At 56.2% G+C, this 54,402-nt stretch carries 61 protein-coding genes and 1 riboswitch (2 of these 62 running past the window's edge); of the genes, 28 read left to right on the forward strand and 33 right to left on the reverse strand.

Going from position 1 to position 54,402, the window contains the following annotated elements; translation table 11 throughout:
* Both HZB34_17245 and HZB34_17250 read right to left on the reverse strand, forming a co-directional pair.
* A protein-coding gene (locus tag HZB34_17245) for an extracellular solute-binding protein (protein MBI5317708.1) crosses the window boundary here: on the reverse strand, positions 1-264 show its beginning. 777 nt of this gene lie to the left of the window's left edge; 264 of the gene's 1,041 nt are visible here — the first part of the coding sequence; the start codon lies at positions 262-264; its stop codon lies off the left edge, out of view.
* Positions 265-330: 66 nt separating this feature from the next.
* Positions 331-762 (reverse strand): transcriptional repressor, encoded by a 432-nt coding sequence (locus HZB34_17250; protein MBI5317709.1) that lies wholly within the window; start codon positions 760-762, stop codon positions 331-333.
* 154 nt (positions 763-916) lie between these two features.
* Here HZB34_17250 and HZB34_17255 point away from each other — a divergent pair, with 154 nt between their 5' ends.
* Positions 917-1,480: a hypothetical protein gene (locus tag HZB34_17255; GenBank protein MBI5317710.1), complete on the forward strand. Its 564-nt coding sequence runs from the start codon at positions 917-919 to the stop codon at positions 1,478-1,480.
* A gap of 98 nt (positions 1,481-1,578) precedes the next feature.
* Here the strand turns inward: HZB34_17255 and HZB34_17260 are convergent, their stop codons facing one another.
* A complete protein-coding gene (locus HZB34_17260) occupies positions 1,579-3,111 on the reverse strand; it encodes a carboxypeptidase M32 (protein MBI5317711.1) in 1,533 nt (510 codons plus the stop codon).
* Between the two features lie 369 nt (positions 3,112-3,480).
* Here HZB34_17260 and HZB34_17265 point away from each other — a divergent pair, with 369 nt between their 5' ends.
* From HZB34_17265 to HZB34_17275, 3 genes are all read left to right on the forward strand, one after another.
* Positions 3,481-4,383: a DMT family transporter gene (locus HZB34_17265; GenBank protein ID MBI5317712.1), complete on the forward strand. Its 903-nt coding sequence runs from the start codon at positions 3,481-3,483 to the stop codon at positions 4,381-4,383.
* 424 nt (positions 4,384-4,807) lie between these two features.
* Positions 4,808-5,200 carry a nuclear transport factor 2 family protein gene (locus tag HZB34_17270; protein ID MBI5317713.1) on the forward strand — a complete coding sequence of 131 codons (393 nt, stop codon included), beginning with the start codon at positions 4,808-4,810 and terminating at the stop codon, positions 5,198-5,200.
* Positions 5,201-5,483: 283 nt separating this feature from the next.
* Positions 5,484-6,224: a hypothetical protein gene (locus tag HZB34_17275; GenBank protein ID MBI5317714.1), complete on the forward strand. Its 741-nt coding sequence runs from the start codon at positions 5,484-5,486 to the stop codon at positions 6,222-6,224.
* 148 nt (positions 6,225-6,372) lie between these two features.
* Here the strand turns inward: HZB34_17275 and HZB34_17280 are convergent, their stop codons facing one another.
* Positions 6,373-6,612, reverse strand: coding sequence for a hypothetical protein (locus HZB34_17280; protein MBI5317715.1), 240 nt, complete (start codon positions 6,610-6,612; stop codon positions 6,373-6,375).
* A 100-nt stretch (positions 6,613-6,712) separates the two neighbouring features.
* Here HZB34_17280 and HZB34_17285 point away from each other — a divergent pair, with 100 nt between their 5' ends.
* From HZB34_17285 to HZB34_17295, 3 genes are all read left to right on the forward strand, one after another.
* Positions 6,713-8,191, forward strand: a complete 1,479-nt coding sequence (locus tag HZB34_17285) for an alkaline phosphatase D family protein (protein ID MBI5317716.1) — start codon at positions 6,713-6,715, stop codon at positions 8,189-8,191.
* A 99-nt stretch (positions 8,192-8,290) separates the two neighbouring features.
* Positions 8,291-8,551 carry a hypothetical protein gene (locus HZB34_17290; protein ID MBI5317717.1) on the forward strand — a complete coding sequence of 87 codons (261 nt, stop codon included), beginning with the start codon at positions 8,291-8,293 and terminating at the stop codon, positions 8,549-8,551.
* A gap of 172 nt (positions 8,552-8,723) precedes the next feature.
* A complete protein-coding gene (locus HZB34_17295; GenBank protein ID MBI5317718.1) occupies positions 8,724-9,206 on the forward strand; it encodes a hypothetical protein in 483 nt (160 codons plus the stop codon).
* Positions 9,207-9,276: 70 nt separating this feature from the next.
* Here the strand turns inward: HZB34_17295 and HZB34_17300 are convergent, their stop codons facing one another.
* From HZB34_17300 to thiC, 7 genes are all read right to left on the reverse strand, one after another.
* Positions 9,277-9,915 carry an ankyrin repeat domain-containing protein gene (locus HZB34_17300; GenBank protein MBI5317719.1) on the reverse strand — a complete coding sequence of 213 codons (639 nt, stop codon included), beginning with the start codon at positions 9,913-9,915 and terminating at the stop codon, positions 9,277-9,279.
* Between the two features lie 79 nt (positions 9,916-9,994).
* Complete coding sequence (locus HZB34_17305) at positions 9,995-10,942, reverse strand: ankyrin repeat domain-containing protein (protein MBI5317720.1); 948 nt, start codon at positions 10,940-10,942, stop codon at positions 9,995-9,997.
* A 172-nt stretch (positions 10,943-11,114) separates the two neighbouring features.
* Positions 11,115-12,206: an aminomethyl transferase family protein gene (locus HZB34_17310; protein MBI5317721.1), complete on the reverse strand. Its 1,092-nt coding sequence runs from the start codon at positions 12,204-12,206 to the stop codon at positions 11,115-11,117.
* 24 nt (positions 12,207-12,230) lie between these two features.
* The gene (locus HZB34_17315; protein ID MBI5317722.1) at positions 12,231-12,674 is read right to left on the reverse strand and encodes a histidine kinase; all 444 of its coding nucleotides are present in this window, start codon (positions 12,672-12,674) and stop codon (positions 12,231-12,233) included.
* A gap of 111 nt (positions 12,675-12,785) precedes the next feature.
* Positions 12,786-13,301, reverse strand: a complete 516-nt coding sequence (locus HZB34_17320) for a tetratricopeptide repeat protein (GenBank protein ID MBI5317723.1) — start codon at positions 13,299-13,301, stop codon at positions 12,786-12,788.
* 228 nt (positions 13,302-13,529) lie between these two features.
* Positions 13,530-14,330 carry a thiazole biosynthesis protein gene (locus HZB34_17325; protein ID MBI5317724.1) on the reverse strand — a complete coding sequence of 267 codons (801 nt, stop codon included), beginning with the start codon at positions 14,328-14,330 and terminating at the stop codon, positions 13,530-13,532.
* A 260-nt stretch (positions 14,331-14,590) separates the two neighbouring features.
* The gene (thiC, locus tag HZB34_17330; GenBank protein ID MBI5317725.1) at positions 14,591-16,504 is read right to left on the reverse strand and encodes a phosphomethylpyrimidine synthase ThiC; all 1,914 of its coding nucleotides are present in this window, start codon (positions 16,502-16,504) and stop codon (positions 14,591-14,593) included.
* Between the two features lie 96 nt (positions 16,505-16,600).
* A riboswitch (TPP riboswitch) is annotated at positions 16,601-16,703 on the reverse strand.
* Between the two features lie 165 nt (positions 16,704-16,868).
* Between thiC and nadA the strand changes: the two genes are divergently transcribed.
* The 3 genes from nadA (at position 16,869) to lspA (ending at position 21,615) form a co-directional block, all read left to right on the forward strand.
* Positions 16,869-17,972, forward strand: a complete 1,104-nt coding sequence (nadA, locus tag HZB34_17335) for a quinolinate synthase NadA (GenBank protein MBI5317726.1) — start codon at positions 16,869-16,871, stop codon at positions 17,970-17,972.
* Positions 17,973-18,280: 308 nt separating this feature from the next.
* Positions 18,281-21,094: an isoleucine--tRNA ligase gene (gene ileS / locus HZB34_17340; GenBank protein MBI5317727.1), complete on the forward strand. Its 2,814-nt coding sequence runs from the start codon at positions 18,281-18,283 to the stop codon at positions 21,092-21,094.
* A complete protein-coding gene (gene lspA / locus HZB34_17345) occupies positions 21,094-21,615 on the forward strand; it encodes a signal peptidase II (protein ID MBI5317728.1) in 522 nt (173 codons plus the stop codon). The genes ileS and lspA overlap by 1 nt, the downstream gene beginning before the upstream one ends.
* 243 nt (positions 21,616-21,858) lie before the next feature.
* Here lspA and HZB34_17350 read toward each other — a convergent pair whose 3' ends face one another.
* Both HZB34_17350 and HZB34_17355 read right to left on the reverse strand, forming a co-directional pair.
* Complete coding sequence (locus HZB34_17350; GenBank protein ID MBI5317729.1) at positions 21,859-22,128, reverse strand: DUF2024 family protein; 270 nt, start codon at positions 22,126-22,128, stop codon at positions 21,859-21,861.
* Between the two features lie 14 nt (positions 22,129-22,142).
* Positions 22,143-23,021 (reverse strand): undecaprenyl-diphosphate phosphatase, encoded by an 879-nt coding sequence (locus HZB34_17355; protein ID MBI5317730.1) that lies wholly within the window; start codon positions 23,019-23,021, stop codon positions 22,143-22,145.
* 460 nt (positions 23,022-23,481) lie between these two features.
* Here HZB34_17355 and HZB34_17360 point away from each other — a divergent pair, with 460 nt between their 5' ends.
* The 4 genes from HZB34_17360 to HZB34_17375 all read left to right on the forward strand — a co-directional run bounded on the left by HZB34_17360 (position 23,482) and on the right by HZB34_17375 (position 27,850).
* On the forward strand, positions 23,482-24,183 hold the full coding sequence (locus HZB34_17360) for a hypothetical protein (GenBank protein MBI5317731.1): 702 nt from the start codon (positions 23,482-23,484) through the stop codon (positions 24,181-24,183).
* Positions 24,184-24,490: 307 nt separating this feature from the next.
* Positions 24,491-25,768, forward strand: coding sequence for an efflux RND transporter periplasmic adaptor subunit (locus HZB34_17365; GenBank protein ID MBI5317732.1), 1,278 nt, complete (start codon positions 24,491-24,493; stop codon positions 25,766-25,768).
* Positions 25,769-25,894: 126 nt separating this feature from the next.
* Positions 25,895-26,614, forward strand: a complete 720-nt coding sequence (locus HZB34_17370) for an ABC transporter ATP-binding protein (GenBank protein MBI5317733.1) — start codon at positions 25,895-25,897, stop codon at positions 26,612-26,614.
* Positions 26,615-27,850, forward strand: a complete 1,236-nt coding sequence (locus HZB34_17375) for an ABC transporter permease (protein ID MBI5317734.1) — start codon at positions 26,615-26,617, stop codon at positions 27,848-27,850.
* Positions 27,851-27,907: 57 nt separating this feature from the next.
* On the opposite strand, the gene HZB34_17380 is transcribed toward HZB34_17375, so the two are convergent.
* The 5 genes from HZB34_17380 to HZB34_17400 all read right to left on the reverse strand — a co-directional run bounded on the left by HZB34_17380 (position 27,908) and on the right by HZB34_17400 (position 30,404).
* The gene (locus HZB34_17380; protein ID MBI5317735.1) at positions 27,908-28,366 is read right to left on the reverse strand and encodes a RusA family crossover junction endodeoxyribonuclease; all 459 of its coding nucleotides are present in this window, start codon (positions 28,364-28,366) and stop codon (positions 27,908-27,910) included.
* A 103-nt stretch (positions 28,367-28,469) separates the two neighbouring features.
* Positions 28,470-28,910: a cell division/cell wall cluster transcriptional repressor MraZ gene (locus HZB34_17385; GenBank protein MBI5317736.1), complete on the reverse strand. Its 441-nt coding sequence runs from the start codon at positions 28,908-28,910 to the stop codon at positions 28,470-28,472.
* A 16-nt stretch (positions 28,911-28,926) separates the two neighbouring features.
* Entirely contained in the window at positions 28,927-29,124 is a 198-nt protein-coding gene (locus HZB34_17390) for a helix-turn-helix domain-containing protein (GenBank protein ID MBI5317737.1), read from the reverse strand.
* A gap of 110 nt (positions 29,125-29,234) precedes the next feature.
* Positions 29,235-29,579 carry a zinc ribbon domain-containing protein gene (locus HZB34_17395; protein MBI5317738.1) on the reverse strand — a complete coding sequence of 115 codons (345 nt, stop codon included), beginning with the start codon at positions 29,577-29,579 and terminating at the stop codon, positions 29,235-29,237.
* 3 nt (positions 29,580-29,582) lie between these two features.
* A complete protein-coding gene (locus tag HZB34_17400) occupies positions 29,583-30,404 on the reverse strand; it encodes a ComF family protein (protein ID MBI5317739.1) in 822 nt (273 codons plus the stop codon).
* Between the two features lie 235 nt (positions 30,405-30,639).
* Here HZB34_17400 and HZB34_17405 point away from each other — a divergent pair, with 235 nt between their 5' ends.
* Both HZB34_17405 and HZB34_17410 read left to right on the forward strand, forming a co-directional pair.
* Positions 30,640-31,338 carry an ABC transporter ATP-binding protein gene (locus HZB34_17405; protein ID MBI5317740.1) on the forward strand — a complete coding sequence of 233 codons (699 nt, stop codon included), beginning with the start codon at positions 30,640-30,642 and terminating at the stop codon, positions 31,336-31,338.
* A complete protein-coding gene (locus HZB34_17410) occupies positions 31,338-32,264 on the forward strand; it encodes a dihydroorotate oxidase (protein ID MBI5317741.1) in 927 nt (308 codons plus the stop codon). The genes HZB34_17405 and HZB34_17410 overlap by 1 nt, the downstream gene beginning before the upstream one ends.
* 2 nt (positions 32,265-32,266) lie before the next feature.
* Here the strand turns inward: HZB34_17410 and HZB34_17415 are convergent, their stop codons facing one another.
* Entirely contained in the window at positions 32,267-32,539 is a 273-nt protein-coding gene (locus HZB34_17415) for a response regulator transcription factor (protein MBI5317742.1), read from the reverse strand.
* A gap of 132 nt (positions 32,540-32,671) precedes the next feature.
* Between HZB34_17415 and HZB34_17420 the strand changes: the two genes are divergently transcribed.
* Complete coding sequence (locus tag HZB34_17420; GenBank protein MBI5317743.1) at positions 32,672-35,287, forward strand: FtsX-like permease family protein; 2,616 nt, start codon at positions 32,672-32,674, stop codon at positions 35,285-35,287.
* Positions 35,288-35,578: 291 nt separating this feature from the next.
* Here the strand turns inward: HZB34_17420 and bioB are convergent, their stop codons facing one another.
* From bioB to rplU, 8 genes are all read right to left on the reverse strand, one after another.
* Positions 35,579-36,622 (reverse strand): biotin synthase BioB, encoded by a 1,044-nt coding sequence (gene bioB / locus HZB34_17425; protein MBI5317744.1) that lies wholly within the window; start codon positions 36,620-36,622, stop codon positions 35,579-35,581.
* A gap of 84 nt (positions 36,623-36,706) precedes the next feature.
* Positions 36,707-38,107 carry a tetratricopeptide repeat protein gene (locus HZB34_17430; GenBank protein MBI5317745.1) on the reverse strand — a complete coding sequence of 467 codons (1,401 nt, stop codon included), beginning with the start codon at positions 38,105-38,107 and terminating at the stop codon, positions 36,707-36,709.
* 4 nt (positions 38,108-38,111) lie between these two features.
* The gene (gene rsfS / locus HZB34_17435) at positions 38,112-38,492 is read right to left on the reverse strand and encodes a ribosome silencing factor (GenBank protein MBI5317746.1); all 381 of its coding nucleotides are present in this window, start codon (positions 38,490-38,492) and stop codon (positions 38,112-38,114) included.
* Positions 38,493-38,520: 28 nt separating this feature from the next.
* Complete coding sequence (gene nadD / locus HZB34_17440; GenBank protein ID MBI5317747.1) at positions 38,521-39,204, reverse strand: nicotinate (nicotinamide) nucleotide adenylyltransferase; 684 nt, start codon at positions 39,202-39,204, stop codon at positions 38,521-38,523.
* Positions 39,205-39,283: 79 nt separating this feature from the next.
* Complete coding sequence (gene proB / locus HZB34_17445) at positions 39,284-40,405, reverse strand: glutamate 5-kinase (GenBank protein MBI5317748.1); 1,122 nt, start codon at positions 40,403-40,405, stop codon at positions 39,284-39,286.
* Positions 40,387-41,412, reverse strand: coding sequence for a GTPase ObgE (gene obgE / locus HZB34_17450; GenBank protein MBI5317749.1), 1,026 nt, complete (start codon positions 41,410-41,412; stop codon positions 40,387-40,389). The genes proB and obgE overlap by 19 nt, the downstream gene beginning before the upstream one ends.
* A gap of 127 nt (positions 41,413-41,539) precedes the next feature.
* A complete protein-coding gene (gene rpmA / locus HZB34_17455) occupies positions 41,540-41,803 on the reverse strand; it encodes a 50S ribosomal protein L27 (protein MBI5317750.1) in 264 nt (87 codons plus the stop codon).
* Between the two features lie 12 nt (positions 41,804-41,815).
* A complete protein-coding gene (gene rplU, locus HZB34_17460; protein MBI5317751.1) occupies positions 41,816-42,130 on the reverse strand; it encodes a 50S ribosomal protein L21 in 315 nt (104 codons plus the stop codon).
* A 246-nt stretch (positions 42,131-42,376) separates the two neighbouring features.
* Between rplU and HZB34_17465 the strand changes: the two genes are divergently transcribed.
* From HZB34_17465 to msrA, 4 genes are all read left to right on the forward strand, one after another.
* Positions 42,377-42,523: a hypothetical protein gene (locus HZB34_17465; protein ID MBI5317752.1), complete on the forward strand. Its 147-nt coding sequence runs from the start codon at positions 42,377-42,379 to the stop codon at positions 42,521-42,523.
* Between the two features lie 170 nt (positions 42,524-42,693).
* Positions 42,694-43,311 (forward strand): OmpA family protein, encoded by a 618-nt coding sequence (locus HZB34_17470; GenBank protein MBI5317753.1) that lies wholly within the window; start codon positions 42,694-42,696, stop codon positions 43,309-43,311.
* Between the two features lie 85 nt (positions 43,312-43,396).
* Positions 43,397-43,792 (forward strand): PilZ domain-containing protein, encoded by a 396-nt coding sequence (locus HZB34_17475; protein MBI5317754.1) that lies wholly within the window; start codon positions 43,397-43,399, stop codon positions 43,790-43,792.
* 186 nt (positions 43,793-43,978) lie between these two features.
* Complete coding sequence (msrA, locus tag HZB34_17480) at positions 43,979-44,542, forward strand: peptide-methionine (S)-S-oxide reductase MsrA (GenBank protein ID MBI5317755.1); 564 nt, start codon at positions 43,979-43,981, stop codon at positions 44,540-44,542.
* A gap of 49 nt (positions 44,543-44,591) precedes the next feature.
* On the opposite strand, the gene mtnC is transcribed toward msrA, so the two are convergent.
* The 4 genes from mtnC to ttcA all read right to left on the reverse strand — a co-directional run bounded on the left by mtnC (position 44,592) and on the right by ttcA (position 47,381).
* The gene (gene mtnC, locus HZB34_17485) at positions 44,592-45,281 is read right to left on the reverse strand and encodes an acireductone synthase (protein ID MBI5317756.1); all 690 of its coding nucleotides are present in this window, start codon (positions 45,279-45,281) and stop codon (positions 44,592-44,594) included.
* Between the two features lie 7 nt (positions 45,282-45,288).
* Positions 45,289-45,816 (reverse strand): cupin, encoded by a 528-nt coding sequence (locus tag HZB34_17490; protein MBI5317757.1) that lies wholly within the window; start codon positions 45,814-45,816, stop codon positions 45,289-45,291.
* Positions 45,791-46,375 (reverse strand): methylthioribulose 1-phosphate dehydratase, encoded by a 585-nt coding sequence (gene mtnB, locus HZB34_17495; GenBank protein MBI5317758.1) that lies wholly within the window; start codon positions 46,373-46,375, stop codon positions 45,791-45,793. The genes HZB34_17490 and mtnB overlap by 26 nt, the downstream gene beginning before the upstream one ends.
* A 133-nt stretch (positions 46,376-46,508) precedes the next feature.
* Positions 46,509-47,381 carry a tRNA 2-thiocytidine(32) synthetase TtcA gene (ttcA, locus tag HZB34_17500; GenBank protein ID MBI5317759.1) on the reverse strand — a complete coding sequence of 291 codons (873 nt, stop codon included), beginning with the start codon at positions 47,379-47,381 and terminating at the stop codon, positions 46,509-46,511.
* Between the two features lie 134 nt (positions 47,382-47,515).
* Between ttcA and HZB34_17505 the strand changes: the two genes are divergently transcribed.
* The 3 genes from HZB34_17505 to HZB34_17515 all read left to right on the forward strand — a co-directional run bounded on the left by HZB34_17505 (position 47,516) and on the right by HZB34_17515 (position 50,188).
* The gene (locus tag HZB34_17505; GenBank protein MBI5317760.1) at positions 47,516-47,932 is read left to right on the forward strand and encodes a hypothetical protein; all 417 of its coding nucleotides are present in this window, start codon (positions 47,516-47,518) and stop codon (positions 47,930-47,932) included.
* 175 nt (positions 47,933-48,107) lie between these two features.
* The gene (locus tag HZB34_17510; GenBank protein ID MBI5317761.1) at positions 48,108-49,169 is read left to right on the forward strand and encodes a putative zinc-binding metallopeptidase; all 1,062 of its coding nucleotides are present in this window, start codon (positions 48,108-48,110) and stop codon (positions 49,167-49,169) included.
* Positions 49,166-50,188 (forward strand): ATP-grasp domain-containing protein, encoded by a 1,023-nt coding sequence (locus HZB34_17515; GenBank protein ID MBI5317762.1) that lies wholly within the window; start codon positions 49,166-49,168, stop codon positions 50,186-50,188. Before HZB34_17510 ends, HZB34_17515 begins: the two co-directional genes overlap by 4 nt.
* 41 nt (positions 50,189-50,229) lie before the next feature.
* On the opposite strand, the gene HZB34_17520 is transcribed toward HZB34_17515, so the two are convergent.
* Positions 50,230-50,856: an autotransporter domain-containing protein gene (locus HZB34_17520; GenBank protein ID MBI5317763.1), complete on the reverse strand. Its 627-nt coding sequence runs from the start codon at positions 50,854-50,856 to the stop codon at positions 50,230-50,232.
* 41 nt (positions 50,857-50,897) lie between these two features.
* On the opposite strand from HZB34_17520, the gene HZB34_17525 reads away from it, so the two are divergent.
* Positions 50,898-51,392 carry a hypothetical protein gene (locus HZB34_17525; protein ID MBI5317764.1) on the forward strand — a complete coding sequence of 165 codons (495 nt, stop codon included), beginning with the start codon at positions 50,898-50,900 and terminating at the stop codon, positions 51,390-51,392.
* A gap of 13 nt (positions 51,393-51,405) precedes the next feature.
* Here HZB34_17525 and HZB34_17530 read toward each other — a convergent pair whose 3' ends face one another.
* Positions 51,406-52,011, reverse strand: a complete 606-nt coding sequence (locus tag HZB34_17530; GenBank protein MBI5317765.1) for a 2,3-bisphosphoglycerate-dependent phosphoglycerate mutase — start codon at positions 52,009-52,011, stop codon at positions 51,406-51,408.
* A 286-nt stretch (positions 52,012-52,297) separates the two neighbouring features.
* Here HZB34_17530 and HZB34_17535 point away from each other — a divergent pair, with 286 nt between their 5' ends.
* The 3 genes from HZB34_17535 to HZB34_17545 all read left to right on the forward strand — a co-directional run.
* The gene (locus HZB34_17535; protein ID MBI5317766.1) at positions 52,298-53,155 is read left to right on the forward strand and encodes an NAD(P)H-binding protein; all 858 of its coding nucleotides are present in this window, start codon (positions 52,298-52,300) and stop codon (positions 53,153-53,155) included.
* A 15-nt stretch (positions 53,156-53,170) separates the two neighbouring features.
* Entirely contained in the window at positions 53,171-54,055 is an 885-nt protein-coding gene (locus HZB34_17540; protein MBI5317767.1) for a pirin family protein, read from the forward strand.
* A gap of 190 nt (positions 54,056-54,245) precedes the next feature.
* Positions 54,246-54,402: the beginning of a DsbA family oxidoreductase gene (locus HZB34_17545; GenBank protein MBI5317768.1), read on the forward strand. It continues 497 nt past the right edge of the window; only the first 157 of its 654 coding nucleotides appear in the window; the start codon lies at positions 54,246-54,248; its stop codon lies beyond the right edge, outside the window.

Below are 54,402 nucleotides of genomic sequence, written 5' to 3' on the forward strand. Positions count from 1 at the left end.
GAGATCCGCCGATGTGCGATCGCCTTCAGCCTTCAGCCGATTCAGCAATTCCGTCGTGCCGGAGGACAACAGCTGGATCTGAATCCCGGTAGTCGCCGTAAAGGCATCGAGGACTGGCTTAATGAGGCGTTCCGAACGGCCGGAGTAGATTGTGAGGCTATCGGCGGCTGGGGCAGAGGGTACGAAGGCCCCCACAATGAAGAGCAGAAAGAGACTTGAGAGGACTGTTCGGCGCAGGGTGGGGAGAGAGCATACAAATAACATGGGTGGTCCTTATGGAATTGAAATTGATAAACTGTCTCAAAATTATACTAAAAAAAAGGTGGTGCGTCAATGACGGCAGGATGAGCAGAGTCCGTAGAGCTCAAGGCGGTGGTTCTTGATGGTAAATCCATTCCTGGTAGCGACTTCCTCTTGGAGCCGCTCGATCTCCTCATTCTCAAATTCCACGATCTTCTCGCAGCCGGTGCAGATGAGGTGGTCGTGGTGGCCCTTGTGCGAGACATTGTCATACTTCGTCTGAGAGCCGAAGTGTCTGGCTTGAGCGAGGCCGGCATCGCAGAACAGATTGAGTGTCCGATAGATTGTCGCCAGCCCAAGATGAGGATCAGCCTTGGCCAGTTGGTGATACATAGCCTCTGCGGTAATGTGTTCTTGCCGGAGGAAGGCACTGAGAATCAGCTCACGCTGGCGTGTGAGCTTGAGTTGATGCTTACCCAGATGCTCCTTCAGAGCCGCCATTTCTTTCACATGCTTCCCCATCACGGGCCTCCGATAGGGCCTCATTAAAGACGAAACTGCCTATCTGGTCAAGGGGGTTCTGTGCGTCATTGACAGAAGGTGGATGAATTGACGGAAATCTCCGACGCTGTCTATAGTGCAGCCTGCAAAATCGGACGGACGGGCGACTATCAGGATGCGGCAACCCAACCAGATTACGGTCGATCGGGCTCTCCTGCTCTATGTGCTGCACCGTGCTGAACCCTTTGGGCTGCTCAGCGACGTGAAACTACAGCAACTGTGTTTTCTGTGCGAGCTGCAGATGTTCGGCAAGGGTTTCAAGGGCTTCCATTTTGAGTTCTTTCGGTTTGCCTATGGAGCCTTCAGTAAGGACCTCGATAACGACCTGATGTCGTTGCGTCGGAAAGAACGGGTGGAAAACTTCACGCTGTCGGACCAAGCCCAGGAAGAAATTATCCCCTTGCTGGAGAAAGGTATTGAAGGAGTTGAGACGAACGAGAAGATTGCAGAGATTCTGAAAGCTGTGGTGACGACCTACGGCCCACAGGACAGCGGGGCGATCACTCAGTCGGTCGAATCAGTCGAATTGAGCACCCCTCAGCAACCGGAGTTCAAGATCCCGATTCGCGACATTGTCTTTCACACGACGCTCTTAGTGCCGGCTCGCATCGAGGTGCAGGCGGAGTTCACATTACCCGCTGCAAGCTTGGTGAGGCTGAATCAGGCGATGGGATACTGACTCAGGCCGCTGGCCTGAGAGTCCTGAGTTTTGAGTTGTGAATTCTGAGGTGTAGTCACGACTCTCGATTCGTTACTCAGAACTCAGAATAACTCCCCCTAGAGCTGATACAGCTCGCCGTATTTTTTCTCAACATACGTCAAGAATGGTTCAGGGTCGAGGCTCTTTCCCGTGACTCGACGGGCGAGGTGATCAGGGGTGAACATTTTCCCCCAACGATGAATCTTTTGCCCGAGCCAGCGTTGCAGCACCATCAGTTGTCCTGCCGCAATTTCATCCTCCAGGTGCGGGATTTCTAGTTTGGCCTGTTCATAGAATTGAACGGAGTAGAGATTTCCGAGCGTGTACGTCGGGAAATAGCCGAAGGCGCCCAATGACCAGTGTACGTCTTGGAGCACACCTTCCGCATCATTGGAGGGGACGATGCATAAGTATTCTTCCATCTTCCGGTTCCAGATTCCCGGAAGGTCTTCCGGGCGTGTCCGCCCCTCGATGAGGTCCTGCTCGATTTCGAACCGCAGCATGATGTGGAGATTGTAGGTGAGTTCATCGGCCTCGACCCGAATCAGAGAAGACTTCACGCGATTGATGGCCGCGTAGAATTGTTCTGCATCGAGGCCGCGCAGTTGATGGTGAAAGGTAGCTTGCAGCATGGGGTAGAAGAAGCGCCAGAAAGCACGAGACCGGCCCACGCAGTTCTCCCACATGCGAGATTGGCTCTCATGAAAGCCGAGGGACACCGAATCGCCCAGCGGGGTGCCGAAGTAACGGGGGTCGAGACCCTGGTCATACAGCCCATGGCCGCCTTCATGGATGCAACTGAACAGGCAGGATTGAAGGTCATGCTCGTGGACGCGTGTCGTGACACGAACGTCAGTCGGATGGAATGATGTCGTGAAAGGATGCACCGACAGGTCAAGACGTCCCCGCTCGAAGTCATAGCCCATCGCGATCAACACCAATCGGCCGAATTCCAGTTGGCGTGCCTGGTCGAAGGTGTGAAATAACATCGTGTCGTCGATCTGCACGGGACTCTGCTGGATTTTCTTCAGCAGTGGCACGAGACGCCCCTTAATCTGCGCAAACAGTGGGCGCAATGTCGCGATGGTGGACCCAGGCTCGTACACATCGAGCAACGCATTGTACGGAGAGTCCCGGAAGCCGAGGTACTCGGCTTCCTGTTGCTTGAGCGAAAGGACTGTGCGGAGATTCGGGAGAAATTGTGAGAAGGCATGATTGTCTTTTGCCTCGGCCCAGACCTGTTGCGCCAACGAAGATTCTCTGCTGAGCCTTACGACAAAGTCGGAGGGCAGCTTCTTTGCACGGCTAAAATCACGCCAGACTTCTCGGAGCAACGATCGAGCGGGCTCGTCCCAGGCATCTCCTGGGCTGTCACGAATCTGACCAGTCTCCGAATCGACCCAATTCGCAAGCAGTTTTTCAATGTCCGGTGAAATGAGTTTCTGATGCGCGATGCCTTGGAGCGTCGAAATCTGTTCGGCGCGAGCCTCGCCCCCGCCGGCCGGCATGTAGGTTTCTTGATCCCAGGAAAGAACCGCGGCGGCGCTGTTAATGCGCTGGATTTCCAAGAGCGGGATCGTCAAGGCCTCCAGCGTCTTCAGGGTCTTCACAGTAGGGTGTCTCCTCCGGGAACCGTCATGCTATGATTGCGCTGATCCGCAGCTGCTCGTGCATTGTACGTAATGAGTCATTCGTTTTCAAACCACTTCGCCTCAACGTGATGAATAGACTTGTGTCTGCAGAGATCGAGGCCTATGCCCAGGCCCACTCCAAGCCTGTATCAGATCTCGTCGAGCTTTACAAAAAGCAACGCAACAGCGGATGGCCTTGTCTCAGGTGATCATCGGGCCTGGTGATATCAGCTGATCCGCTGATCACAGCTGTGTGAGTGACAGTCAGGGATGGGATTTTGGCGATCAGGCTACCATCATGAATGTGCATCGCGTGACGCCCGTCAACAAGGACTGTGTCCATCACCTATGACACCTCCGTCGAGTCGTCTGGCCTATGGTGCGATCATCGCTGCCGCTGTGCTGTGGGGCGGGTCGATCGTGGCCCAGAAGCTGGCTCTCAGCGGATTTTCAGCGGTTGAAGCCTCAGTACTGAGAGACATCGGCGGCCTGGCGATTCTTCTGACCACATGGTGGTGGCAAGAAGGCACCTTGGCCAAGCTGACCAAGACGGATGTACGGATGCTGGGACTGCTGGGGCTCGGCGTGTTGGGCAACCATCTGTTCATTCTCATGGGGCTCGAGTACGTGAGTGGAGCCGTAGGAGGGGTGATCATCGGGTCGAGCCCTGTGGTGACCTCGCTGCTCTCGGCCGTGTTGATTCGCGACGTTCCGCTGCGCGCTGTGTGGGCGGGCAGTCTCCTGTCCTTCGCAGGGGTTGGGCTGGTCTCTGTCGCGGGGTTCCAGGCCGCGGGCGATCAGCCGCTGCTCGGCAGTTTGCTGGTCTTTCTTGGCGTCGTGAGCTGGGCACTCTACAGTATCGGCGGTCGACAACTCATGGAGCGCCACTCGGCCCTCACCGTCAATTGGACGACCTTGCTCGTCGCCACCGTCCTTCAAATTCCCCTCTTGTGGACAGATCGCAAGATGCTGGATGCAGGACTTGAGTCTGTGACACCGGTGGATTGGATGGCGCTGGGGTATTTGGTTCTCTTCGCCACGGCTATCGCGCAACAGGCCTGGCTGTATGGCGTGAAGGGTATTGGGCCTTCACGCGCTTCGGTTCTTGGCAATCTGACTCCTGTGGCCGCCATCGCTCTGTCTGCGGCGCTGTTGAACGAATCAGTGGGCATGAACGAAATCCTGGGCATTGTCCTGATTCTGGCCGGAGTCTGGGTCGTGGACTGGCAAACATCCCGCCTCACCAAATAGGAGGCTGCTGAAAAAGAAAGGAAAGGGTAGCCTGGTCGTCCTCCTGCTCGCGGAACGCGCACGCTCGGAAGGTGCTCGTTCGACGCACGCAATCGAGGATCAACCAGGCTACCCTTTTGAGAGCGAGTACTAAAATGCTGCGGCCTTGCTTGGGAAAGTCGCGTCTCGGCGCGCCAGGGTTGGGCGGGTGAGAAGGTTGGCCTTTTTGAGCAGCCTGCAAGATTAGGATCCGTTCTTCTTTTCCTACCCTAAAAGGGAATAGTCAGGTTATCCTTCCCTGCGCGCATTGACCGAGCACAGTTTTATCGTGAGCGGGCAGCGAGCAAGAAGGATGACCTGACTATTCCCTTTCCCATTCTCCCTCTCGCCCTCGTCTCTTTGATTGCAGTATGATACAGCGCTTTTCCCGGGTAAGGAGCCGCGCATGTTGGAACAACGCATCGAGGAAGTGAACAAAGCAAACCACGCGTTCTATGCCGCGTTTGGCAATCTCGACATCAGCGAGATGGATACGATTTGGGCGCATCAAGATTATGTGACCTGCATCCATCCCGGCTGGTCGTTGCGGTCTGGCTGGCCATCCGTACGCGACTCCTGGGTGTTGATATTCAACAATACCTTTTCCATGACATTCGAACTGACCGACGTGACGGTGCAGGTGGCCGGCGATTTGGCCTGGGTTGTCTGTGTGGAGCACATCACGAGCCAACAGTCCGACGAACCGCAGCAGGCGCAAGTGTTAGCCACGAATCTCTTCGAGCGGATCGGAGATGAGTGGTTGTTGATTCATCATCATGGTTCGGCGGTGATGGGGTAGGGAGCTGGTGGTCTCCCTGCTCGCGCAACGCGCGGCCTGAGAAGGCCCTCGTTGGACGCGCGCAATCGGAGACCAACCAGCTCCCTCCCCCATTGTTTATACCGGGGGGAATAGGGAGAAAGGAAGTTCTGGGTCGTGCGCTCCATGAAGGCCCTCAATCGACGGGCGCAGGAGAAGACCGCGAGCTTACCCGCTTGATGTTGTTGTAAGAGAGAAGGGCTTGATCAATGGCTCAGTCTAAGCGACCAGCTTGGCCAATTAAAATTGTCTGGTGACTTCTAAAATGATGAGTACAGTTCAATACACATTTTTCGGGAAGGTTTACCCGGAACGATGCAATGTCTCAATTACGGAGTTGCGCGCGCAGGTAAAGTCTCTGGATGGCGATGTCGACGGAGTCGTTCGCTACTCCATTTCTCTATCTCAGGTGACGGCAACTTTTGCCGGTGGTAGACCGGTACAGAACATTTACACACTCAAGAACACTGTTGAGGATGTGATTCGTGTTGCACTAGATGCGCTGGGATACACATTGGCTTGTGGGTATGACCTTGAAATTATTCAGATGATTGATTCCGTCGAGAATCCACCTGTTGTATTTGGAGTTGGGGTCCCGGCTATCGAAAATTCCGCTGCAAGAGGGGGCGTGAAATTTGAGAACATTGTCAGTATCTTTGGCGACAGGAAAGGACAATACCTTCAGCGTTGCCTTGCCGATCTCCGTGAAGCTATTCGCGTCCCCAAAGACACCGGGTTTTTCTGTTACCGAGGGATCGAAAGTCTTAGGCAGTTCTTTCTTCAGGAAATGAAGGCTAAAGATGACAAGGCATCCTGGGAACTGCTGCGTTCCGAGCTAGCTGTTGGCCGCGAGGAAATCGAGACTATCAAAGGATTTGCCGATCCGATAAGACATGGAGGAAGTGGGGGAATCAGTGATTCAGAACGAGCCAATGTCTTCACCTTAACTTGGAACATCGTTAACAAGTTCATCACGTATGCTAACGCAGGTTACCAAAAAGTGTAGTTTGGTAGAGGGTAGAGAGGTGTGGGTGGAAAAGTGTGTGAAACATTTTAGAGTCAGGTCTTTGGCTTTTCGGCCGTAGGGACTTCTTCGACGTGGCAAGGAATACGGTGGGAGGAACCATTCCCTTGCGTGATGCTTGGAGGGGACGTTAGGTTTTTGGTGCTGCTGCAGTGGGGATTTCTTCGACGCGGATGGTGTTGGCCCATTCGGCGACGACGGGGTCTCGTTCTTCCATCGTCATCCCGGCATACGTGAGAAACATCTGGGGGCCTTTGCGCCGACGCCAGGTGAGGTAGCTGATGAAGTGCTCGCGGCAGATGCTGTGGGTGCCGGCTGGGGCATACACTTTCGCTTTGCAGCCTTTGATGAGACAGGTCAGATCGTGCATTGGGTACTCCGTTTGGTAGGGGCAGTATGAGGGACAGGGGGCTCAATTTTCAACCAGCCCAACCTTGACGAGTTGCCCTCGTTCCGGTAAGCCATTCCACATGATGCGTCAGTTCCTTCCGCTTGTACTTCTTGCCTGTATGCCGGCTGTCTTTGGCTGCGTATCAGCGTCTCGCGAAGGGCTTCCTCCCGGGAGTCCCTTTGCCGAGACAGCAGCGATCTCAACGAATCCGCTGCCGCAGGGTATTGCAGTGGGGGATGTGACGGGCGAGTCGGCTCTGCTCTGGTTGCGGACCGATGGACCGATGGCGGTTCAAGTGGAGTGGGCACCGGTCTCAGCCTGGGATACCCTGTCAAAGTTGGCGACAGCTGTCGTTCCCGTGGCTCGGACGCCGCTAATGACGACTGGCTCGGAAACAGATTTCACACTGACTATTTCCATTGAGGGGCTTGCGCCTGCCACAAGGTATCGATCTTACGTGTTTGTCGGTCCGAAGGGGTATGAAGGCACACAGACCGAAGTACGAATAGCGGCACAAGGGGAATTTACGACACTCCCCGATGCAAAAAGTCAGGCACCTCTAACCTTTGCCTGGAGCGGCGATCTGGGTGGTCAGGGTCGTTGCCGGCGTGGTGCTGCCGGGTACCCCATCTTCGATGTGATGCGCGCCCAGCATCTCGATTTCTTCTTGTTACTCGGCGATTCGATTTACGCAGATGATGTGTGTCCGTCGCCTCCGAACGAGCCGGGCGCCGATTTTCGGGCGACGACTCTAGCCGAATACCGCGCGCGTCATCGCGATCAACGGGGTGCAGAGGCTTTGCGGCGGCTTCTCGGCGACATCCCGGTCTACGCCATCTGGGACGATCATGAAGTTCAAAATAACTTCTCAGGACCATTTGAAAGCCGGATGCCGATCGGGCGTCAGGCTTTGCGCGAGTATTGGCCGATCCGCACGGCGCCTGAAGATCCCAATCGGCTCTATCGAACGGTGCGTGCCGGAGCGGATCTAGAGCTGTTCATCCTCGATACGAGGCAGTATCGGAGCCCTAATGCCGATCAGGACGGCCCGGCGAAAACGATGTTGGGAGAGAAGCAGCTTCAATGGCTGCTGAAGGGCCTCACCGAGACGACCGCGACGTGGAAAGTGATTGTGACGAGTGTCCCGCTGTCCATTTCGAAGGGAGGAGGCGCGAGTGCCCCCGGGAACGATGGCTGGGCTGGAGGGACTGATGGCACTGGTTTTGAGCGAGAGCGGCAGGTGATTGTGGACCACATTCTCGACCGGAATCTGAAGAATGTAGTGTTCCTGGGCGGCGATGTTCACTATGTGCAGGTCAATGAGTACGATCCGAACGGTGACGGGACTCCTGACTTCCATGAGTTTGTCGTCGGTCCTTTATCCGCTGCACCGGGCCGATTGACGGCGCCCAATCCAGGGTTGCGTCCGACCACATTGATCAATGAAAGCGGGTATTTCAATTTCGGCCTCATTCGAGTGACCAGGTCATCCTTCGACGTCACGGTACTCGACGATGCTGGCGCCATGCGGTTTTCCCATCGTCTGTCGGCCAGGTAGTCACGGCCTACCGGAACCGTCCACTTGAAATCCCCATGAGTGGCCAGTTAGGGTACGCAGCCATCGTGCTGCATGCGTAGTGTCCAGACGAGGTGTCTGATGCTCCTACAGCTTATTTCCGTGCTGGGTGCTTTGATGGTGTTGTCGGCCTATGGCCTGCTTCAGGGTGGGATCTGGCGGGAACTGAACGCGGGATACCTGGCGTTCAACATCGTGGGATCGCTGTTGCTGGGGATTGTCGCCATTGTAGATCAGCGGGTCGGATTCATTTTCTTGGAATTTGCATGGGCCGGACTTGGATTGATCGGCGTAGCCAGGGCTATGAGGGCCCGGCAGGCTGCCCGCCCGCATTGTTCATGACAGTTCGTCGGGCCCCCTCCCATCCCTCCCCCATAATATGGGGGAGGGTGAGGGCGGGGGGGGCGAGCCCGCCGGCCAAAGGCTCGTCGTAGCAGCGGATCGGCGATTGCAGCAGAAATGTTCATGAATAATGCGGGCAAGTTAACAGGGTTCGAATGAAAGGATGACAGACATGACAGGTTTGATGTCGCCGGATGAGATTTTTGACAAGGCGCACAATGCCGCTGCGGCGGCGACGGGGCTTGATGAAAAGCCCCTCCAGATCGATTACCCGGCGTTGAAAGAAAAGATCCGCGCAGCTCTCGGCGACCGCAAAGTCGCGCTGTGCCATATCAATAAGTTTTTGCCGGAAGGGTACGAGGATCAAGGACGGTTCAATCTCCTGCTGCTCACGGCCGGCAATGTCCTGTTCGACATAGTCGTCGGCGATTCGTACTTTCGCTATGATGTGCTGTCAGTCGCCCAATTGGACAAAGTTCAGCTGATCGATGCGATGTGGGACAACAAGGAAAAGCGCCGCGAAGAACCGTTCTTGAGCCTGCGCCTGATGCACGGCGAGGAGGCGCATCTCTTGCTGGCGTTGGATGATGACGAACGTGCAAGCTTGCTCGCGTTCGCGCGCGCGGTCTCGGCAGCGAGAAATCCGGAGAAATAGCCGACTGGTAAGGTGTCAGGGGTGAGGGGCGAACGACCCTTCACGGGTGCCGAGAACGTCATGCGCCTGCTTACGGCTCCAGCAACGGTACCAATTCTGTGTGGCCCTGCTGCCGGGCACGATCGACCGGGCGTTGGCCCTTCGCATCCTTCGCCGATTTGTTCGCTCCCTGTATCACCAGTAAAGCGACGATCTCTCGATGGCCTTGTGCAGCGGCAACATGCAAGGCGGTCCAGCCGTTCGTCGTCGCCGGCTTCACATCCGCGCCGTGGTTCAGGAGCAGTGCGACGATATCCCGATGCCCTTTCGCAGATGCGATGAGGAGCGGGGTGGCACCGTTCTCCTTCTTCGTCTGCTTCACGTCCGCGCCGTGCTCCACCAGCAGTCGGACAATCTCAGTATGCCCCTCCTGGGCTGCGATAAACAGTGGTGGTTCACCGTTGTCTGCCCGCTCCTGCTTCACGTCCGCGCCCTTGTCCAAGAGCAGCGCCACGATGCCCTGATCTCCCTTCTCAGCCGCATTATAGAGGGGGGTCTCGCCGTCCTTGTTTGCCGCGTTGACATCGGCCTGCTTCTCGATGAGGGTCTGCACCAGACCGAGGTCCCCTTTGGACGCCGCTTTGAGCAGTGCGTCATCCACCGGCCGCATGGCCAGGACCATCGGAATGAATCCGAGCACCGCAATCAGCAGCATCCACCGTTTGTTCATGTGCCTCTCCCCACGTAGCCTGGCAGGTATGAGTTGACGTCTGTTGCGCGACATTGAGAACGCGCGCACGGTATCCTTGTTACGGTTTCAGCGTCGGCAGCTCCAGGATCGGGACCAGGGTGCTGTGGCCGTGCTGGCGCGCGAGGTCCACAGGTCGGTCTCCCGTTGTTGCCTTGGCTGATTTGTCGGCTCCCTGTTTGAGCAGTAAGACCACAGTCTCTCGATGTCCGTGCAATGCAGCAACATGTAAGGCGGTCATACTAGTATCTGTCGTCGCCTGTTTCACATCCACTCCCCTGTCCAGCAACAGTGCGATGATGTCGCGATGCCCCTGCTCTGCCGCGACGATGAGAGGGGTTGTACCGTCCGTTCTCGCCCGGGTCACGTCGGCGCCGCTGTCCAGCAACAGGGCGACGGTTTCTCGATGCCCGTTTTGGGCTGCGATGAAGAGCGGAGTCACGCCGTCCGTTCTTGCCTGCTCCGGGTCTGCGTTGTGGGCCAGCAGCAGCGCGACGATGCTCCGGTATCCCTGCCGGGCTGCCATAAAGAGTGATGTCGTGCCGTCTGTTCTCGTTTGTGCCACATCCGCGCCGTGGGCCAGCAGCAGAGCCACAATTTCCCGATGTCCCTTCTCAGCCGCGACAATGAGCGGGGTCGTGCCATCCGCCGCTGTCTGTTTTACCAGCGCCCCATGAACGACCAGCAGTTGAACGATTTTCCAATACCCCTTCTCGGCTGCTGCGATGAGCGGGGTTGTGCCGTTGGTCGTCGCCTGCTTCACATCCGCGCCGTTAGCCAGCAGCAACGCCACGATCCTTTGATGTCCCTTTTCTGCTGCGACAATAAGCGGGGTGAAGCCGCCTTTGTTTGTCGCGTTGACGTCAGCCTTCTTCTTGATGAGCGTGGTCACCTCGCCAAGATCCCCTTTGAACGATGCTTTGAGCAGCGCTTCATCCATCGGCCGCATGGCCATGAGCATCGGTGCCAGTGCGAACACCGCTATGAGCATCAACCACCGCTGTGTCATGTGGTTCTCCTAACTCGGCTGTTGAAACTTTCTGTCAAGGTTGTCTGGGCTGTGTGGCTCCATGCAATTCGGATAATCAACAAGACATTTTAGATGAAACGAGATGCGATGAGAAGGTAGTGCGTTGAGCTCGTGCCGAGACCTTACCGTGGACTGCGTGCTCGAAAGGGGACTAGCCCTTCGTATAGAAGGGCAAGGCGTGGACGGTCGCCGGATGTCTGCGGCTGTTGAATTCCACGGCCAGTTCCGTGCCCGGTTCGCTAAAATCCCGTAGCGGGAAACCGAAGGCAATTACGGCGTTCAGTTTCGGCGAGCGTGTCGCGCTGCTGATCCAGCCGACTTCCCGGTCTCCGCTGAAGAGTTTCGCCCCATGGGGCGGGACCGTCGAATCTTTCAACAGGAATCCCGCCAGCTTCCGGCGGATGTTCCCATAGGTGTCTATCCGCGCGACGACCTCCTGGCCTGGGTAACAGCCCTTGTTGAGGCTGAAAGCTTTGCCCTCTAGGTTCGCTTCCGGTGGGACGATCTCTTCGTTCAAGTCGGGCCCGGCCTTTGGCAGGCCTGCTTCGATGCGGAGGGCCTCACGGGCGGTTCCACCAACGGCTTTGATGCCATATCTTGCACCTGCCTCCATGAGTCGTTCCCAGGCTGTGTTGAGGGCATCAGCAGGCAGTAATATTTCCAGATCCTCCTCTCCGGTCTCCTCCGTGCGGAGGACGAACGAGGTATGGCTGCAGATCTGAGCTGAGATGGCGCTCAGCGGCTTGAGGTCGCTCATCACAACACCGAAGGTGGCGCTGACAGTCGCGCAGGCCTTGGGCCCGCTGACAAGCAAAAGCCCCCAGGACTCTGTACAGTTCTCCATCTTTGCCTTGACGCCGTAGAGCAGAAATTTTCTGAGGGCCTGGAAGGTGGCATCGCCGACTTCGCCGACATCTTCCACCCAGAGACTATCGGACAGGGCATAGACGCGAAAGTAGCCGAGCATCTTGCCCTTGTGTGTGAGGAAGCTCGAATAGCGGCCCTGGCCAGGCTGGAGGGGAAGAATGTCGTTGCTGATGAGACTCTGCAGCCATTTGATCCGGTCGTCGCCTGTGACGCGGATCTTGCCGCGGTGCGAGAGGTCGGAGAGTCCGACTGCTTGACGCACGGCCTGATATTCGGCGACCCAATCTCCATAGTGAGCGGGCATGTTCCACCCGCCGACCTCTTCGAAGGTTGCGCCGAGCTTCGTGTGATGTTCGTGGAGGCGTGATTGTTTCATCCTAAATCCGTGAGGCGTGAAACGTTAGGCGTCAGGCGAAAGACAGTGTTCCTGCCCTATACTCCTTACGCCTGCCGCGAGAATTTCGTCGACCAGATCTTTCAGGCGACTTGAAAACTCATTGCGTGAGACGATCATGGTCACTCCCAGCGCTCTGGCCCGGTTGAATGTATCGATTTCTTCGTGATTCGCGAAGGCAAGGATGGGAATAGTCTTCAAGCGCGCGTCGGCTTTGAGGGTTTCCAGCGCTTGCAAGGCATCGAATCTGTCGTCGTTCATGTTCACGATGAACGCGGATGGGATTGTCGCCGAAGCCTTGTCGGCAACCTCCTGTTGTGTACGAGCCCGCTCGATCTGGTAGCCCTTCGCCATCAGGGCGTCGCGGACTTTTGTGTAGAAAAAGATATCGGTGACACCGACGAGAATGGTTTTTTGGTTTATTTGGTCTATTTTGTTTGTTTGGTTCATTTGGTTTGTCTGGTTGGCGTTGAGCCTCTGTGTCCAGCAATCATTTCCTTCACCAATGAAACGAGAAAAACCAAACAAACCAAATAAACGAAATGAACCAAATGAACAAGTTCAGTTCAACGAACTGATCAATCGTCCCAGCGCTTTCTTTGCCAAGGTATAATTGGGATTGAGCGCCAGCGCTTTCTTATAGGAATCGATGGCTTCGGTCCATTGGCCCTTGCGCTCATAGACCCGACCGAGATTGAGATGGGGGAAGGCCGGGCTCTCGTAGCGTCTCGCCTGTAGGGCTTTCTGAAACCAAAGAATCGCTTCGTCCAATTCACCCTTCTCGATGAGATAGGCTCCGATGTCGTTATAGGGATTGCCGAAGTCCGGGTCCTGCACGATGGCTTTGTGACATTCCTCAATCGCATCATCGAGCCGTCCCATGAAGCTGTAGGTCCATCCGAGGAAGGTATAGGCCTCGGCGGTGGGATGAGTCTCAATCGATTTTTTGTAGAGTGTAACGGCTTCCTCCAACTCGCCCTTCATCTGCCGCTCGTAGGCCTGCTGAAAGAGTTGCCAGGCCTCGCGTTTGTCTTCTTCACGGCCTTCGCCTTGAACGAGAAAATCTTGAACATCCATAGTGCGGCTTCTGAAAAATGCCTCCAGCGGCGTTCTCGGTCGTGCGAACTCCTCAACGTACCAATCGAGACTCTTGGAGAGTCGGACGCACTGGAGGGGTTTTTCCGTTCGCCAAGATTCAGTGTACGGGCGAACGGCCCCACGAAGTGCGGTCGGTACCTCCTCCGGGTTCGCACTCCCTGCGGCCTTTCTGGAGACATTTTTGAGAAGCCGCAGGGAGTTTGTTTGCTATTCGTTCTTCAACTTCTTCTTAATGAGCTCCGCCCCATAGCGTCCGGAGAGCAGCATTGAGCCGAAGGCTGGGCCCATGCGCGGGGTACCATGCACTGCTGCGACGGCCAATCCAATCACGAAGCAATTGGGGTACACCTCGCCGGTATGATTCATGACATCTTCTTCCGAGCGCGAGACCCACATGGCGCCATTGCCGGGAACGGCGGTGTACAGATTGCGTTTGTGCAACAGATTGACCACAACCGCATCGTGGCCTGTGGCGTCAACGACGATCTTGCTTTCGAGGCCGATCGGGTCGACGTGAATGAGGTCGTGGCCGGCCATTTCTGCAGTCGTGTTGTTCACGACGACCCCTTCAAGGACTCCGTCTCGACGGAGAATAAGATCGACGACGCGCGTGAGGTTCAGTACCTTGGCGCCGCCGTGATAGGCCGCGGCTACGAGGGCGCCGGTGGCATGCGGCGGATCGACCATGTACATCCCGTCACAGTCCTTGATCTTTTTGCACGGTACCCCGATCTCTTCGAGAATCTTGTGAGCGGGGGCACAGATCGTCGCTTTGTTCATGAGATATCCGCCATGCCAGAACCCTCCGCCCAGCGCGAGGCTCTGTTCGACGATAACGGTGCGAAAGCCCATGTCCGCCAGATCATGGGCACAGATCAGGCCGGAAGGCCCTGCCCCTACGATGATGACATCGCTCTCGATGAGCTGATCGAACTCTTTGTAGTATTCGCGCGCGATCTGCCTGGTAATGTCGCGTTCTCTTAATGGAGCTGGTTTGGGCTTGTTCATACCGTATTCTCCGTTCAACGGATACTGAAAACGACCACTTTTCTCACCCGCCCAACCCCGGCGCGCCAAGACTCGCCGTTCCGCGGCTTCGTTCTCGGCTCGTCGAAATCCTCACCGGGGACCCGGCCACCTCACCACTCGGCGGCGCGCACAGACGTGGTGCTCCTTATTCGTCGCACCGTGCGCCCCAGAGGGTACGCCTCCGGTTTCGACTCCCCTCGGGCCTTGTTGGATGACCGTTTTGAGCGTCCTCGCTCGCTCTATTGATAGAGCTCCGATCCTGTTTTTCGGAACTCCTCGGATTTCTCCTTCATGCCGATCTGAATTGCTGTCTGTTCGTCAACCCGTAACTGCGTGGCATAGTCCCGGACGTCCTGCGTGATTTTCATCGAACAGAAATGAGGGCCGCACATCGAACAGAAGTGCGAGACCTTCGCAGCATTGTCCGGCAGGGTTTCATCATGGAAGAGCCTTGCTGTGTCCGGATCGAGCGATAGATTGAACTGGTCTTCCCAGCGAAACTCGAATCGCGCCCTGGACAGAGCATTATCACGAATCTGCGCGCCTGGATGGCCCTTGGCCAGATCTGCCGCGTGGGCAGCGATCTTGTAGGTAATGACGCCGGTCTTCACGTCCTCACGGTCCGGCAGTCCAAGGTGCTCTTTGGGCGTGACATAGCAGAGCATGGCGCAGCCATACCACCCGATCATGGCTGCCCCGATGCCGGAGGTGATATGGTCATAGCCCGGAGCGATATCGGTCGTGAGCGGTCCCAGCGTATAGAAGGGCGCTTCCTGGCAGGCCTTCAGTTGCTTTTCCATGTTGACCTGGATCATGTGCATGGGTACATGGCCCGGCCCTTCGATCATCACTTGGACGTCGTGGCTCCAGGCAATCTTGGTGAGTTCACCCAACGTGTCCAGTTCGGCGAATTGTGCCTCATCATTGGCATCTGCAATGGAGCCGGGGCGTAACCCGTCGCCCAAACTGAACGAGACATCGTAGGCCTTCATGATCTCGCAGATTTCTTCGAAGTGGGTATAGGCGAAGTTTTCTTCGTGGTGAGCCAGGCACCACTTCGCATGGATCGCTCCGCCACGGGACACGATCCCGGTCATGCGTGTGGCGGTCATGGGCACATAGGCGAGGCGCACACCGGCGTGGATGGTGAAGTAGTCCACGCCTTGCTCTGCCTGTTCGATCAGCGTGTCACGAAATAGTTCCCAGGTCAGGTCTTCAGCCTTGCCTCCGACTTTTTCCAGGGCCTGATAGATCGGTACTGTACCGATCGGCACCGGCGAGTTACGGATGATCCATTCGCGAGTTTCGTGGATGTTCTTGCCGGTGGAAAGATCCATGACCGTGTCGGCGCCCCATCGAATGGACCAGATCATCTTTTCAACTTCTTCTTCGATGGAGGAGGCGACTGCGGAGTTGCCGATATTGGAGTTGATCTTCACCAGAAAATTGCGGCCGATGATCATCGGTTCGCTTTCGGGATGGTTGATGTTAGCCGGAATGATGGCTCGGCCACGGGCAACTTCATCGCGGACAAATTCCGGCGTGATCATGGAGGGAATGCTGGCGCCCCACGACTGGCCAGGATGCTGTGTGACCCCGCCGCCGTGTCCGTTTCGCATGGCCAGTTCGCGCGCCACTTCACGGGATTGGTTTTCCCGGATCGCAATGAACTCCATTTCGGGAGTGATGAGGCCTTTTCTGGCGTAGTGGATTTGGGTGACGTTCCTGCCGGGTTTGGCTCGCAGTGGCTTGCGGATGTGTTGAAAGCGAAGCGGATCCAGTTTCGGATCGGCAGCGCGTAGCCGGCCGTACTGTGACGAAATATCTGAGAGTTCGACCACATCGTTCCGACCGATCACCCAGTTCCGGCGGTAGGGTGCCAATCCGGCCTGTGGATCGATCTTGCCGGCCGGGTCTGTATAGGGGCCTGAGGTATCGTACACCGTGATCGGTTCGTTTGCGGCGGGTGTACCTCCATTCATCGACTTGGTAGCGGTCAAACTGATCTCTCTCATTGGGACCCGCACACCAGCCTGTGTCCCCTGCACGTACACTTTGCGCGAAGCGGGGAAGGGTGTGGTGGTCAAGCGTGATCCGGTAGACCCATGTCCGTTCCCAGCCGCAGATCCATTGCCGATCATATGGTCGCTCATGGGGAGATCCTTTCTCCAGAACGTGAACTGTGCTCGAAATCGACAATAAAAAAGCCGCACCTGAGGCTTAGGGGGTGCGGCAGAGAGAGCAACGGCACTCGGTTGTTCTCGCTTCCCTACGCTGGTATTACCCAGGTCAGGTTCTGAGGGTCATCCGTTCGGGCGGACTCTCAGCCATGTGGCTCCCCTAGCTTCGACGGTGGATCGTATCGCCCGCCCATCTCGTTGTCAACGGGGTATTGGACCTATCGTAGGTGAACCGACCGAACTATCGAGGGGTAGGACTTCCTTTCAGGGCCGCTTCATTGATTGTCGGGGTACCCTAACGTAGAATGATGCCAGACGCCATTTTCCTGAGGAACGAATGCCGATAGTCTCGACACTTCCCAAACCGATCACGGACTACCAGCGATTGTCTGCGGAGGAACTGTTCCGCCGGACGGCTGAAGCGAAACGCCTGTTGGGTGAGAGGGTTATGATCCTCGGTCATAACTATCAACGGGATGAAGTCATCGAACATGCCGATTTTCGCGGGGACTCTCTCCTCCTCTCAAAGCTGGCAGCCGAGCGATCAGAGCGGCCCTACATCGTTTTTTGCGGCGTGCATTTCATGGCCGAGACGGCAGATATCCTGAGCCGCTCCAAACAAACGGTCATCCTTCCGGACATGGCCGCAGGCTGTTCTATGGCAGACATGGCGGCCATCGAGCAGGTCGATCACTGCTGGGAAACCCTGGGACGGATTCTCCCGGTGGAAGAGACGGTCATGCCGGCGGTCTACGTCAACTCTGCCGCGGTACTGAAAGCTTTTTGCGGCGAACACGGAGGGATTACCTGTACCTCATCCAACGCCAAGGCGGTGATTGACTGGTCTTGGGCAAGGAGGGAGAAGATCCTCTTTTTCCCGGACGAGCATCTGGGCCGCAATACGGCGAACAAGATGGGTCTGGCTAAAGAAGAGATGATTGTCTGGGACCCCTTTCAACTCAATGGGGGCAATACGCGCGGAGCGATCCAGCGGGCCAAGTTGATTCTCTGGAAAGGTCACTGCAGTGTTCACCAGATGTTCCAGCCGGTCCACGTGGACAACTTCCGGAAGCAATATCCGGAGGGGAAAGTCATCGTTCATCCTGAATGTCATGAAGATGTCGTCAACAAGGCGGACCTTTCCGGTTCGACGGAGTTCATCATCAAGACTGTGACGGCAGCTCCAGTCGGTACGGCCTGGGCGGTTGGGACAGAACTCAATCTCGTCAACCGTCTCAAGCGTGACCTGACCGATAAGAAAGTCTTTTTCCTGTCGTCTACTGTCTGCCAGTGCGCGACGATGTTCCGGATTGATGGAGCCCATCTCTGTTGGGCGATGGAGAACCTTGTCGACGGCCATGTCGTGAACCACATCGTCGTTCCGGACGATGAGAAACATTGGGCCAGGGTTGCGCTGGACCGCATGATGTCCGTCAGTTAGCAGGATCGTGAAAAACGGCTTAATTCCACCCGCCCAGCCCCGGCGCGCCGTGACGCGCCCTTTCCCGGGCATCGTTCTCGTGTCGCTCCCATGCTCAACGTACCGCTCGGGATAGAGCTGTTCTGACTGCTCGGGGCGGGCGGGTGTGAAGGGTACGCCTCGCATATTCGCTCGCTGCGGCCTTGCTGGAAGACGTTTTTGACGATCCTGCATCAAGGCTAAGGGCTGGTGCCTCGCCTGTCATTCCGGTATATTCCTACCCTTGATCCAATCACATTCTAAGATTTCCGTGAGAGACCAGACAGGTCATGGATTATAAGGCTACGCTCAATCTTCCCAAGACCGATTTCCCCATGAAGGCGAACCTTCCGCAACGGGAGCCTGAGCTCCTGGCCTTGTGGGAGCGTGAAGGCTTGTACGAACAGATTCAGGCAGCGGGGAAAGGCAAACCTCGGTACATCTTGCACGATGGACCGCCTTATGCGAATGGCCGCATCCATATCGGCCACGCGTTGAACAAGATCCTCAAGGACATCATCATCAAGTCGAAGACGATGGCGGGCTACCAGGTGCCTTATGTGCCAGGGTGGGACTGCCACGGCCTTCCGATCGAACATCAAGTCCTCAAAGAACTCGGCGACAAGAAGAAGACGCTCGATACTCCGGCCATCCGCCACCTCTGTCGGGAGTATGCGGAGAAGTACGTCAAGATTCAGCGGGAAGAATTCAAGCGGCTCGGTATCTTGGGCGATTGGCAGAACCCCTATCTCACGATGAATCCCGGTTATGAGGCGACGATCATCCGTGAATTCGGGAAATTCGTGGAGCGGGGAGGCGTCTATAAGGGGCTGAAGCCCGTGCTCTGGTGCACGGCAGATCAAACAGCTCTTGCTGAGGCGGAGGTGGAATACGACGATCACACCTCTCCTTCAATCTATGTGAAGTTTCCGTTGGTCACGTCGCCCACGGTGCTCAGCAAGACCTTCCCTGGCATTTCGTTCCCTGCCGGCATCAAGTCGGTCTCCGTCGTGATTTGGACGACGACGCCTTGGACTCTCCCGGCCAATCAAGCGGTCTGCCTCCATGGCGAGATCAATTATGCATTCGTCCAGGTCGGTGACGAAGTATTGATCGTTGCGGAGAAGCTTCTGGAGAGCGTAACGAAGGTCTGCAAGCTCGATGGGGCTCGCCTGTTCGGAGTGAAAAAGGGAAAAGAGGGGTTTGAGGGGATGGAGACGCAACGACCCCTGACCACCGGTTTATCGCCTATTCTGCTTGGGGATTTTGTGACCCTCGACCAGGGTACCGGCTGTGTCCACATTGCCCCTGGTCACGGCATGGAAGACTACATCCTCGTTCTTGAGCACAATGCCAAGGCTACGCCAGGGGAACGGTTGGAAATTCTGGCGCCGGTCGACAACGCCGGGCGGTTTACTGACGTGGTGAAAGAGTTTGCCGGCCAGCACGTGTTGAAGGCAAACCCAAAGATTGTGGAGTTTCTACAGGCCAACGGGCGATTGTTGGGCCAAGGGTCGTTGAACCACTCCTATCCGCACTGCTGGCGCTGCAAGAATCCTGTCATCTTCCGTGCGACAGAACAGTGGTTCGTGTCGATGGAGACGAATGAGCTTCGGAAAGAAGCTCTGGCAGAGATCGATCGAGTCCGCTGGATTCCGGCCTACGGTCGGGATCGAATCAATGGGATGATCCAGAACCGCCCAGATTGGTGTCTGTCGCGTCAGCGTGTGTGGGGCGTACCGATTCCCGGTTTCACCTGCGTCGGGTGCCGGTCTGTGCTGGTTGATACGACCGTGATCGAACACCTTGCGACGATGCTCGAGTCTAGAGGCGCCGATATGTGGTTTGAGCAGTCGACTGCCGACCTGTTGCCCGGAGGCACGACCTGTTCGACGTGCGGCGGAACGGTATTCGAGAAAGAGCGAGACATTCTCGACGTGTGGTTCGAGTCGGGCGTCAGCTACGCTGCTGTCTTGAAAGAACGGAAATGGTGGCCGGCCGATCTCTACCTAGAAGGATCGGATCAACATCGGGGCTGGTTCCACAGCGCCTTGTTGGCCGGTGTCGTCACGGATCATCGCGCGCCATACGAGGCGGTCCTGACTCACGGTTTTGTTCTCGACGGGCAGGGGAAGAAGATGTCCAAGTCGGCCGGGAATGTCGTCGCGCCGCAGGATGTGATCAAACAATCGGGTGCAGAAATTCTGCGTTTGTGGGTCTCGGCGCAGGATTATCGCGATGACCTCAGGATTTCTCCTGAAATCCTGACCCATATGATCGAGGCCTATCGAAAGATTCGGAACACCGCTCGTTTTCTGTTGAGCAATCTATACGACTTTGATCCTGAAAAAGACCGAATCCCGCACGAGCAGCTGCCTGAGTTGGATCGTTGGGCTCTGCATCGGCTCAGCGAGCTGATCCTTCGGGTTCGGAAGTCCTATGAGGATTTTGAATTCCACACGATTTTCCACGCCCTCAACAACTTCTGTTCAGTAGATCTGAGCGCGGTCTACCTCGATATCCTGAAGGATCGTCTCTACACGTTCCGAGCAGATTCACCCTTGCGTCGAGGATCGCAGACGGTACTCTTCGAGATCGTCGTTGCCATGACGAAGCTGGTGGCGCCGGTGCTGAGCTTTACGGCCGAGGAGATCTGGCGGACGTTGGTGACGCAGGTGGGCGGACGTCTCGGAGTGAGCAGCGTTCATCTGAGCGAATTTCCTGAGGTCCAACCCCGATGGCAGGATACCGCGCTGGCTCAGCGATGGGAACGGTTATTGGCCTATCGTACCCAGGTGCAAGGTGTGTTGGAGGGAAGCCGGCGTGATAAGACTATTGGATCTTCGTTGGAGGCGACGGTGCGTCTTCAAGCCGATGCCGACACCTACGAGTTCCTTGATCCCTACCGGAAGGACCTGACCACGCTCTTTATCGTCTCGCAGGTCGCACTGGTCGCCAGCAGTGAGGGGAAAGTCCCTCTGGTGATTACGGCGACAGGGTCTTCATTCGGAAAATGCGAGCGCTGTTGGAACTATCGTGAGGCGGTGGGGAAAAGCACGACCTTTCCGACCCTCTGCGATCGTTGCATTGAGGCGGTGCAGTGATGAGCGGTCCCGTTCGCTATCTGCTCTTGGCGCTGCTCAGTGGGGTGATCGTCGCGATCGATCAGGCAACGAAGCTGTCCATCATGCAGTCGATGCGACTGAACGAATCCATTCCGATTATCCCCAATCTCTTCAGCCTGACCTATATCCGCAACCCCGGTGCGGCATTTGGGTTGCTGGCCGGCAGCAGCGATGCCTTTCGCATGGTGTTCTTTGGGATCACGTCGCTTTTTGCTCTGGCCCTACTGGGAACGATCCTCTTCCGGCTCCCGCAGAAAGATTGGAAGGGGCAGCTCAGTATTGCCGGGATCCTTGGAGGGGCGATCGGGAACCTGATCGATCGGTTACGATATGGCGAGGTGATCGATTTTCTCGATGTCTATGTGGATACATACCATTGGCCGGCCTTCAACGTTGCCGATTCTGCAATCAGCGTGGGGGTGGTCTTCTTGATCATCCACTTTGCCTTTGAGAAGAAGGATGTGCCGCTCGCCACCCATGAATCTCCCCCAGCTTCCTAGCAGGATGCTGAAAAAGGAAGGAACGGGTAGCCTGGTCGTCCTCCTGCTCGCGGAACGCGCACGCTCAGAAGGTGCTCGTTCGACGCGCGCAATCGAGGAGCGACCAGGCCACCCTTTAGAGATAGTGTGAAAAACCGCTGCGGCCTTGCCTGCGGAACGGCGCGTCTTGGCGCGCCGGGGTTGGGTGGTGTGAAGTCTGGCCTTTTTGAGCATCCTGCGGCTGGCCCGTTCTGCCACAGCCAGCTATGTCGAGAGGGTGATGATAAACCCGCCCTGCTCACGGAATTGCCGTTGCTGTTCGGAGGAAAACATCACAAGCGGTTCGGTGTGGCAGAACTGACATTCCTTGACCGTCACCGGTACGTTGGCTTCCCCAATACTCGCCAAGTGTTTTTTGGCGAGTGTCAGTGCCGTCGCCTCATCTGTCGTCATCACGTCGAAATGCAACAGTCCCTTTGTCCCTCTGACCCAGGTGTCGAAGACATGTACCGTATCGGATTGAGATTGAGCCATCGTGAGAAATCCTCCTAAAAGCCAAAGATGTAGAAGACGGCGATGCCCATCAGGATTCGGTAATAGGCAAAGGGCCTGAGCGTATGCTTTTTCACAAACGAGAGAAAGGCTGCGATCACGATCCACGCGACGACAAACGACACGACCATTCCGATCCCGAGTGCGAGGTAGTCGTCTTGTTGAAACACGTCCCTCGATTTCCACATCTGATAGCACGTCGCCGTGATCAGAGTCGGGAGTGCGAGGAAAAAAGAGTACTCTGTTGCGACTTTCCGGTCAAGCCCTACGAAGAGCCCTCCGATGATCGTAGAACCGGACCGGGACATACCGGGGAGTAGTGAGGCACACTGGGCTACGCCGATCCAGAATGCCGACGCCAGGCTTACCTGTTCGAGTTGATGGATTCGCGCATGGTCTCGACGTGCTTCGACGGCGAGAATAATCAACCCACCGACGATTGAGGAGACGGCCACGGTTTGGGGTGTAAAGAGATGGCTTTTGATCCAGCCGTGTGTGAGGAACCCGACCGCGGCTGCCGGTAAAAATGCGACTCCGAGACCGATGAGAAACCAAAAGTTCCGATGAGTCGCCCAGGAGGTCCGTAGGATGGTCAACCAGGGGGTCGTTCCACGTGTTCGGATCATGGTAGAGACGTTCTGCTGCTCTCGGGCAGCGAGTCCGATCATGGACAGGAGCTTGTGTCTTTCATAGGCGATGACGGCCAGGATGGCGCCAAGTTGGATCGAAATGTCAGCGCTGGCCGCGAGGTCGCCTTCGAACCCCAGGAAGTGGCCGACGAGGATTAAGTGGCCGGTGGACGAGACTGGTAGGAATTCTGTCAGCCCTTCCACGATTCCCAAGATCGTGGCGAGACCAGGACCCCATTCGTTCATACAAAGTCTTTCTGAGAGCAGTTCTGTTTAGCTTGCACTTCTTATGAACACTTCTGCGGCAATCCCGGGTGGTTGATTTAAGCGAGACGAGCGGGGCTGGCGGGAAAAGCGCGACTGGCAGGACAGGACTCACACGTCACGCGAGTCTCGCTCTTCGCGCTTGTCGCGCGCCGCGCCTTCGCCACGAACCGTCGTGAATCATGCGGGCTGGACGGCGAGTCTTAAGTATATTCACAAAGTGGGGACAGTCCGTCAAGCGGACAGATGATTCGCCGCACCCCCGCACGACGATCGGTGATCGCGGAGGACCTCCAAATCTATTGACAAAAGGCCAGGCATGGCATACACCCAACGTTATACGTATGGGCATCGTATCGCCATTTCGTACCGATTACCCTGTCGGTCAAGAGCGGTGGCCTACGTGTGAGCAGATACCATGTTCCGGGGAGGGGAGGTTCGCATGAAGTCAGGATGGATGATGGTGGTGGTGATCGGTGCGGTTTCGTTAGTCGGCTGTGTCAGTCAAAAGAAGTATGAAGAGGCAATGGTCGATGTCGATTCGGCGAAGTTTGAGTTGGAGCGGACACGCGCGCAAAAGAATGCTCTGGAACAGCAAGTCAAGACGCTCAAGGATCTCAATGTGAAATTCGTGAACGAAGCCCAGGTTTCTCATGACGAGCTGGAGCGCATTCAGCATGGCCGTGACAAGGAACGTGGCACGGTCGAGGGACGAACCAAGGAACTCGAAGACCGTGTGAAACAGCTCTCATTCCAGAACCGGGCTCTGCGTCAGGAATACGAGGATGTGAAGCGGCACAACGAGACGCTCAAGGCTCTGGTTGCTCGTTATCAGAAAGAGCTGAAAGATCAGTCGCGCTCCGTTTCAGGATCTCCGGCGCCGTCCGTGTCGTCTGTGAATCCCGCTCCTGCAGGAGAGTCTGCTTCCTCAGTGCCGAATACTTCTCAGCCCATGTCTTCTTCCATGAACATCAACAAGGCGTCCGCAGCTGATATGGTGCTGGTACTCGGTCTTTCCAAAGACGTGGCGGACCGTATTGTGACGAATCGTCCCTATCGACTGAAGGGCGAACTGGTGGCGAAGAATGTGGTACCCAAGGATGTCTTTGACGGGATCAAGGAGCGGATCAGCGTCAGTCCCTAATCGGACCATAGCCCGGCAAGCCTGACAGGCCGTCCGCCATTCGGCGGACGGCCTGTTCGTTTTTCTGGCAGGATGCTGAAAAAGTCCGCCAGCGGCGTTCTCGCATCGCTCAGACCCTCAACGTACCCCAGAGGGTACGCCTCGGCCCTTCTTGTCCCTGAGGTGCTGCAATTGAAGCTCTGCTGTGCCGAGAAGGTTTTTCCGCAGTATGGGAGGGGCGTAGGGAGGCTGTGTCAATCAGGTGATTCCCTGCAGTCTTGTTGATACAATACACAGTTGGTCGGTGAGGGAATGAGGGAGCGAGTCGATGCGCCGTGCTGCCTTGATTATCGGGGTTCTGGCTGTTGGATTAGCGATCGGAGGCTACGTCGTTTTCAATGGAGAACGGAAAGCTCCGGTTCGATATCGGAGCGCCCCGGTCGAACGAGGCCCGGTCATTTCGCTTGTGACTGCGACTGGTACGATCAATCCTGTCGTCTCAGTGCAGGTTGGGACGCAGGTCTCCGGCATGATCAAGAGCCTGCACGCAGATTTCAATTCCGTGGTGAAGGCCGGCGACATCGTTGCCGTGATCGATCCCGAACCGTTCAGAGCCAAGCGGGATCAAGCGGCCAGCAATCTTGAAATGTCGAAGGCGAATGTCGCAAGAGTCAAGACCGACCTGGCTCAACGGAAGCGCGAGCTCGATCGGGTGAAATCGCTGGTGGCGCAGCAGTTCGTCTCTCAGAACGACGTCGACGTGGCCGCGACGAACTTCCAGGCCGCTGAAGCGCAAATGAATGTGGCGGGAGCGCAAGTCAAGCAAGCCGAGGCAGTGCTGAATGCCGCAGAGTTGGACTTGAAGTATACCGTTATTCGCTCGCCGGTGAACGGAATCGTGGTTGCCAGAAACGTGGAGGTCGGTCAAACGATCGCAGCCAGCTTTGCCACACCGAACCTCTTTTTGATCGCGCTCGATCTGACCAAGATGCAAGTCGATACCAATGTGAGTGAGTCGGACATTGGAGGAATCACCGAAGGGAAAGAGGCGACCTTCACGGTTGACGCGTATCCAGGGCATCAATTTGCCGGCATGATCCGTCAGGTGCGCCTTGCGCCGATCAACGTGCAAAATGTGGTGACCTATAACGTGGTGGTCAGCGTCGACAATGAGGATCTTCGCCTGAAGCCGGGGATGACGGCGAATGTCTCCATCGTAGTGGCTCAACGAGACGACGTGCTCAAAGTGCCGAATGCCGCATTGCGATTCACTCCTCCGTCAGCGGGCCAGGGAGATCGTTCTATGCCTAGCGGTAAGCCAGCCAAAGAGAAGGGGGGAGAGCAGACAGCGGCAGCTGGCAGAGGGGTCGTGGCGCCAAGTCGTACAGTGTGGAAACAAGGATTGTCCGGGGAACTCGAGCCCATCCGTGTTCAAACTGGAATTTCCGATGGATTGGCAACAGAAATTGTGTCGCAGGAGTTGTCGGAAGGTACCCCGGTCGTCGTAGGTCTTGACCGACCAAAAGGCGAGCGGAGTGGAAGCGATCTGCCTCCAGGCTTCGGGAGTGGCGGACAACGGGGCTCCTCGCGCAATCGAGGGATGTAATATGCGTGAAGCGTATCTCGTGAATCGTCGCTCGCTAGAAGAATTCCTGCTTCCCGTCACATCCATCGTCATAAACCTTCTTTCCTTCTCAAACGCTTCACGCTTCACGCTTCACGAGAGACGATGATGCCCACGCTCATCCAATGCGAAGATGTGTGGAAGATCTATCGGGTCGGCGACGTGGAAGTCCAAGCTTTGCGCGGCCTGAGTGTCACGATTGAGCAGGGTGAGTTCGTCGCCATCATGGGGTCTTCCGGTTCAGGAAAATCCACCTTGATGAATATTCTGGGTTGCCTTGACCAACCGACAAGGGGACACTATCGGTTGAACGGGATTGAGGTGGGCAACCTGAAGCCTGATCAGCTGGCCGGGATCCGTAATCAGCAGATCGGGTTCGTTTTTCAGAGCTTCAATCTCATTCCCAGAACCAGCGCACTCGAAAATGCGCAGCTCCCCCTGTTCTATCGGGGGCTCACGCTCACAGAGCAACGGGCGCAGGCCGCAGCGGCGCTCGGGCGAGTGGGGCTGCAGGGCAGAGAACACCATTATCCAACCCAATTATCCGGAGGGCAGCAACAACGTGTGGCGATCGCGAGGGCACTCGTCACGTCGCCCTCGTTGCTACTCGCCGATGAGCCGACCGGCAACCTCGATACCCAGTCGAGCCAGGAAATCATGAAGATCCTGGAAACACTGAACCGCGACGAAGGGATTACGATTATTCTGGTGACCCACGAGATGGATGTCGCGGCCTATGCCGCCCGCGAGATTGTGATCAAAGACGGACAAGTGTTAAGCGACCGCGTGACCAAACCGCGGCCAGCGTCCAGTACGGTTGGGGTCTAAATGTCGGCGTTTGTGTGGCTCACGATTCTCACCGCGTTGCGGATCCTGGCTCGCAATAGAATGCGTGCTGGCCTCACGATGCTCGGGATCGTCATCGGCGTGGGCGCCGTCATTGCGATGGTGAGTATCGGCGAGGGCGCCAAGCGTGCTGTGCAAGCACAGATCGCGACAATGGGTACGAACGTCATCGTGATTTTCCCCGGGGTAAGCTCCGCAAGCGGGGTACGGGGAGCACAGGGGAGCGGGGTGACCCTTACCGTGTCCGACGCGTTGGACCTGAAAAAACGCATTCCCTTGCTGGCTGATACAGCCTGGGCCAAGCGTGATGTGATGCAAATCGTATATGGAAACCGAAACTGGAACGGGACGATTAACGGCATCTCGCCCAGTTACCTTACCATTCGAGACTGGTCCTATACGAGTGGTGGTCCCTTCACCCAGGCGGATTTGGAGAGTGCTGCTCGAGTGGCACTCATCGGTCAAACAGTCGTGGAGAATTTGTTTGAGCCAGGCGAAGAACCGGTGGGGGCGGTGATTCGGATCAAAAATGTGCCGTTCCGTGTCATTGGAGTTCTTGCGCCGAAAGGCCAGTCGGCACAAGGGGCCGATCAGGACGATGTGGTGTTCATTCCCTTCAGCACAGCGGAACGCAAGGTGTTCGGGACGTCGTTTATTGGGTCCGTCGGGGCGATGTTTGGCTCGACAGATCAGGTTGATGACTTGCCGATGGCCGCCGAGCAAATTCGAGAAGTGTTACGGGCACGGCACCGGCTTCAGGCCGATCAGAGCGACGACTTCACGATCCGGACGCAGGTTGATATCGGGAAGGTGCAGGAGGGCGCGAGCGAAACCTTGACGATGATGTTATTTGCGGTTGCCTCCGTGTCCCTGTTAGTTGGCGGGATCGGGATCATGAATATCTTGCTTGTCTCTGTGACAGAACGGACGAGAGAGATCGGAGTCCGCATGGCGGTGGGAGCTAAACGCCGGCATATCATGATGCAGTTCTTGATCGAGGCCGTAACCTTGAGCCTGGTGGGAGGCGCGCTGGGCATCGTACTCGGCATTGCCGGGACCAAGTTGACGACACTGATAGCCGGTTGGCCGACCATCATTTCCGGTAACGTCATCGGGATCGCGTTTTTTTTCTCACTCGCAGTCGGCCTGTTCTTCGGGCTGTATCCTGCCAGCAAGGCCTCTCGGCTGAATCCTATCGAAGCTCTCCGGTATGAATAGGTGAGGGTTTCCCCCTGGGCTCCGCATTTTTGATCGAACTGCTGTACAGCGTGGGGGCTAGGACCTGGATGTCGGTGTGAGATGCACTTCGATGCGGGGGTTGTCTTTGTCAATGTACTTGTAGAGGTGGATTTCAACGATGCGGTTATCGTTGATGCCGAGTCCCTCACAGAGAGCATCCTGTGCGATCTTGAGTCCGCCGTCGACGTCCCGTCGTAGGGCCGAGGTGAAAAAGAACTGGATGGACAGGGCGAGCCACTCCGATTGGAGTCGCGCAAGTAGGTGAGCCCGGTTAGCAGACTGAGCCAGCTTCAACCACACGAGTTGCCCCACCTGAACCTTATAGGCGCGACCAGCCGAAGAGATCAATCGCCGGCCGTTCACCGTCGCATATTGATGGTTCACGCTGGGAGGCACCGGGAGCGTCAAGGCTACCGCGTGGTTCCCGATCGGTGTGTGTAAAGATGGGGACGCAGGCATGCGGGAACTCGGCGTCGTTCTGAGGGGGAGACGCATTACCGCAACTCTTTTATCAGGGCTTCGGTAGGAGGCCAGCCGAACAGCTCGAGGAGAAGAAGGAAATCGGGGGGGACGCCGGAACGTAGGCATGCGTGTAAGTTTAGAGGAGATTGAGGATCTTCGACATGTTCTGCTCATACCGCTCTTCAGATTGGGAGATATAGCGTCGCCACGTGCTCGGATTCCAGATCTCCATGCGATGATATAAGCCAACCAGAATGATTTCCTGGTCTTCGTCTAACGGAATAACTTTTCTGAGTCGACTTGGAATGAGGATGCGACCGGCCTTATCGAGTTCCGATGTCCCGGCTTCTGATACAACGAAGTGCATGAAGAGCCGACTCTGGTCCTCGTCGAGGGTGGTTTTCGTCCGTTCGAGGACTTTTTCCCATTCTTTCATCGAGTAGATGAGCGTCGATTCTTCCGGCCCTTTCAGGAAGACGACAGCCTGTCCCTCCGACTCGACCTGTTCCCGGATCGGCGAGGGGACAATAAATCGTCCTTTCTCATCTACTTTGCAGAGGTATTCCCCGGCGAACATCAATGGAGCCTTTCCTTTACGACGCCAGCGTGGTTCTGGTGCGACCGCGAATCCACTGTTCGAGATCCGAGCGTACGAAGCGCCATTCTTTTCCTAGCTTGAAAGCGGGAATCTGGCGACTCCTGAGGTAACGATAGAGCGTACGCTGGGTAATCTTGAGATAGAGGCAGGTCTCCTCCGCCGTCATCAGCTCGCTCTTGGGCTCTCTGGCCATTGAAGAACCTGACTTGATAGGGGTCCATACGCCTCACGAGGCTTCGGATACAGTCGCCAGGGTAGGGAAATTGCCACGATCTGTCAAGTGAAAATATATGACAATTCAAGTCATTGCCTGTCAGTGCCATCCGATTCCATGCCACCGGCTTCGCCGGATTCCATCGCCTCTAAGACGTCGTCACCAAGATCTTCCCCCATCTCCTCACCCATATTTTTCATGAATCTGGCCATGCTCTTCGGGTCATTTTCATCGAGCCCCGCCAGATGACCGGGATCTGCCAGGGCCTCCAGGCGAGCCTCTTCGGATTTCGGCGAGGCAAATCGTGACAGGATTCGCTCCACCCGAGCACTCGTGCAATGGGAGCAGGCTGCCGGCGCCTGATGAGCCAGACTCATTACGAGGAGTGTGCTCCGTTTCTTACAGTCGAGACAGCGATATTCGTACAGAGGCATCGATCATATTCCTATGGTTGTCAGTGGCGGTGCCGCTTGCTCAGCAAGGTGGCGGTCCGGCACCAGATCCGTATCAACGGTTCTGGCCAGCGTCAGGGCAAAGACTGGTCCGCTGCCGGCTTTTCGTAGGGCCTTCGCACATTCGTTCAGCGTCGTACCGGTGGTGAACACATCGTCTACGAGGAGGACACGTTTCTCAGCGATGTCTCGTGGCCTTCGGACGGCAAAGGCTTTCTTCAGATTTTGCAACCGCGCCTGCCTCGTTAACGTGGTTTGGGGCTCGGTGGCAGCGGTTCTGACGAGGTTTGTGGCTGAAACCTGGAGGGCCAAATACCGGCCGAGCTGATCGGCCAACAGCAGAGACTGGTTGAATTCCCTGGCGCGTAAGCGGATGGGGTGCAAGGGCACAGGAAGGATCACGTCGACTTCGAGTCCGCTTGGCAGAGCGCTGATCATGAGGCGCGCGAGTGGCTGTGCCAGCGTATGTTTACCTCGGTATTTAAACGAGCAGATCGCTTCCCGTAGTGGCGGAAGGTAAGGGAACAGGGTCCAGGCCCTTTGAAAATCCGGTGGCTGTTCCTGACAGTGCTGGCATTGATGGTTTGGCGTATAGTTTGTGGCAGCCTGCGAGACGAATGGCTGATCGCAGCTTGCACAAGCTGACTGCTCGAACGGGTGGATGGTGCACCAGCATGCGGCACAGAAGAAGGGCACAGGGTCCGTGCTGAGTGACCGGCCACAGGCGATGCATTCCACCGGCAACACAAATCTGATGGCTTGGCGGAACCATCCGGTGAGTCGAACCTGTGTGGTATCACGCAACATCGTAGAGGGGCTCGCTAATCAATGTGAGTGTGTTTCTTCTAAGAGAAAGTACCGTGCCTGTCAAGGTTGTCCGTGTATAAATGGTTGTGATATACGTGACGCGCGAGACATGCGCGACGAGAAGGAAAGGCGGGACGGGCTCGAACGGACGGTTTGTCTTGTTTACACCAGATGAACCAGATCAACCCGTCCCGCCCGTCTATTTTTGAGTTGGAGTATGGAGACGCAGATTGCGATGGTGAGATTCGACCAGGTATCGAAAATGTATGAGCGGGGTGGCGAGACCATCACTGGACTTGATCGGGTCACAATCGAAGTGGCGAAGGGAGACTTCTGTGCCTTTATCGGGCCCAGTGGATGCGGGAAAAGCACGTTGCTCAATCTGGTTGCCGGACTGGATAGACCAACCTCGGGGGCTATCTTCCTTGGAGGGCGGTCGACCAGTCAATTTACGAGTGACGACTGGACGAGGATCAGGCGAGAGACAGTCGGGATTATTTTTCAAGCCTTCCATCTGATTCCCGGGTTGACGGCGGCGGAAAATGTCGCCTTTCCCCTATTACTGCGCGGGGAGCGAGGTGCCTCGGTTCAAGCCCGCGTCGAGGATGTGCTCGAGCTGGTTTCGATGAAGGCGCGACGACACCATCGCCCCAGCGAGCTTTCTGGCGGAGAACAGCAGCGTGTGGCAATTGCGCGAGCGATTGTGCATCAGCCACAGATCCTTCTCGCAGACGAGCCGACCGGCAATTTGGATTCTCAGCATGGAGCCGAGATCATTGTCCTCCTCCGGTCGCTCGTCGAGCGCTTTCACCAAACTATCTTATTGGTCACTCACAGCATTGCAGCCGCAGAGGCTGCCGATTATGTCTGGTCCATGAAGGACGGGCAGCTCGTGTCGAGAACGCAGCATGACGCTGTCACGGTCGTGGCGTGATGGATCTTTCGACCACCATTGCCGGCGTGCGATTCCCTAGTTGCTTCATGAATGCGTCGGGGGCCCTCTGTGTCACGCGTGAAGAACTGCTGGCTCTCGGTCGATCTCGTGCCGGGGCTATCGTCACCAAATCGATGACGCTGGAGCCTCGCGACGGCAATCCGACACCCCGGTACTATGGATTTCCAGGCGGGTCCATCAATTCCATGGGCTTGCCGAATCTCGGGTACAGGGTGTATGCCTCGCTCATTCCTGAATTGAAAACGCTCGGCAAGCCGGTCATTGCCAGTGTGGCAGGTCTCTGTGAAGACGATTTTCCGACAATTGCCGCCACAATCAACGCGGCGAAGCCTGACTTGATCGAGGTCAATCTCTCTTGTCCCAACATCCCCGGCAAACCGCAGATTGGATATGATACAGAAGCATCCGAACGTCTGTTGAAACGGGTCCGCAAGGTCATTACGGTACCGATGGGGGTCAAGCTGCCTCCCTACTTCGATCCGGCCCATCACGCAGCGATGGGAGCCGTGATCAGCCGTTGCGGGGTCGATTTTCTCAACCTGATTAACTCGGTCGGCAACGGGCTCGTCGTCGATCCGGAGCATGAGGTAGTCGTCATCAAGCCGAAGGGTGGGTTCGGCGGCTTGGGTGGCATGATCATCAAGCCGGTGGCGCTGGCCAATGTGCGGGCTTTTTGGAAGATTTTCGAAGGACGCATGCCGATTATCGGGACCGGGGGAGTCGTCAGCGGCGTGGATGCATTTGAACATCTGCTCTGTGGTGCGACGGCCGTGCAGATCGGAACAGTTTTGGTCGAGGAAGGGGTCAACGTATTCGGTCGGCTGGAAACGGAGCTGGCGGGACAGCTCAGCAAGAAAGGCTATACGAAGTTGGAGGATTGCCGGGGAAGACTAAAAGAACTGTAGGTCTACTTGGCGCCGAACGTCTTGGCCAGGAGACCCAGCTGCAGGGCTCGTCTGAGCAGCTGTGCAACATTTCGTACATTCAAACGTCGCATCAAGTTGAATCGGTGTACTTCGACTGTGCGCACGCTGATTTCCAGGACCTCCGCAATCTCGCGGTTTGTGTGGCCGATCGACACCAGGCGAAGAATATCACTCTGCCGAGGTGTGAGGAGATCGGCATCGATCTCTTCCTGTAGCGGCTGGACTTTTCGGCTCAGAACAGTTCTCGCACCCATCAGTTACCTCTCATCTTCAACTCACGCGAGTCTAGCAAAGGTGGGTATTGCTGTAAATGAAACTGCTGATTTGTGCAGGGCTCTGTTCCTGGCCCGAAGGATTCGTTCGATGAATAGCTCACTCGGTCTCAGATGAACAAACTATTGTCTCTCCATCTCACTCTGATCCGTGCGCATGCGCTCCAGCGGCCATTTCGTGCTTGCCTCAGCATTGCCGGAGTGGCCCTGGGTGTGCTGGCCTCAGTGGGTATCGGGACGGCGAACGTTCAGGTCCTGCGATCTTTTGAACAAGCCGTCACGACAGTCGCCGGTTCCGCCACAGTGGAAATTGTGGGCAACGATCTCGGAGTGGATGAATCGGTGATTACGGCTGTCCGTGTGATCGAAGGAGTGGTGAGCGCCGCGCCGGTCATTGAAGAATCCGTTATGGTCGCCCAGGGGGAATCACGTGGCCAAGCGCTTCAGGTCTTGGGGCTGGATCTCCTGGCAGAGGTTGGAACGCGCGGGTTTCGACTATCGCAGGCTGACACCGATGTGGCGCTGGAGGCGCTCTTGGCTCCCGACACGCTGTACCTTGGCCGTCAGATTGCTGCAGATCTGAAGGTGGGGGTTGGTGCTGTCATCGAGGTAACTGCGGGAGGACGTCCAGCCAAGCTACGAGTTGCGGGGCTCATCCAAACAGAGGCGGAGGGTTCGACACTCTGGGATCGGCTTGCGGTGATGGATATTGCCGCGGCGCAGCTGTTGTTCCAATCATTCGGGCGGTTGGATCGGATCGAGTTGGTGACGGCGCCTGCTCGAACGCCAGAGGATATCGTGACTTCCGTGCGAGCGGCTCTTCCTCCCCATCTTGTCGCGCAACGGCCGGCGCAACGGTCAAAGCAGCTCGAGAACATGGTGTGGGCCTTCCAACTCAACCTGTCAGTCATGAGCTGGGTCGGGCTGCTCATCGGGGCGTTCTTGATCTATAACACGATCGCGTTTGCCGTGGCGCAGCGGAGGCGCGAGGTCGGCATCTATCGCGCGCTTGGCATGACGGAGCGGCGGGTCGCAGGCCAGTTTCTGGCAGAAGCGGGCTTGCTCGGTCTGCTTGGCGGGCTATTGGGAGGTCTTGGCGGGGTCTGGCTTGCCAGGAGTTTGGTATCGATCGTGAGCCGGACGATCTCCGACCTGTATGCACCGGTCACGTCGGGCGGGCTGATCCTGTCGGTGGACATGGTGACACTCATGGCAGTGGCAAAAGGAGTTCTGCTCGGGACAGTCGTCTCGATGGTCGGGGCCTTGGGTCCCAGCGTGGAAGCAGGCAGGACTGTGACTGCCCGTGCCTTGGCGCCGGGAGACTATGAGTCGACTCGTCAATTGAGAGTGGGCCTGTTCGGTTGGATCAGTCTTGTATTGTTCGTGCTGGCAGGCCTTTGCTCGCTGATGGGGCCAGTCGGAGACCTACCGCTCTTTGGCTATCTTGCAACAGTATGTGTGTTGGGGGCGCTTTCCTGTCTTGCGCCGCTCTGTATCCAGGCGCTGCGCCAGCGGCGCTCCCATCCGGACGGCACGATGATGCTCGGGGGGAGTCTCAGGCATATCGCGGCAGACCAGGCGGCACGCCATCCGGGCAGGAACGCAGTAACGGTATCGGCGTTGATGGTGGGACTGTCGGTCATGATCGGTGTGGCTGTCATGGTTCGTAGTTTTCGTGACACGGTCGAGGTCTGGGTGGATGAGACCGTGATGGCCGATCTCATCGTGGCCCCGCAATCGTGGCTTCAAGGGAAACAGGTTGGGCAGTCGTCGCGCGCCTTACCAGGGACCTGGCGTTCAACCCTGTCGTCGATTGATGGCATTGCCGCGGTCGATACCCTCAGGGAAATGTCTGTCGGCGTCGACGGGCAACCGGTGGCGTTGGTGTCACGGGACCTCCGGCTCCATGCGCAGCGCAGCCGGTATCGGATGGTTCGAGGGGATTCGACCGAAGCGTTGCAACGAGCCGCCGACACAGGCGGCATCCTTCTGTCGGAAGTGCTCGCAACTCGCTTACAGCTTCGGGAGGGGAGCAAGGTTTCAATTACGACGCCGGCAGGACCTGTGACTGTGTCCGTTGAAGGGGTCTTTTACGATTATGCGACCGACGGTGGGAAAATCGTGGTTGATCGAGCCTGGTATCAGCGAGAGTGGCGCGATGATCGGGTGAACGTGTTTTCCATCTACTTGGCTGCCGGGGCTGATGCAGAACAAGTTCGGCAGTCGATTATCATGCACGTCGCGGGGCTTGATGGAATGACGGTTCCACCGCTGGTGATTCGAAACCACGAGTTGCGGCGAGAGATCCTCGAAATCTTCGACCGGTCCTTCGAATTGACCTATGTCCTTGAAGCCATCGCCGTTTTGGTGGCCGTGCTCGGCATCGTCAATACTTTGGTGACGGCGGTGTTGGAGCGACGACGTGAATTTGCTTCGTTGCGGGCCATTGGCGCCGGCACGAGGCAAGTGGAGCGATTGGTCTTGTGGGAGGCGGCCTATCTGGGGTTGATCGGGGCAGTTCTAGGCGTCGCGGGAGGCCTACTGCTCGCTCTACTGCTCATCCACGTGATCAATAAACAGTCCTTTGGTTGGACGATTCAGATGACGGTTCCAGCTGGATTGATTCTGCAAGCAGTAGGACTCGCACTCACAGCTGCCCTGGTAGCCGGCTTCTTCCCGGCACGTTGGGCCGCGCGGCAGCCTGTGGTGGAGGGGCTAAGGGAGGAGTAGGCGGCCTGGGTTGGTCCCCTTGCTCACGGAACGCCCACGATAAAACAGTGGTCGTTCGACGTGCGCAGTGGAGGACCAACCCAGGCCGCCTACTCGGGAGAGGAAAAACGAGCAAGCTTGGAAGGGTCATTGTAATGGTGTGCTCGCGCAACGCGCGGTCGCGGACTCCCCTCGTTGGACGCGCTCAGTGGGAATGAACAGGGATTGCTATTCCTTCTGGTAGGGTGGGGTTGGGAGACAAAACAGTGCTCGCTCGACGGGCGCAGTAGACATGAAGGCGCCGAGGCGTACTCAGTGCCGTACGTTGAGGGGTTCGAGCGACTGAGAACGAGGCTGGGGGCCTTTTTCAGCAGCCGCTTGGTAGTCCACTTCGATCTTGAAACCCAGATCCTCGATCATGCTCCAGACTTCGTGGGCTGGCTGGCCTGGTGTCGTGAGGTAGCCGTTTACGAAGATGGAGTCGGCTGGGTAGAGGGCTAAGGGCTGTAGGCTGCGGAGGTTATGTTCGCGGCCTCCGGCAATACGAAGTTCGGTGCGCGGGTGGAGGAAACGGAAGAGGCAGAGGACTTTCAGACATCGTTGTGGCGTGAGATTGTCGCAGTTCTCTAACGGGGTGCCTGTCGCCGGATGGAGCATGTTCAGTGGAATCGAATCCGGACTGACTTCGCGGAGTGCCATGGCGAGGTCGATGAGATCCTCGTCCTTCTCACCCATGCCGACGATTCCACCGGAGCAGATTTCCAAGCCTGCCGCTCGAGCACTCCGGATGGTGCTCAGTCGGTCCTGGAATGTATGGGTGGTACAGATCGAAGAATGAAAGGCTTCGCTCGTATTCAAGTTATGGTTCACTCGATCGACTCCTGCCGCTTTCAGTCGCTTGGCCTGTTGTTCATTCATAAGGCCGAGTGAACAGCAGATCTGGATCGGAATCTCCTCCTTGATTGAGCGGACGGCTCCGGCGATTTCGTCGATTTCACGGTCCAACGGACTTCGACCGCTGATGACGATGCAATAACGCTGGGCTTTCGACGCTGCCGCCTGTCGGGCACCAGCGAGCATCTCTTGTCGGGGCAGGAGGTTATAGCGCTCGATGGGGGCAGTGGAAATCGCAGACTGAGAACAGTAGTGGCAGTCTTCCTGGCAGGCCCCGCTCTTTGCATTTTGCAACATCTGGAGGCGAACGGTCTTGCCGAAATAGTGGGATCGGACGGTGAATGCGGCTTGGATAAGCCCCAGTAACTGCTCATCCGGACTGTTGAGCACAGCCTGGCATTCGCTTCTGGTCAGCATTTCGTCGCGCAAGGCTTTGGCAGCAAAACCCTGATAATCGATCATAGGACACTCCATCGCCTGTAGAGGTTGCGTTGATTGCGACGCGGATGACGACACGTCTGTGTGGTAGACCAATTGGCCGAAAACCTACACGGTTTCGAAGGGAGAAGCAATGCCCTGGTAGGGAACCGTAGAGACTGGCAGGGGGGCGCGGTCCTGACCTGGGACCGCTTGACCGGCATTGGGCCATGGCAGCGCGACTAACGTATTCCAGGTCCCACAGCGGCGGCAGCGACCAGACCAGTCGGTCGATTCTTGCTGACAGGCGGTACAGACATACGGGACGACGACACGCTTTTTGAAATGTAGGGCTTTCTTGAGTTCGCTGACGGCCTCCTCCATCTGCTGCTTGCGTAGAAAGAGATTGGCCATGATCTTATGGTAGTCGACCAATTGGTCCTGTATTCCTTCAACGGTCGAAAGGATGTCGAAGGCTTCGTCGACCATCTCGAGTCGGTAGTAGAGCTTGCCTAGATAGAACTGCAGGGTGGGATTATGCGGGTCTTGACGGAGAGCCTCCTGATAGACACGGATAATTTCGCTGGGTTCGCCCTGTTCGAGAAAAAGTTCTTCCAGGCGGTGCAAGATGATGATGCTGCGGGTCTTGGCATAGACCTTCTTGAGAATTTCTACCGCCTGCTTGGTCTTGTTTTCCCGGATCAAAATTTCACCAATGCCGATGTAGGCAGGCAGGAACGTTCGGTCTTTCTTAATGGCGCCTCGGAAATAGCGCCGAGCTTTGTCGGGATGGCCCCGTTCCAGCAGTTGGCGTCCGACCTCGTAGGTGCAGCCGGTGAGGAGGTGAGCCGCAGCCTGCCGTTCCGGCTCAGGCAGGTTGGCCTTGAGGAGACGATGTTGGATTTCGAGCGCCTCACTCCATTTTTCGAGCCTGATCAACAGATCGCGCTTGCGGATGAGCGCGGTAAGGTTATCCGGTTCGATCTTGAGCATCTTGTGCAGTGTCTGTAAGGCGTCCTCATAGCGCTTGGCACTCTCCAAGTCGTTTGCCAGCTCCAGCAGGATTTCAATGTTCCGGTCGTCGACTCGATTCGCTCGTTGGTGGAGGCGGATCGCTTCGGTGAAGTTGCTTTCTGCGCGGTAAATGTTTCCCAGCCAGAGCAGCGAGTCGACACGATTTGGATCCATGGCCAGCGCCCGCTCGAACAGGCCTATGGCTTCGACGGTGCGTTTTGACATGAAGGCATGGGTACCATCACGATGGAGCGCATCGATTTTTTCCTTGCGCCGCAACAGCCTGGTGCTGCGCCAGTTGCCAATAACATGGGCCGTCTCCCTCATGCCGACTGCCAAGGCCACGAGCACGGCGCCGACAGCCATGGAAAAGACGATGAGTGTGACAGGACTCAGCTCGAACTGGATGGAGGGGCTGGTCCGGACTTCGACCGTGCCGGGGTTCAATTCGCGGAAATAACTATAGAGAAAGATTCCGGCGCTGATAAGAAATATGGTGATGAGCAGTCGGAGCATCGGACTAGGCCTTTGAATTCACGGATGCTTTTTTCCGTTTCACGGACCGAATGGCGGTAGCCGGTTTTGTGGCCGGCGGTTCGTCCGGGATGGCGATGCGCTTCGCGTCGGCCCACAACCGTTCGAGCGCGTAATGCTCCCGAACATCCTGCCTGAAAATATGGGCGATGACATCGCCAAAGTCTATCAGGACCCACTGAGTTGACCGCGTGCCCTCGACGCTCAGCGGTTTGGAGCCGGAGCGAGAGAGGCTACTGGTGATATGGTCTGCGATGGCACCAGCTTGACGATCCGAATCTGCAGAGCCTATGACTAAGTAGTCGGCAACAGAGGTCAGCGGGGCTACGTGAAGGATAAGAGCCTCGGTGGCCTTTTTGTCACGCATTGCCCGGACAATGGCGAGGGCCGTAGACCTAGCTGTTTGTGCGATCGCGCTCCTCTTGGTAGAGATGATGTCGAAGTATATAAGATTCCACTAATGGCGGCAATAGATTTGCCACAGGGAGTCCTTGGCGAATTCGCACACGAATGTCTGATGCGGAAACTGCGCAGGGTGGTAGCCGGAGACAGGTCAGTTGTTGCTTCCCAAGAGGCACTTCTATTCGGGAAATCCGTCCCTCGTCCAGGTCCGTCAGTGAAGAGGATGGAATCGGCGGGAGTAACGAAATAGTTGAGACGGAGCGAAACGATAGACCAGGCCTGGAGAGGACGACGAAGGAGCAGAGCTGCAGGAGTGTCAGAGGGTCGCGCCAGGAAGGGAACTCCAGGAAGGCATCGAGCCCGATGAGGAAGAATAGTTGCGTGTGCGCTCCATACTCCTGTTGCAGTAGACGAATGGTGTCGATGGAGTAGGACTTGCCCGGTCGGCGGATTTCCACATCCGAAATGACAAGAGAGGGGGCTGAGGCGATGGCAAGGCGAACCATCTCACAGCGGTGGTGGACCGGTGCTAGGCTGTCGTTCGGCTTATGGGGTGGGTGACTCGTGGGAATGAAGAGGATTTGGTCGAGCCCGAGGGCCTCGCGTGTCTGCTGCGCAATAGACAGGTGACCGTTATGCACTGGGTCAAAACTGCCGCCCAGTAGTCCAAGTCGCATAGTCGGCGTTGGAGGGTGAGTGGTGACTGGTGAGTGGTGAGTCGTAGAATCTTGAGCGGGCATAACTCACACTCGGGGTCTACAAGATGGCGAGGTTGTCCCGGTGGATGACTTCTTCATATTCCTGCGGGCCTAGCTGCTGCTGGATCTCAATCGTTTTTAGCCCTTTGATGCGTGCCAAGGTGTCTGAGGAGAAGTTCACGAGCCCTTTGGCGAATTCTTTGCCGTCTTGGTCGAGGCAACTGACTGCATCTCCCGTCTCGAATGGACCACTGACATTCAGAATGCCGGAAGCCAACAGGCTCTTGCCACGTCTGGCCAACGCTTCGACAGCTCCAGGGTCGAGTGTCAGGGTCCCTCGCGGCCTGAGGGTGAAGGCGATCCAATGTTTGCGACTGGTGAGCCGACGTTCCTTCGCGAGAAAGAGGCTGCCACCTGATCCGCCGGCCAAGACTTGTGGAAGGAGGCCGGCTCTTTGCCCGTTCAGGATCAACGTGGCGACTCCATACTCACTGACTTTCTTCGCCGCCTTGATTTTCGTGGCCATGCCCCCAGTTCCCTCGAACGTGGTGGAGACGCCGGCTCGTTCTTCGATCTCTTCAGTAATATCCTGGATCAAAGGGATCAGCGTGGCCGTGGGATTCTTGCGTGGGTCCTGGGTGAATAGGCCGTCGATATCAGACAGGATGATGAGAAGGTCTGCGTCAACGAGATGAGCCACTTCAGCAGCCAGGGTATCGTTGTCTCCCACGCGGATTTCATCCACGGCGACCGTATCGTTTTCATTGATGATGGGGATCACGCCGAACCCGATCAGCGCTGCCAAGGTGTGGCGTGCATTGAGAAACCGTCGTCGATCGGCAAGATCCTGGTGAGTCAATAGAATCTGCGCCACTTTGACGTCGACTCGCTCAAACGATTTTTCGTATGCCCACATGAGCCGGCTCTGGCCGACCGCCGCGGCAGCCTGTTTCACAGGGAGGCTTTTAGGGTATTCCTTGAGACCCAATTTCCTGATGCCGGAAACAATTGCGCCGGAGGAGACGATCAAGACCTCACGTCCGCTCGACCGGAGTACCGCGATTTCACCCGCGAGCCGATCAATCTGTTCCGGGCGTAATCCTGTGTCTCGGGACGCAAGGAGACTGCTCCCGATTTTGATGACGATGCGCGTGGCCTGTTTTAAAAGTTCGTCTCGCATGCTGTGGTGCGAAGTTCCGCCACCCGTTGTCCCACATAGGTGACGAGTTCCATCAGCCCTTCTCTTGTAGCGGCAGAGATCGAGAAGCATGCATACTGATGATCCGTACAGTACTTTTGCAACTCACGTAGGTACATCCGATCTCCGGCCACGTCGATTTTTGTTGCGACCACCGCGAAGGGGCGCGCGGTGAGCCGCTCATCATAGGCGGCCAATTCTTGGCGCATGATCTCAAAATTTCTAACGGGCTGTTCAGTCGCCCATTCCGACACATCGATCATGTGCAGCAAAAAGGACGTGCGTTCGATGTGCCGAAGAAATTGGAATCCCAGTCCCTTCCCTTCATGGGCGCCTTCGATGATTCCGGGAATGTCCGCGACGGCAAAACTCTCTCTTTCTCCCCAACGAACGATTGCCAGGTTCGGGGTCAGCGTGGTGAAGGGATAATCGGCGATCTTCGGTCGTGCTGCTGAGATCGTCGCGATGAGCGTCGATTTTCCCGCATTGGGAAGGCCCACGAGCCCGACGTCGGCCAACAGTTTCAGTTCGAGTCTGAGCGATCGTTCTTCTCCCTCTGTGCCTGTCTCGAACTCCGTGGGCGTGCGGTTAGTCGAGGTAGCGAAATGACTATTTCCTCGCCCCCCACGGCCCCCATGAGCTCCCACGAATTGCTGTCCAGGGGCGACCAGATCAGCCAATATCTCATTCGTCTCTTCATCGAAGATCACAGTGCCGACGGGAAGGGGTACAACCACATTCTTTCCGGTTCTTCCGGAGCAATTCGCAGCGCCACCCTGGCGACCGACCTCAGCTTCGTAGTGTTTTTGGTAGCGGAGGTCGAGAAGAGTGGTTATGCGAGGGGACGCTTCAAATAGAACGTCGCCGCCGTGACCGCCGTCACCACCGTCCGGCCCGCCGCGTGGGACAAATTTTTCGCGCCGAAAGCTGCATGCGCCGTCACCGCCACGGCCGGCTTTGATATGGATATGGACTTCATCGACAAACATGGGCGTATCACTTCAGCAGCTGATGGTGTTAGTCATGGCATGCGAGGAACATCCCGTCGCACTCCTGCCTATCACCGGGAGTTCTCGTGGCGACGAAACTGTGACGAGAAAAGAGGAAAAGAATGTACTATGAAGCCGAAGGTGCGGAGTAGACACTGACCTTCTGCCGCCCGCGGCCACGTTCGAATTTCACAGTCCCTGTGATGCGAGCGAAGAGGGTATGGTCTTTGCCGAGGCCTACGTTGAAACCGGGAAAGAACTTCGTCCCTCGCTGACGGATCAAAATGGATCCGGCCTTCACGGTCTGTCCGCCGTAGGCTTTGACGCCAAGATATTGGGGATTGCTATCCCGTCCATTTCGAGTTGATCCGCCGCCTTTATTTGTTGCCATGACTGGTCCTCGTTAGGCTGTTTCGATACCGGTAATACGCAATTTAGTAAAGCCCTGGCGATGGCCATTGGTCCGCCGATAGTTCTTGCGCCGCTGTTTCTTGAAGATGGTAATGGAGCGGGTCCGGCCCTGGCTGATGATCTCAGCCTTGACTGTGGCCCCTTTGACCAGCGGTTGTCCGATCTCTAGCCCTCTATCGCTGTGAACCAGCCGAACTTGACCCAGCTCGATCGCCCCTCCAACATCGCCCGGTAGCGACTCGACTTGAACCAATGATCCTGTTTCCACCCGATACTGCTTGCCACCCGTCTCGATGATTGCGTACATAAGCCCTTGTCTCCATTCTAGAAGCTGATTCTGTAACATAGGCATTTGAAGCATGTCAAGGTTAGGGCATGGGAACAACTCGACGGGGATGCCCGCTATCCCCCGTGTTTCCAATACCCTATGCAATATGTGTTAGTAGCTTGCGAGGTGCCTAATGAGGTGTCTCACACGGTGCTATGCTAGACGCAGTACCCTTTGAGAATCTCTAGTGCATAAGCGCATTGTCATCAAGAAGGGGGTCGCATCATGAACCATATAGTCCCCCATGAAGTCAGGGCTAGTTTTTTTCTGATGGTGGGCTTGGCCATGTTGGCCTTTATCTGCGGCGTGGCCGCTCTAAGTACTGTCATGCGTCCGGCTCGGTGGACTGATCGTAAGTCAGCTCAATTTTAGGCTTTTTCCTCTCAGCTCGACCCTCCTGCGCCCGTCCGCAAGCGCGAGATCCAACAACCTGTCAATTTATGTGAAACAGCGACTGGCCGGGTTGGACCTCATTTTTGCATGCAGGTGCTATATTTGATCTACGCTGGCGAAATCTTATTCCAAAAGATGGGGGAACAATCATGATGGGAAGTCCAATGAAAACAGCTGCCGTGGCAGCAATGGGGTTCATCCTGCTGGTGGGTCAGGGTTGTGGCACGAAATGGCTGCAATCTGATGGAGAGACGGGGGCGGGCACCGCGCAAAAAGGTGGTTCAGGGGGAGCACTCAGTGGTTTCTCCAAGAATCCCTCGGAAGAGCGCCTGGGGAAGGGCGGCGATATTGCCTCGCTCTCCTCTTCAGGTGGGATAAGCGCCCGTCAGCGTGCGGAAATAACCAAAGAAGAAAAAGCAGCCATCGAAGCCGGCTTACTCGATGTGTTCTTCGGATATGATCAGTGGACCCTTTCAGATGCTGGAATGGAGGCCTTGAATCACGATGCACAGTGGCTGAAAGATCATCCTAATGCGGTGATGAAGGTTGAGGGGCATGCCGACGAACGGGGCACGGCCGACTACAACCTCGTCTTAGGGGATAAGCGAGCCAAGACCGCGCGTAGCTATCTGATTGAGTCGGGTGTGGGCCCGAAGCAGCTGGCGATCGTGTCGTACGGCAAGGCGCGTCCTTTCTGCATGGAAACTTCTGAGTCCTGCTATCAGCAGAACCGTCGGGGACATGTCCTGTTGAATCTAAAGAAATAACCAAAATATTGGAGACTTCCCATAGGGACCCCGGCGCCTCGTTACTCAAGCCCGGGGTTCCCTGTTTGAAGGGGGCAAAACAGGCATGGCTCTCATGAAAAAACAGCGGGATTCAACGAAGAGAAATTCTCATCCGCACATGGTCAAAGAGCAGTCTCATAGAGAGAATCGACAACAGCCACGGTTTACCTCGCAGTTTAGAAGCACCTTTTCAGGCGAGCAACGGGAAGGCCAAGGCCGGACGCTGGATCTCTCCTCCGGCGGCTGTATGATCGAAACAGATCAGCCGGTTGTCACGGGAGCTACATTTGAATGCCGCATCTATGTTCCCGGGCTTGATTGGCCTTTGCGGATCGACGAAGCTCAAGTGCGATGGGTGAAGGCCGGGACATTTGGAGTCCAGTTTACGAAGATCCAGCCAGACGAAGCAGTAAAACTCGAGCGAGTCATTGCCAGTCTCAACGAAGAACTGAACGCGTAGCCTTTCCCCTTTTCCCACCCGGTTTAGCCAATTTGGTCGCTCCCCTACAGTGACGCGTGAGGATCTCCCTGTTCGTTCACGAACTGGTCGCAGCCTCCCGATTCTTTATGGTATAAGGCTCGACAGGAGCTGAAAGAAAGACCTTCCAAGACTCATTTTCAGACCGCGTAATCAGAAGTCTGTACGATGGATCAGACTGCACCTCCGGTACAGAAGGGATTCAGCATTGCAACCGTGGCCGGCGGCTGCTTTTGGTGCCTCGAAGCGGTCTATGATCAGATGAAGGGTGTGGTGGCGGTCGAGTCCGGCTACATTGGTGGTCACGTAGACCATCCAACGTATGAAGCCGTGTGTAGCGGCAGGACTGGTCACGCAGAAGCAGTCCGTGTCATGTTCGATCCCACCGTCGTCAGCTACCGCGAGTTGCTGGAAGTGTTCTTTGTCATCCACGATCCTACGACCCTCAATCGGCAGGGGCACGATGTCGGGACTCAATACCGCTCAGCAGTCTTCTTCCATGGACCTGAGCAGAAACAGATTGCTGAGGAGGTGATCGCAGGCATGACGAAGGAAAAGCTCTATGCCAACCCGATCGTAACGGAAATCACTCCCGCCGGGACCTGGTACGAAGCCGAGCCCTATCACCAGGAATATTTTGCACGGAATCCCTTCCAGGGCTACTGTACAGCTGTGGTCGGGCCGAAAGTGGTTAAGTTCCGAAAGCAATTCGCGTCGAAGTTAAGGCCGTAACCCTTCCCACTTCATTGAGGTATCCCAAACGATTCGTTCGCCCGAATTCCTATTCTGCAGGGGGAAGGAGCGTGAGGTCTGGATGAATAGGATGGCGGGTACTCGCATCGGTTCCAGGCCGCACGATGTGGGCGGTCCTGAAGCCTATCGATGCAGCAGCATCCAGTTCGAGTTCCGCGTCCGACAGAAAAAGAATGTCAGGAGGCGGTAGATCGATCTGATCGCTGATCTTGCGGTAACTCGACGAGGTCTTTTTCTCGCCGACAGTGGTATCGAAAAAGTGCTCAAACAAGGAAGTCACATCCCCGACGTTGGTATATGCAAAGAGGAGCCGCTGAGCCTGTTCTGAACCTGAGGAGTAGATTCCCAAGCGGATACCAAGAGTGCGCCATTGTGTTAAGACAGGCAGGACATCGTCATACAGTTGCGGTGCAAAAGCCCCCTGTCGATAGCCCTCATCCCAGATCATTCCCTGCAATGCTTTGAGGCCGGCCATTTTTCGGTCCTGGTCGATCCACCCGGTCAGCATGGCTGGCAGCTCCTCATACGCGGGGCGCGTTCCTGTTTCGCGCTCCATGACATCCTGACATGCTGCAGTCAACTGTAGCACATTGGGATCATGGCGCCGCTCTTTGAGAAAGGGCGCGAGACGGTGTTTGGCAAAGGGAAAGAGGACCTCGCGGACAAAGGCGACGGAAATGAGAGTGCCTTCGATGTCCATGAGGATGTATCGGACCATGAGGCGGCTACCAGCGATAGCGCTGATCGATTCCGGAATTTGTATAGTGGGGAACCCAGCCGGCCTGGTCGGTGAAGATCCGAATTGCCCGCACCTTTGGAGGATCACCTAAGTCGAACCAGTGTTTTGTGTTGGCCGGAACAGAAATCAGATCACCTTGCTCGCACAACAGGGCGAAAACTTCATCGTCGTCCCCTTCTGTATGAAACCAAAAGAGGCCGTGGCCTTCAACAAAGACACGCACTTCATCCTCGCTGTGAGTGTGTTCTCGGAGAAATTTTTCGCGAATCCCTTCCAAATTCGGTGTCTGCCCATCCACCGCAATGACATCTGTCGTGTGGTACCTGTATTTTTTCATCAAGGGTTTGAGTAGGTAGTCGTAGGCGGCGAGGACCTGCTCGTTCGTGGCGCTGGAAGGTAGGTCTCTGTCCGCGGACCACCGTTCATTGACGATGCCTCGCAGGTCGAGAAATTGTCGGACGGCAAATGGATCCTGCAACGTCACGTTCTTATCGGGTATTCGCAGAGTAGCCATGCCACATCACCTCTCGTTGGCATTGGAGAAGATATTCGAAGACTTCGAGATGTCGTTTCGCCTCTGGTATATCCTTGCCCCAGGCATAGAGGCCGTGTCCTGCCAGCAAAAAACCATAGCAGGATCTCTCACTCGACAGAGATCGTTCCACAAGCATCGACAATGCCTGCATATCCTGTGAGTTCGGAAAGACCGGCAAGGAGATGTCTACTTCATGAGTATCGATGCCGCTCAAGCCCTTCAGCAATTCCCACCCGGAGAGGAGAACTCGGCCTTCATCACGGGCCAGGTAAGAGAGCAATGCTGCAGGGAGTGAGTGGGTGTGAAGTACGGCTCCGGCTCCCATCGTGCGATAGAGAAGGACATGGAGAGGGGTTTCAGCAGAAGGATGCAGTCCGTTTGCATCGATCGCGTTGCCATGCTGATCGACGGAGAGAATGTGTTCAACCTCGATTGCGCTTTTGTCCACCCCAGAACTGGTAATCGCGCAATAGGCGGGGGCCGCATCCTCCGGTAACCGCACGCTATAGTTTGTGCTTGTGGCGGGAGCCCAGCCCATGCGAGACGTCCATCGGGCAGTCTGGACTAGCTGTTCAGCGAATGTTTTGAAATCGGGATAGTGTGGCACAGCCTACAACCTGCGCTAAAGTAGATGCCGCTGATCTTACTCCCATTCGGGAGAATGGTAAGACTCATACGGATGAGGAATGGTCTTGATCCAACCATGCGTCATCTTCCCCCTTCGTCTGGTCAGAAGCCTGCAGCCCTATGAAGTCGAACAGCCGTCGATCCAGAAGAAGCGAAGGCGCCACGTTCGACAGGGCGGCGAACATACTGTCCGTGCAGCCAGGCGACCGTTGTTCCCATTCGTGCAGAAACTCCTTCACCTGTTTCCGCTTGAGGTTCTCCTGTGAGCCGCAAAGATCGCAGGGAATGATGGGGAACGCGCGGAGTTCCGCATACCGCGCGAGATCGCTCTCCCGCACAGAGGACAATGGACGAATGACCACATGCCGGCCATCTTTCGACCTCAGTTTCGGGGGCATCGTCTTGAGCTTGCCTGTATAGAGCAAGTTCAGGAACAGGGTTTCAACAAGATCATCGCGGTGGTGACCCAATGCGATCTTGGTCGCGCCCAATTCCGTGGCGACGCGATAGAGTATGCCGCGGCGGAGTCTGGAACAGAGCGAACAAGTGGTCTGTCCCTCGGGGATGAGTCGCTTGACGATTGAGTATGAATCTCGTTCTTCGATATGAAATGGTATCCCGATATCTGACAGATAGTTCGGGAGGACATGGGCAGGAAAACCCGGCTGCTTTTGATCCAAGTTCACCGCAACAAGGTCGAAGTGAATCGGAGCACGCCGTTGCAAGACCATCAATAGGTCAAGCAGAGCATAACTGTCTTTCCCGCCGGAAAGGCATACCATAACCTTGTCGCCATCCTGAACAAGACCATACTGGCCGATGGTATCCCCGACGAGACGGAGTAGCTTCGTCTGCAGCTGTTCGGTGATTTCGTCCAGTTTGGGACGTGTGTGCGAAGGGTTTGCCAAAGGTGACATGGGTTGGCATTCTACGCGCCCAACTGTATGTCTGTCGATCGTTAGTCGGAGGTCCCATGGAGAAGGATGAGAATCGATCCAGGAGGAAAATTGGGTCAGTACTATTCGTATGTACGGGGAACATATTCCGGAGCGTGACAGCAGAGTATGCGCTTAAGGCCAGCCTTGGTCTCGGCACTTCCTGCAACGTCGGTTCGGCTGGAATCGATGCGAAGCCTCAGTCCATGCATACCTGGGTTCAGGATCGATTGAGCGAAAAAGGCGCTGATCTCACCACACACGTCCCACGACAATTGACCAAGGAATTGGTTGAGGCTGCCGACCTTGTTATTGCGATGGGGCGAAACCACCAAGCCTTCGTTCGGGAACGATTCGGACGTGACATTCCCCTGTTTGCTCAGGTCTGTCTCGGCCAGGATCAGCCGATTCTTGATCTGCACGAAGTCTTGCCGAATTGGGAAAGCGATCCTGCGCAGGCCCGCTCCTACGTGTGCTCGGTGATTGATGTCATCTGGACAATGGCACCGGCCCTTCTCCCTCGCCTCCGTTAGCCCACCCTTGCGACATATATTGTCAATGCCGGTTCATTCTTGGCCTCGATCGGACATTTTTCTCCACGGCATGGACGGTAGATAGTGGAAAGACTTCCCGAACCGGGGGGATCTTGTAGCACATGCTATATTTTCAAGAGCACTGCTTGCAGGTTGAACGTCAGGATAAGCGTCGATGCAACGATCACAGACACAGAACGCGCTGGGGAATGATCGCCATGATCACGAGCCCGAATGGATCTCATGGTCCAACGAAAAGCTCCTGGACCTTCCCATGAACCAACTCGGTGTCACCCTCGATGGACCATTCCTGTCGGGGCAGATTCAGCAACTCTACGCCGAACTCGAAGCCCGACAGCTTCTCTTCCGCCCCCATTTCTGGCTGTCCAATGAATGGTTCACTCCGGATGGTGTGCCAGGGATTGCCGTGCCGTTTTACCTGGCCCATCCACGACTCGAAAAACTTGAAATGGATCAGATGCTCGAGGTCGAGGGAGGGACCCCGGAATGGTGCATGCGAATCTTGAGGCATGAAGCAGGCCACGCAGTGGAAAATGCCTATCGCCTCCGCCGTCTCCGCCGTCGGCAGCAGATCTTTGGGCGCTCATCCGAACCCTACCCCAAGTATTACAGTCCTCGGCCCTATAGCCGGAGTTTCGTACGGCATCTCGACGTGTGGTATGCGCAAAGCCATCCGGATGAAGACTTTGCGGAGACCTTTGCGGTCTGGCTCACGCCCGATTCGACCTGGGCTGACCGCTATAGAGGATGGCCGGTGCTCAAGAAGCTTCAATACGTCGATGGGCTCATGGAGGGGCTGGCTGCTGTCCAGCCCAAGGTAATCGCACGTGAAGAGGTCGATCCATTGCCCGACCTAAAGAAGACCCTGCGCGAGCATTATGACCGCAAACGTAAACATTATGGAACTGAACGACCGTCATTGTACGATCCGGACTTGAAACGCTTGTTTTCCGACGCCCCTGTCTACGCTGATCAACCGGGTGCCGCCGCCTTCTTGAACCGTTTTCGAAAAGAGGTGCGTCGCAAAGTCGCTGCCTGGACCGGCGAATATCAATACACCATCGATCAGGTGCTCGAAGGGATGATTCAGCGGTGCCGGCAGCTCCACCTGCGATTGCCGGTGGCGGAAGAGCAGGCGAAATTGGATTTCACGATTTTGCTGACCGTGCATACGATGAACTACTTGCGTAGCGGACGGCACAAGGTGGCGCTATGAAACGGTCCCGCATCCTCGTCCTGATGCATGAAGATTTGGTGCCGCCAGACTCCCTCAACGGGCAGGACGTGACCAGGGCTGAATGGAAGACGGAATACGACGTAGTTTCTGCACTTCGCAAGCTCGGCCATGATGTGAAGCCGCTGGGGGTCAAGAGCGATCTGGGGGTGCTTCGATCGGCCATAGAGGATTGGAAACCGCACATCGCTTTCAATCTGTTGGAAGAATTCGATGGGGTGGCGGTCTATGACCAGAACGTCGTGTCGTATCTTGAATTGCTTCACGTACCCTATACCGGCTGTAACCCGCGTGGGTTGATGTTGGCGCGCGACAAGGTCCTCTCCAAGAAACTGTTCTCATTTCACCGAATCCCGTTCCCGGATTTCATGGTTGTGCCACAGGGACGGACGGTTAAACGGCCCAAGTGGCTGTCGTTCCCCTTAATTGTTAAATCGGTGACCGAGGAAGCTTCCCTGGGGATCTCTCAAGCGTCCATTGTCCAGGATGACGACAAGCTCAAGGAGCGAGTCGAATTCATTCACACGAGCATAGGAACCGGGGCCCTGATTGAACAGTACATCGAAGGGCGCGAACTGTATGTCGGGGTATTGGGCAATGGGCACGTACATGTCCTGCCGGTGTGGGAGTTGATGATGGATAAGCTGCCGGATGATGCCCGCCGGATTGCAACCGAACGAGTCAAATGGAGTCGTACGTATCAAGACAAGTATGGGATTCGTTCCGGTGAAGCCAGGAATCTTCCTGAAGGGAAAGCCGAAGAGATCCAACACCTCGCGAAACGCGTCTACCGCGTACTAGGCCTGAGCGGTTATGCACGCATCGACGTCAGAATGGACGCAGAGGGGCACGTGTATGTGTTGGAAGCCAATCCGAACCCACAGATCGCACACGATGAAGACTTTGCGGATTCAGCAGAGAAAGCCGGTTATGCCTATAAAGATTTGTTGCAAGAACTGCTGAACATCGGCCTTCGCTGGCGGCCGGCCAAGGCGGCCTAGTTCCCACCTCACCCTCCTCGCTCAGATATTCCATCGTTCGACTAGGGGCCGAAGCGGAAACCGAACAGCAGGGCTACATCGTTGTGGTCATTCTCCGGGAGTGATGGAGAGAGATCGATGTCGTGGAGATTGACGATTAATGTCGTAGCCAAGGCAAGATTGTGGGCTGCCTGGTACTCCAGTGTGAGACCGAGGGGGATATTCCAACTCGTGTCATTACGGTCGATGCGTCCAGGGCCGGTTCCCCGGTCCAGATCTGCGTGGATCAATCCAATCCCCGTGAAGGGCACCAGGTTGAATCCATTATTGAGACGAAAATGATAGCGAGCGACCCCGGCAAAAGAAATCTGGAACAGATCGCCAGTCGGAGAAATCTGCATCATCGGTCCGACAGAGAAATTTCGATCAACGTAGTAGTCACCGTTGAATGCCATGGTGAACACGGTATCATCGACTGTTCCCGCCGTGAATCCCAGGTCGCTGCCGAATCCCCAGCGGTTTCCGTCAGCATGGGCCAGAGGTGCAGGTCCGACTGTGACTGCGGCTAAAATAGCCATCAGGCTGGCGGCACAAGTCCACCGTGATAATCTGGCAAAGGCCTGTCGAATCATCCGGCGGACTGTAACACAGGGGGTCAGTACGGACAAGTCGTTTGAGCCTGATGGCATGAGTAGGGTATTCTCTCCGGCCCTGGGGAGCGGAGAGAAGCATGTCAACCAACTCGATGACGCCGAGGCAAGCTGCGGTAGCCCTGGTCGCAGCCATGCCGATCGGCGTGTCTGTCCAGCAGCTGGAAGAATATGGGATCGAGGCGACGACGGAGCAGGCGCAGGCGATTACGCAAGAAGTGCTTTCATTGAACCTATTTTGGATCTTCGCCGCTATTGACGCGCATATCCCTCAAAAATATCAGTCTGCGATTTCTGAACTCATCATGGATGCAATGGAAACAGGATGGGGGACAACCCTTCCTGTCGGTTCAGCCAACTGGACCGTCTATCTCGACCAATGGCAGAACCGTCGTCGGAGGTATAGTCGCTTAGTTGAAGAGGGGGTAAGCCCACTTGCGGTAAGTGCAGAAGCAGCTACGCTGATGGAGGAGAATCACTTGATCAGAGAAGCAGAACGGCATAACCTGTTAATTCTACTGATCGATTTCGTTCCGGTCGACAGCTACGGTCAGTTACTGGAAGATGTCGGATAATCTGCTAGGCCTGTCAGAGGTAACGGTGGTCGACGATCTTCCCTGTCTCGTCCATCTCATAGAGCAATGGCGCACCGGTTGGGATATTCAATTCCAGCACTTGCTCTCGCGAGAGCTGTTCTAACTCCATGACCAAGGCCCGTAAGCTGTTTCCGTGTGCCGCGACGAGGATTGTTTCCCCCTTCAAGAGATAGGGCTTGATGGCCTGTTCATAGTAGGGCAACGTTCGCTCAGCCGTGTCTTTCAGGCTTTCCCCTCCCGGCGGACGCACGTCATAGCTCCGCCGCCAGATCTTCACCTGCGCCTCGCCGTATTTCGTGGCGGTCTCATCCTTGTTCAATCCCTGTAGGTCACCGTACATCCGTTCATTGAGGGCCTTGTCCTTCTCGATAGGGATGTTCGGCTGACCGACCGCATCGAGTACCAGCCGGAGGGTTTCATTTGCGCGCTGAAGCACGGAGGTAAAGGCCCGATCGAAGGTAAAATTCCGGAGTTTAATTCCCGCGTTCTTGGCCTCCTCAATGCCTCGCGCAGACAGGGGCACGTCGACCCAGCCGGTGAAACGATTCTCCAAGTTCCATTGTGATTCGCCGTGACGAAGCAGGACCAATCGAGCCATATCCAGTGCCTCCATGATCACGTGACAAGGTTGAATATCCGCCACAGGATAAACGATCAGCACAGGAAGTGAAAGAGCGGGAGAGGAGGATGCGTGCGGTAGGGGTCAGGGGAGCCTTGCGAGGTCGACGTCTCATTGACCTCACTCACGATTTCACGAAAGGAGACCAGCGAGACATTTTCCCTGTTGACTCTGTTCTAACTAGGACTATTATAATAGGGCGTGGTAGGGTGGTACCGAGGTCATTAGGGTAATGTGATCAGGCAGCCGGAGGGGAGAATTCACCATGTTTGTCGTACTCGGTGCAACGGGGCATACCGGATCGGTGGTCGCGGAGACATTGCTGGCTCGTAAGCAGCCGGTGCGTGTCGTCGTGCGTTCGGCTGACAAGGGCGCTTCATGGAAAGCGAAGGGTGCGGAAGTCGCAATCGCGTCGCTCGATGATGTGCCGGCTTTGACCAAAGCTTTTCAAGGGGCAGTGGGGTTGTACCTCCTGGTCCCTCCGAACTATGGAGCCACAGCCTGGCTTGCAGCGCAACGTCAACGCATGGATCAGGCGGCAGAAGCGGTGAAGACCAGCGGGATTTCGCACGTCGTCTTCTTGTCGTCCATCGGCGGACAGATTCCGGAAGGCACTGGTCCCATTCGGGCTGCTCGATACGGTGAGCAGAAGTTGGCAACCGTGGCGCAGAACCTGACGATCCTACGCCCTTGCTATTTCATGGAAAACTGGGCTCCCGGGATTGGTATGGCCAGAGGCCAAGGTGTGCTGCTCACATTCATTGCACCAGAAGGCAAGATTCCGATGATCTCAACGAAGGACATCGGGAGAGTGGGAGCGGAATATTTGATCACGGGCGGCAAGGGCAAGCAGATTGTAGAACTCGCCGGACCGGAAGAATATAGTCCAGGACAAGCGGCCGCTACGCTCAGTCAGATCTTGGGGAAAGCTGTGTCGGCTCAGCTTGCGCCATTGAGCACCGTGGTGCCGACGTTCACATCATTCGGCTTTTCCGATGAAGCGGCAAAGCTTTTCGAGGAGATGTATACATCATTCTCCAAGGGGACGATCGGGTACGAACAGCCTGCGTCGCTTGTGCGCGGGACTGTCATACTGTCTGAAGCATTGCGAGGAATGGTCTAAGGAAGGAGGCCGATCATGACTACAGTGACGATGATCGCCAAAGACATTCTGGGTGTCTATCAGCCTGGCTCGACACATATGGTCGGAGACGGCTTTCCGGTACGCAACCTCTTTCCTAGCAACGACCTCGATCGCGAGGTGAGCCCTTTTCTCATGCTGGACTATGCGGGGCCGCAGTATTTTTCGCCCACAGACCATCCGCGTGGTGTGGGAGAGCACCCGCACCGCGGATTTGAAACAGTGACGATTGTCTATGAGGGTGTCGTGGCCCATCGAGATTCGGCTGGAAATGCCGGCGTGATTGGTCCGGGTGACGTGCAATGGATGACCGCTGCATCCGGGATTGTCCATGAAGAGTTTCACGAAAAAGAGTTCGCCAAGAAGGGCGGCACCTTGCATGCCATCCAATTGTGGGTCAACTTGCCGCGTGCATCCAAAATGTCGGCGCCCGGTTATCAGACCATTCTCAATGCCGACATTCCGTCAATCGACCTCGGGGGTGGAGAGTTACGGGTGATCGCAGGATCATTCCAAGGACGGAAGGGACCGGCTCACACATTTACACCTATCCAGCTGTACGACATTCAGCTGAAAGCAAGGTCTCGCGCGTCGCTGGCATCGCCGGACGGACATAATACCTCGATCTTCGTCTTGCAGGGAGCGGTCTCTGTCAATGGATCGCCACAGGCAGGAGAAGCCGAGCTGATCGTCTGTTCACGCAATGGGTCGCAGGTGACGATCGAAGCACAAGAGGGCAGTCGGCTTTTGATCATGAGTGGGGAGCCCATTGAGGAACCGATCGCGCGCTATGGCCCCTTTGTCATGAACACGAAAGCCGAGTTGGTTCAGGCGGTGCAAGACTATCAGGCCGGCAAAATGGGACACTTGGCAGGACGCTGAAACAGCCGGGCAGCAGGGGGAATGGCCCGGCGAGCCCTCTGTGCTCGCGCAACGCGCCCTCGGAAGGAGAGACAGGGAGCCACCAGACCATCCTTCTTGCTCGCAGAACGCGCACGATGAAACGGTGCTCGTTCGATGTGCGCAGTGAACGACAGTCTGGTGGCTCCCTGAAGAGAAAGTTCGAGATATCATGGAGAAACCGTTCACGAATATCTCGATCGAGATCTATTCCGATGTCATTTGCCCTTGGTGCTATGTTGGGAAACGTCGGCTTGAACGGGCATTGGGTCAATTAAGAGATAGGGCACAGGCGCAGATCGACTGGCGACCCTTTCAGTTGAATCCGA

The organism is Nitrospirota bacterium (assembly GCA_016219645.1).
Classification (GTDB): domain Bacteria; phylum Nitrospirota; class Nitrospiria; order Nitrospirales; family Nitrospiraceae; genus Palsa-1315.

What these genes read in the sequence shown, in the direction of transcription:
- HZB34_17290 (MBI5317717.1), top strand. Translation starts at nt 8,291, where the DNA reads ATGCTCCTACAGCTTATTTCCGTGCTGGGTGCTTTGATGGTGTTGTCG.
- HZB34_17270 (MBI5317713.1), top strand. Translation starts at nt 4,808, where the DNA reads ATGTTGGAACAACGCATCGAGGAAGTGAACAAAGCAAACCACGCGTTC.
- HZB34_17280 (MBI5317715.1), bottom strand. Translation starts at nt 6,612, where the DNA reads ATGCACGATCTGACCTGTCTCATCAAAGGCTGCAAAGCGAAAGTGTAT.
- nadA (MBI5317726.1), top strand. Translation starts at nt 16,869, where the DNA reads ATGCCGATAGTCTCGACACTTCCCAAACCGATCACGGACTACCAGCGA.
- HZB34_17420 (MBI5317743.1), top strand. Translation starts at nt 32,672, where the DNA reads ATGAACAAACTATTGTCTCTCCATCTCACTCTGATCCGTGCGCATGCG.
- HZB34_17250 (MBI5317709.1), bottom strand. Translation starts at nt 762, where the DNA reads ATGGGGAAGCATGTGAAAGAAATGGCGGCTCTGAAGGAGCATCTGGGT.
- HZB34_17415 (MBI5317742.1), bottom strand. Translation starts at nt 32,539, where the DNA reads ATGGGTGCGAGAACTGTTCTGAGCCGAAAAGTCCAGCCGCTACAGGAA.
- HZB34_17390 (MBI5317737.1), bottom strand. Translation starts at nt 29,124, where the DNA reads ATGGCCAGAGAGCCCAAGAGCGAGCTGATGACGGCGGAGGAGACCTGC.
- HZB34_17285 (MBI5317716.1), top strand. Translation starts at nt 6,713, where the DNA reads ATGATGCGTCAGTTCCTTCCGCTTGTACTTCTTGCCTGTATGCCGGCT.
- HZB34_17370 (MBI5317733.1), top strand. Translation starts at nt 25,895, where the DNA reads ATGCCCACGCTCATCCAATGCGAAGATGTGTGGAAGATCTATCGGGTC.
- HZB34_17255 (MBI5317710.1), top strand. Translation starts at nt 917, where the DNA reads ATGCGGCAACCCAACCAGATTACGGTCGATCGGGCTCTCCTGCTCTAT.
- rsfS (MBI5317746.1), bottom strand. Translation starts at nt 38,492, where the DNA reads ATGCGTGACAAAAAGGCCACCGAGGCTCTTATCCTTCACGTAGCCCCG.
- HZB34_17295 (MBI5317718.1), top strand. Translation starts at nt 8,724, where the DNA reads ATGACAGGTTTGATGTCGCCGGATGAGATTTTTGACAAGGCGCACAAT.
- HZB34_17530 (MBI5317765.1), bottom strand. Translation starts at nt 52,011, where the DNA reads ATGGCTCGATTGGTCCTGCTTCGTCACGGCGAATCACAATGGAACTTG.
- HZB34_17515 (MBI5317762.1), top strand. Translation starts at nt 49,166, where the DNA reads ATGAAACGGTCCCGCATCCTCGTCCTGATGCATGAAGATTTGGTGCCG.
- HZB34_17400 (MBI5317739.1), bottom strand. Translation starts at nt 30,404, where the DNA reads ATGTTGCGTGATACCACACAGGTTCGACTCACCGGATGGTTCCGCCAA.
- HZB34_17380 (MBI5317735.1), bottom strand. Translation starts at nt 28,366, where the DNA reads ATGCGTCTCCCCCTCAGAACGACGCCGAGTTCCCGCATGCCTGCGTCC.
- rpmA (MBI5317750.1), bottom strand. Translation starts at nt 41,803, where the DNA reads ATGGCAACAAATAAAGGCGGCGGATCAACTCGAAATGGACGGGATAGC.
- mtnC (MBI5317756.1), bottom strand. Translation starts at nt 45,281, where the DNA reads ATGGTCCGATACATCCTCATGGACATCGAAGGCACTCTCATTTCCGTC.
- HZB34_17520 (MBI5317763.1), bottom strand. Translation starts at nt 50,856, where the DNA reads ATGCCATCAGGCTCAAACGACTTGTCCGTACTGACCCCCTGTGTTACA.
- ileS (MBI5317727.1), top strand. Translation starts at nt 18,281, where the DNA reads ATGGATTATAAGGCTACGCTCAATCTTCCCAAGACCGATTTCCCCATG.
- HZB34_17405 (MBI5317740.1), top strand. Translation starts at nt 30,640, where the DNA reads ATGGTGAGATTCGACCAGGTATCGAAAATGTATGAGCGGGGTGGCGAG.
- HZB34_17540 (MBI5317767.1), top strand. Translation starts at nt 53,171, where the DNA reads ATGACTACAGTGACGATGATCGCCAAAGACATTCTGGGTGTCTATCAG.
- HZB34_17385 (MBI5317736.1), bottom strand. Translation starts at nt 28,910, where the DNA reads ATGTTCGCCGGGGAATACCTCTGCAAAGTAGATGAGAAAGGACGATTT.
- HZB34_17365 (MBI5317732.1), top strand. Translation starts at nt 24,491, where the DNA reads ATGCGCCGTGCTGCCTTGATTATCGGGGTTCTGGCTGTTGGATTAGCG.
- HZB34_17510 (MBI5317761.1), top strand. Translation starts at nt 48,108, where the DNA reads ATGCAACGATCACAGACACAGAACGCGCTGGGGAATGATCGCCATGAT.
- HZB34_17315 (MBI5317722.1), bottom strand. Translation starts at nt 12,674, where the DNA reads ATGAACCAAACAAACAAAATAGACCAAATAAACCAAAAAACCATTCTC.
- HZB34_17470 (MBI5317753.1), top strand. Translation starts at nt 42,694, where the DNA reads ATGATGGGAAGTCCAATGAAAACAGCTGCCGTGGCAGCAATGGGGTTC.
- proB (MBI5317748.1), bottom strand. Translation starts at nt 40,405, where the DNA reads ATGCGAGACGAACTTTTAAAACAGGCCACGCGCATCGTCATCAAAATC.
- nadD (MBI5317747.1), bottom strand. Translation starts at nt 39,204, where the DNA reads ATGCGACTTGGACTACTGGGCGGCAGTTTTGACCCAGTGCATAACGGT.
- HZB34_17360 (MBI5317731.1), top strand. Translation starts at nt 23,482, where the DNA reads ATGAAGTCAGGATGGATGATGGTGGTGGTGATCGGTGCGGTTTCGTTA.
- HZB34_17490 (MBI5317757.1), bottom strand. Translation starts at nt 45,816, where the DNA reads ATGGCTACTCTGCGAATACCCGATAAGAACGTGACGTTGCAGGATCCA.
- thiC (MBI5317725.1), bottom strand. Translation starts at nt 16,504, where the DNA reads ATGAGCGACCATATGATCGGCAATGGATCTGCGGCTGGGAACGGACAT.
- HZB34_17475 (MBI5317754.1), top strand. Translation starts at nt 43,397, where the DNA reads ATGGCTCTCATGAAAAAACAGCGGGATTCAACGAAGAGAAATTCTCAT.
- obgE (MBI5317749.1), bottom strand. Translation starts at nt 41,412, where the DNA reads ATGTTTGTCGATGAAGTCCATATCCATATCAAAGCCGGCCGTGGCGGT.
- lspA (MBI5317728.1), top strand. Translation starts at nt 21,094, where the DNA reads ATGAGCGGTCCCGTTCGCTATCTGCTCTTGGCGCTGCTCAGTGGGGTG.
- HZB34_17465 (MBI5317752.1), top strand. Translation starts at nt 42,377, where the DNA reads ATGAACCATATAGTCCCCCATGAAGTCAGGGCTAGTTTTTTTCTGATG.
- mtnB (MBI5317758.1), bottom strand. Translation starts at nt 46,375, where the DNA reads ATGGGCTGGGCTCCCGCCACAAGCACAAACTATAGCGTGCGGTTACCG.
- HZB34_17525 (MBI5317764.1), top strand. Translation starts at nt 50,898, where the DNA reads ATGTCAACCAACTCGATGACGCCGAGGCAAGCTGCGGTAGCCCTGGTC.
- HZB34_17325 (MBI5317724.1), bottom strand. Translation starts at nt 14,330, where the DNA reads ATGAACAAGCCCAAACCAGCTCCATTAAGAGAACGCGACATTACCAGG.
- ttcA (MBI5317759.1), bottom strand. Translation starts at nt 47,381, where the DNA reads ATGTCACCTTTGGCAAACCCTTCGCACACACGTCCCAAACTGGACGAA.
- HZB34_17535 (MBI5317766.1), top strand. Translation starts at nt 52,298, where the DNA reads ATGTTTGTCGTACTCGGTGCAACGGGGCATACCGGATCGGTGGTCGCG.
- HZB34_17265 (MBI5317712.1), top strand. Translation starts at nt 3,481, where the DNA reads ATGACACCTCCGTCGAGTCGTCTGGCCTATGGTGCGATCATCGCTGCC.
- rplU (MBI5317751.1), bottom strand. Translation starts at nt 42,130, where the DNA reads ATGTACGCAATCATCGAGACGGGTGGCAAGCAGTATCGGGTGGAAACA.
- HZB34_17410 (MBI5317741.1), top strand. Translation starts at nt 31,338, where the DNA reads ATGGATCTTTCGACCACCATTGCCGGCGTGCGATTCCCTAGTTGCTTC.
- HZB34_17305 (MBI5317720.1), bottom strand. Translation starts at nt 10,942, where the DNA reads ATGACACAGCGGTGGTTGATGCTCATAGCGGTGTTCGCACTGGCACCG.
- HZB34_17310 (MBI5317721.1), bottom strand. Translation starts at nt 12,206, where the DNA reads ATGAAACAATCACGCCTCCACGAACATCACACGAAGCTCGGCGCAACC.
- bioB (MBI5317744.1), bottom strand. Translation starts at nt 36,622, where the DNA reads ATGATCGATTATCAGGGTTTTGCTGCCAAAGCCTTGCGCGACGAAATG.
- HZB34_17275 (MBI5317714.1), top strand. Translation starts at nt 5,484, where the DNA reads ATGATGAGTACAGTTCAATACACATTTTTCGGGAAGGTTTACCCGGAA.
- msrA (MBI5317755.1), top strand. Translation starts at nt 43,979, where the DNA reads ATGGATCAGACTGCACCTCCGGTACAGAAGGGATTCAGCATTGCAACC.
- HZB34_17320 (MBI5317723.1), bottom strand. Translation starts at nt 13,301, where the DNA reads ATGGATGTTCAAGATTTTCTCGTTCAAGGCGAAGGCCGTGAAGAAGAC.
- HZB34_17350 (MBI5317729.1), bottom strand. Translation starts at nt 22,128, where the DNA reads ATGGCTCAATCTCAATCCGATACGGTACATGTCTTCGACACCTGGGTC.
- HZB34_17395 (MBI5317738.1), bottom strand. Translation starts at nt 29,579, where the DNA reads ATGCCTCTGTACGAATATCGCTGTCTCGACTGTAAGAAACGGAGCACA.
- HZB34_17355 (MBI5317730.1), bottom strand. Translation starts at nt 23,021, where the DNA reads ATGAACGAATGGGGTCCTGGTCTCGCCACGATCTTGGGAATCGTGGAA.
- HZB34_17300 (MBI5317719.1), bottom strand. Translation starts at nt 9,915, where the DNA reads ATGAACAAACGGTGGATGCTGCTGATTGCGGTGCTCGGATTCATTCCG.
- HZB34_17430 (MBI5317745.1), bottom strand. Translation starts at nt 38,107, where the DNA reads ATGCTCCGACTGCTCATCACCATATTTCTTATCAGCGCCGGAATCTTT.
- HZB34_17375 (MBI5317734.1), top strand. Translation starts at nt 26,615, where the DNA reads ATGTCGGCGTTTGTGTGGCTCACGATTCTCACCGCGTTGCGGATCCTG.